Origin of the sequence: Nocardiopsis sp. NPDC050513, from assembly GCF_044457925.1 — a bacterium.
GTDB lineage: Bacteria > Actinomycetota > Actinomycetes > Streptosporangiales > Streptosporangiaceae > Nocardiopsis.
This window is the reverse complement of sequence record NZ_JBITHK010000001.1, coordinates 113,208-170,572: the sequence shown is the minus strand read 5'-3', so window position 1 is coordinate 170,572 and position 57,365 is coordinate 113,208. Positions and strand designations below refer to the sequence as shown.

The window sequence follows — 57,365 nt, the reverse complement described above, 5'->3', positions numbered from 1 at the left end:
GGGCCTGGAGTCCACGCTCGCCGCGCTGCGCGCCGGGCGCAGGCTCGCCCTGGCCAACAAGGAGTCCCTCATCATCGGCGGGCCGCTGGTCCGCGCGGTGGCCTCCCCCGGCCAGATCGTCCCCGTCGACTCCGAGCACTACGCCATCGCCCAGTGCTTCCCCCACGTTCCCGAGGACGAGCTGACCAGCCTCGCCCAGGGCCACACCCGCGCCCGCCGCGACGAGGTCCGCCGCCTCGTGGTCACCGCCAGCGGGGGCCCCTTCCGCGGCCGCGGCCGCCGCGAGCTGGAGGCCGTCGCCCCCGAGGACGCGCTCAACCACCCCACGTGGAGCATGGGCCCGGTCATCACGGTCAACTCCGCCACCCTGGTCAACAAGGGGCTGGAGGTCATCGAGGCCAACCTGCTGTTCGACGTCCCCTTCGAGCGCATCGACGTCGTCGTCCACCCGCAGTCCATCGTCCACTCGATGGTCGAGTACGTGGACGGGTCCACCATCGCCAAGGCCAGCCCGCCGAGCATGATGATCCCGATCGCCTACGGTCTCGGAGCTCCCGACAGGGTGCCCGACGCCGCCCCAGGCCTGGACTTCACCCGCGCCCAGGAGTGGACCTTCGAACCGCTCGACCACGAGGCCTTCCCCGCGGTGCGCCTGGCCGGCGAGGTCGGCGCGGCGGGCGGAACCGCCCCGGCGGTGTACAACGCCGCCAACGAGGAGGCGGTCGACGCCTTCCTGCGCGGAAACCTCGCTTTCCCGTCCATCATGGACACCGTGTCCCGGGTAGTCTCGGAACATCAGCGGTCGGAGCGCCCCCCCGGCGCCTCCTCGGCTGACCTGACCCTTGACGACGTGTACGCCGCTGACGCCTGGGCCCGTGCGCGCGCGCGTGAACTGCTGACGGGCCGGGCCTGACGCCGGCTTGAGGAGAGTGCATGGTCGCGTTGATGACCGTGATCGGGATCGTCCTGTTCGTCCTCGGACTGCTGTTCTCGATCGCCTGGCACGAGCTGGGGCATCTCTCCACCGCCAAGATGTTCGGGATCAAGTGCACCGAGTACATGGTCGGCTTCGGCAGGACCCTGTGGTCGGTGCGCAGAGGCGAGACCGAGTACGGCCTCAAGGCCGTTCCGCTGGGCGGGTTCGTGCGGATGGTCGGCATGCTCCCGCCCGCCCGGCGGACCGGTGACGACGGCCCGCGCAAGCTCTCCCGCTGGCGCGCGATGGCCGAGGACGCGCGCGAGGCGTCCTACATCGAGGTCGGTCCCGAGGACGAGGACCGCCAGTTCTACCAGCGCTCGCCGTGGAAGCGGCTGATCGTCATGTTCGCCGGTCCGGGCATGAACGTGGTCCTGGCCGCGATCCTGCTCGGCGTGCTGTTCATGGGCATCGGCGTCCCGCAGAGCACCACCACGATCGGCCTGGTCACCGAGTGCGTCGCCCCGGCGGGCGAGTCCGTCACCGAGTGCACCGACGAACCGCCGACCCCCGCGGCCGAGGCCGGTCTGGAGGCCGGTGACGTCATCGTGGAGGTGGACGGCGAGCCCACCCCCGACTGGAACGCCGCCAACCAGGCCATCCGCGAGTCCCTCGGCGGCACCGAGATCGTCGTGGAGCGCGACGGCGAGCGGATCCCGTTCGACGTCGACATCATCGAGAACGAGCTGCCCGCCCGCGACGCCGAGGGCGAGATCCTCTACCAGACCGACGCCGACGGCGACTTCGTCTACGACGACCAGGGCTACCGCGTCTACCAGACCGAGACCGTCGGCTTCCTGGGCATCGTGTTCGCCACCGAGCGCTCCACCCTGACCCTGGGCGAGTCCGCCGCGGAGATGGGCACCATGCTCGTCGGCGTGGGCGAGGCGCTCATCGCCCTGCCCGGCCGGGTGCCCGAGGTCTTCGGCGCGGCGTTCCTCGGCGAGCAGCGCACCCAGGACTCCCCGGTCGGCATCGTCGGCATCTCCCGCATCGGCGGCGAGATCATGTCCCAGGGCCTGCCGCTGGTCGACACCGCCGCGCTCATGATCCAGATCCTCGCCGGGGTGAACCTCTTCCTGTTCGCCTTCAACATGCTGCCGATCCTCCCCCTGGACGGCGGGCACATGGCGGGCGCGCTGTGGGAGGCGGTCAAGCGCGGCTGGGCCAGGCTGGCCCGGCGGCCCGATCCGGGGCCGGTGGACGTGGCGATGCTGACCCCGGTGGCCTACGTGGTGGTCGCGTGCTTCCTGGTGTTCAGCGTGGTCCTGCTCGTCGCCGACCTGTTCAACCCGGTCCGGCTGTTCGGGTGACGGTGAAGGTGTCCCGCCCTGCCGCGTAGCGGCCCCCGGGCGGTGGAGGGTGACGGTGGGGGGTGCTGCGCCGGAGGCGTCCGTTGAGGGTGTCCCGCCCTGCCGCGTAGCGGCCCCCGGGCGGTGGAGGGTGACGGGTGGGCCACATCCGCCCCGTCGTCCCCGCTGGTACGGGTAGTCTGGGCAGCGCGATCCGGGACGACGGCGCGATCGGCGCCGCGGGTGACTCGACCCCCGGTCGCGGCACCGCGCGTTGCGCAGGGCGCCCTCCCTTCTCGCATCCGGACGAATCAAGTGCCACCCCCTCAGGTGGCGGACGAGGTGAAACAAGCGTGACCGTCGATCTCGGTATCCCCGTCGCTCCGCCGCGCCCGCTGGCGACACGGCGCAAGTCGCGGCAGATCATGGTCGGAGACGTTCCCGTGGGCGGGGACGCACCGGTGTCGGTCCAGTCCATGACGACCACCCGCACCTCCGACATCAACGCGACCCTCCAGCAGATCGCGGAGCTCACCGCGACCGGCTGCCAGATCGTCCGGGTGGCCGTCCCGACCAACGACGACGCCGACGCGCTGCCGATCATCGCGAAGAAGTCGCAGATCCCGGTGATCGCCGACATCCACTTCCAGCCCAAGTACGTGTTCGCGGCGATCGACGCCGGGTGCGCGGCCGTGCGCGTCAACCCGGGCAACATCAAGAAGTTCGACGACAAGGTCGCCGAGATCGCCAAGGCCGCCGGCGACGCGGGCGTGCCGATCCGGATCGGCGTCAACGCCGGTTCCCTCGACAAGCGGCTGCTCGCCAAGTACGGCAAGGCCACGCCCGAGGCGCTGGTGGAGTCGGCGCTGTGGGAGTGCTCCCTGTTCGAGGAGCACGGCTTCCGCGACATCAAGATCTCGGTGAAGCACAACGACCCCGTCGTGATGGTCAACGCCTACCGGCAGCTGGCGGCGGCGTGCGACTACCCGCTGCACCTCGGCGTGACCGAGGCCGGTCCGGCCTTCCAGGGCACCATCAAGTCCGCGGTGGCCTTCGGCGCCCTGTTGGCGGAGGGGATCGGCGACACCATCCGCGTCTCGCTGTCCGCGCCGCCCGCCGAGGAGGTCAAGGTCGGCACGCAGATCCTGGAGTCGCTCGGCCTGCGCGAGCGCGGCCTGGAGATCGTCTCCTGCCCCAGCTGCGGCCGTGCCCAGGTCGACGTGTACACGCTCGCCGAGGAGGTCACCGCGGGCCTGGAGGGCATGGAGGTGCCGCTGCGCGTGGCCGTCATGGGCTGCGTTGTCAACGGCCCGGGCGAGGCACGCGACGCCGACCTGGGTGTGGCCTCCGGCAACGGCAAGGGCCAGATCTTCGTCAAGGGCGAGGTCATCAAGACCGTGCCGGAGTCCAAGATCGTGGAGACCCTCATCGAGGAGGCCATGCGCATCGCCGAGGAGATGGGCGAGGACGGCGTCGAGCCGGGCGAGCCCACGGTGGCCGTCGCGGGCTGACCGCGTCTCCCCGGGAGCTTTCCCCGAGGACGGACAGGGGCCCGGCTCGCGTGCGGCGCGAGCCGGGCCCCTGCCGTCTCCGGGGCCCGCGCGGGGCCCGTCGGGAAAACTCCGCCGCGCGTGTCGATTCCGGCCGGTCCCGTTCGACCTTGGGGTGAGAGTCCACCACCACGAACAGGGGATCGGAACATGGCCACCGCCCGCACCGCCCACACCGCCCGCACCGCCCGCACCGCCCGCACCGCGAAGACGAACGTTCCCGGCCGCGCGGCCAACGCCGCCCTGTGGGTTCTCCAGGTCCTGCTGGCCGGGGCCTTCCTCATGGCGGCCTACACCAAGCTCGCGGCGACCCCCCAGGCGGTCGCGGGTTTCGAGCAGATCGGCCTGGGCCCGTGGCTGATGTACGCCGTCGGCGTGGTCGAGCTGGTGGGCGCGGTCGCGCTCCTCGTCCCGGCGCTCAGCGGTCCCGCCGCCCTGGGGCTGTCCGCTCTGCTGGTCGGGGCGACCGCGACCCAGCTGCTGGTGGCCGAACCGGCCACCGCGCTGTTCCCGGTCGCCTACCTCGTGCCGATGGCCCTGCTCGCCTGGGGCCGCCGCGCACGGACCGTGCGTCTCGTGCGCCTGGCGGGCGTCCGGGTCTGACCCCGCCCGCACCCGCGGAGCCCGGCCCGCGCCGCACGCGCGGACCGGGCCCGTGCCGTGTCCGGGGCTGCGACGCGGTCCCCCGGGATACCGGGTTCGGGTAGAAAGCGGGTACATCAGCGGTGCCTCCGACCCCCGCGCAGGTCAAAGGTCGGCCGCTACTGTGAGTGACGACATAGGGCGCGGATCACGTTCGTGCGCGCTTCGTTGCGCCGGGACGCACGAGACTGGGCGTCGAAGTCGGACATACGCAACGTTCGGTGGTCATGTTACCTAGGTAACGCGGCTAACGTTGCTGGAGGTTCGTATCGACCGCCGCCGGCGGCGACGACCGGCCGTCCGCGCCGTGTGTCCTCCGGGAGCGGCGGTCACCCCTCACCACACACCCTGTCCAGGGGTGTGGTGTGCCCATGCACGAATGCGTCGAGGAGTAGTTGACGTGGTGGACCAGAAGACCACGGCGGGCACCCCCGTGCCCGTCGGCCAGGGCGGTGCGCCCTCGCTGAGGGACCGCCTCACCCGCCGCAAGCCGGTCGAACGGCTCGTGGCCGAAGCACAGGCCTCCGAAGGGACAGGGCTGCGCCGCCACATGGGCTTCTGGCAGCTGTCCATGATCGGCATCGGCGCCACCCTGGGCACCGGCATCTTCGTCGTCCTCGGCGAGGCCGTGCCGGTCGCCGGGCCGGCGGTCATCGTCGCGTTCGTCCTGGCCGGGATCACCGCCCTGTTCTCCGCCCTGGCCTACGCCGAGATGGCCGGGATGATCCCCGCCTCCGGCTCCGCGTACTCCTACGCCTACGCCACCATGGGCGAGTTCACGGCCTGGATCTGCGGCTGGTGCCTGATGCTCACCTACGGCGTGTCCGTCGCGGCCGTCGGCGTGGGCTGGGGCCAGTACATCGACGAGCTCCTGCGCCTGACCACCGGGCTGTCCATGCCCGCCGAGCTGCTCACCGGGCCGATGGAGGGCGGGCTGATCAACCTGCCGGCCGCGATCGTCGTCCTGCTGTCGATGTTCGCGCTGCTCGCCGGGGTGCGCGAGAGCAGCCGCGTCAACGCGGTCATGGTCGCCGTCAAGATCGGCATCCTGGCCATGTTCGTGGCCATCGCGGTCACCGCCGTCCAGGACGGCAACTTCGCCCCGTTCATGCCGATGGGCATGGCCGGTGTCAGCGCCGCGGGCGCCACGCTGTTCTTCTCCTACATCGGGTTCGACTCCGCCTCCACCGCCAGCGAGGAGGCCAAGAACCCGCAGCGCGACCTGCCCCGCGCCATCATGTTCTCGATGATCCTGGTGACCGCCCTGTACTGCCTGGTCGCCTTCACCGCGATCGGCGCGCTCAACTGGACCGACTTCGCCGACGGGGAGACCTCCCTGGCCGGGATCCTGACCCGCGTCACCGGCACCCCGGTCTGGGCGGTCATCTTCGCCGCGGGCGCCGTGCTCGCCCTGGCCAGCGTCGTCCTGGTGGTCCTCTACAGCCAGACCCGCATCCTCTACGCGATGTCCCGCGACGGCCTCATCCCCAAGGCGTTCTCCAGCGTCGACGCCAAGGGCACGCCGCGCGCCAACACGGTCATCACCTCCGTGGTCATCGCCGTCCTGGCCGCGCTGGTCCCGCTGGGCCCGCTCGCCGACGCCACCGCCATCGGCACGCTGTTCGCGTTCGCCCTGGTCAACGTGGCCGTCCTGGTCCTGCGCAAGCGCCGCCCCGACCTGCGGCGCGCCTTCCGGATGCCGGGCGCGCCGGTCACCCCGGTGCTGGGCGTCCTGGCCTGCGCCTACCTCATGGTCAGCATGGACCTGAGCGTGTGGGCGGCCTTCGCCGCCTGGCTCGTCGTCGGCCTGGTCGTCTACTTCGCCTACAGCGTGCGCCGCTCCGCCCTGGAGCCGGACGGCGCCGTCGAGGCCGGCGTCTGAGCGGCTGGGAGCACACGGGCGGGCGGGGCCGGGAATCTTCCGGCCCCGCCTCCGCGTTGCTGGGGGTGGCCGGACGGGATCCGGCCGGGCGCGGGTCCGTCGATCCGCGCAACGAACCACGTCAAAGCGGGTGAAAGACGCAACGGAGTGCGCTCCGAACACACATTTCGGGCGCGATGTCGCACCTAGAGTGGACGCGGCCGCACCCAGGACCCCACGGGAGGAGGAGAGGATGACACGCCGAACCCTGCGCGTCGCCCTGGACCAGGGCGCCGGACGCAGCGGAGACACCGCCTCCTCCCTGACCCGGCTCGCCGGGCGGGCCCGCGCCGCCGCCGACGCAGGCGCCGACCTGCTGATCGGCCCCGAGATGTCGATGACCGGCTACGCCCTGGGCTCCGACGTCGCCCGCCTGGCCGAGCCCGCCGACGGGCCCCTGTTCGAGGCCGTCGCCCGCGTGGCCGCCGACACCGGCGTCGCGATCGTGTACGGCTTCCCCGAGCGCGCCGACGGCCGCGTGTACAACGCGGTGCGCCTCGTGGACGGCCAGGGGGCCGACCGTGCCCTGTACCGCAAGAACCACCTCTTCGGCGATCTGGACCGGGACATGTACGCCCCCGGGGACACCGCGGTCGTGCAGACGGACCTGGGCGGCGTCCGCGTCGGGTTCCTGGTCTGCTACGACGTCGAGTTCCCCGAGGCGGTGCGCGCGCACGCCCTGGCCGGGACCGAACTCCTCGTCGTCCCCACGGCCCTCATGCAGCCCAACGTCCTGGTGCCGACCCTGCTGGTCCCCGCCCGCGCGATGGAGAACCAGCTGCACCTGGCCTACGTCAACCGGTGCGACGTCGAGGGCGACCTCGACTACATGGGGCTGAGCACCCTGGTCGGTCCGGACGGCGCCGAACTGCTGCGCGCCGGACCCGACGAGGCGCTGCTGGTCGGGGACGTCGACCCCGCCGCGGCCGCCGACGTGCTCGCCGAGCACTCCTACCTCGAGGACCGCCGACCCGACCTCTACGGGTCCCTCGCCGTCTGAACCACCACCCGACCAGCCGCGCGGTACACCCCGCTCGCCGACACCCACGCGTAAAGGAGGGGCGCATGACGTCAGCCGTGCCCACGGCCGCCGGTTCCGCGTCCGCACAGGACACCCCGTTGAACATGTGCGGGCCGGACTTCCCGTTCGCCTACGACGCCTACCTGGAGAGCCCCGCCGGAATCGGGCAGGTCCCGGCCGAGCGCCACGGGACCGAGGTCGCCGTGATCGGCGGCGGCCTGTCGGGCGTCGTCACGGCCTACGAGCTCATGAGGATGGGGCTCAGACCGGTCGTGTACGAGGCCGACGAGATCGGCGGGCGCCTGCGCACGCGGAAGCTGCCGAACTGCCCCGACGACGTCGTCGCCGAGATGGGCGCCATGCGCTTCCCGCCGTCGTCGACCGCGTTCCTGCACTACGTCGAGAAGATGGGCCTGGAGACGGTCCCCTTCCCCAACCCGCTCGCGCCGGTCACCCCGAGCACCGTGGTCGACCTCAAGGGCGAGACCCACTACGCGACCGGCCTCGACGACCTGCCCGAGGTCTACCGCGAGGTGGCGCGCGCCTGGGACCGCACCCTGGAGGAGGGCGCCCAGCACACCCGCATGCAGCGGGCGATCCGCGAGCGCGACGTCGCGACGCAGAAGGAGATCTGGAACGAGCTGGTCGCCCGGCTCGACAACCAGACCTTCTACGGCTTCCTGTGCGACTCGCCCGCCTTCGCCTCCTTCCGGCACCGCGAGATCTTCGGCCAGGTGGGCTTCGGCACCGGCGGGTGGGACACCGACTTCCCGAACTCCATCCTGGAGATCCTGCGCGTCACCTACACGGGCGCGGACGACGACCACATGGGCATCGTCGGCGGCGTCCAGCAGCTGCCGCTGCGGATGTGGGAGCACGCCCCGGACAAGATCACGTACTGGGCGCAGGGCACCTCCCTGGCCTCCCTGCACGGCGGCGGTCCGCGCCCGGGCGTCACCGCGCTGCGCCGCACCTCCGCCAGGGGGTCGGCGGCCGGGAACATCACGGTGACGGACTCCTCCGGCTCCACCCGCACCTACGCGGCCGCCGTGTTCACCGCGCAGAGCTGGATGATGCTGTCCAAGATCGACTGCGACGAGAGCCTGCTGCCGATCGACCACTGGACGGCGATCGAGCGGACCCACTACATGGAGTCCTCCAAGCTGTTCGTGCCGGTGGACCGCGCGTTCTGGCGGGACAAGGACCCGAGGACCGGCCGCGACGTCATGAGCATGACGCTCACCGACCGGATGACCCGTGGCACCTACCTCCTGGAGGGGGAGGACCCGGACGCTCCGGCCGCGATCTGCCTGTCCTACACGTGGTGCGACGACTCGCTCAAGTGGCTGCCGCTGTCCGCGAACGAGCGGATGGAGGTCATGCTGAACTCCCTGGGCAAGATCTACCCTGATGTCGACATTCGCTCGCACATCACGGGGGACCCGGTGACCGTCTCGTGGGAGGACGAGCCCTACTTCATGGGCGCGTTCAAGGCCAACCTCCCAGGCCACTACCGCTACCAGCGCCGCCTGTTCACGCACTTCAAGCAGGACGGGCTGGAGGAGCGCCACCGCGGCCTGTTCCTGGCCGGGGACGACGTGTCCTGGACCGCCGGCTGGGCCGAGGGCGCCGTGCAGACCGCGCTCAACGCGGTCTGGGGCGTCGCGCACCACTTCGGCGGGCACACCGACCCGACCAACCCGGGTCCGGGAGACCGCTTCGACGACCTGGCGCCCGTGCGCCTCCCCGAGGACTGAGGGTCCGACCGGCCCCGTCCCGACGGCCTCCGCCCGTGCGTCCACCGAACCGCGCACGGCCGGGGGCCGTCCCCTTCTCCGGGGCCGTCCGGGCGGCGCCGGGCCGCAGCGCGGCGGAGGCCCGGAACGGACACGGCTAGGACAGCCCGCTGGTTCCCGCCAGGATGGGCTGGTCCACCAGCCTCGACAGCACCAGGGTGCTCTTGGTCCGCACCACGAAGGGCTCGGCGCCGATGCGCTCGATGACCTCCTCCAGGTGGTGGGTGTCGCGGGCGCGGACCTGGACCACGGCGTCGGCCTCGCCGGTCACCGTGCAGGCCGACGTGATCTCGGCGTACCCGGCCAGCCCGTTGCGGATCTCGCCCGGGGACGTGCGCGCCCGGCAGTACAGCTCGATGTAGGCCTCGGTGGTCCAGCCGATCGCCTGGGGTTCGACGACCACGGTGAAGCCGCGCACGGCGCCGGACTCGATCAGCCGGTCCACGCGGCGCTTGACCGCCGAGGGGCTCAACCCGACCTCGCCGCCGATCTCGGCGAAGCTCATCCGCGCGTCCGCGCCGAGTATCGCGATGATCCGCTCGTCGACACGATCCAGACGCATTGTGCCCCTTATGTCCCCGTCTGACCTCACCAGGGCACATGCTACCGGGGCGGTACCCCATGGGGTCCGTGTCGCTTCCGCATGTCACGTTCGGTAACGGAGACAATGCCTCTTGACATCAGGACGCGCAGGGGGAGAACGCGAGTGCGACGACGAATCCGGGCCACCGTCACCGCCGGGGCCCTACTGGCCTCGCTCGTGGGCGTCCCCGTACCCGCCCTGGCGGAATCCGCCCGGCCCGAGACACGCGTCGACCGCACGGGGCTCGACTGGGGTCCGTGCAAGGACCTCGAACCCCGCGGCGACGAGGTCCTGGAGTGCGCCACCCTGACCGTCCCGCTCGTGCGCACCGCGGGCGGCGACCGGGTACCCGGCGCGGACGAGACCGTCGAACTCGCGCTCTCCCGCGTCCGCGCCACCGGCACCACGCGGCACACCCTGATCGTCAACCCCGGCGGCCCCGGCAGCGGAGCCCGCCGGTGGGCCTCCATGACCCACGGGCGCATGCCCGAGGAGCTGCGCGAGGTGTACGACGTGGTCGCCTTCGACCCGCGCGGCGTCGGCGCCTCCACCCCCGCCATCACCTGCGACCCCGACTACTTCAGTCCGGTCCGCCCGGACACCGTGCCCGCCGACGGGGCCGAGGAGGCCGCGCTGCGCGCCGACGCCCAGGCCTACGCCCGCGCCTGCGCCGAGAACACCGGACGCCTCCTTTCCCACACCCGCACCGAGGACACCGCCCACGACATGGACGCCGTCCGCCGTGCGCTGGGCGAGGACCGGATCGACTACCTCGGCTACTCCTACGGCAGCTACCTGGGCACCGTCTACTCCTCGCTCTACCCGAACCGGGTCCGCTCGCTCGTGCTCGACAGCGTCGTCGACCCCGACAACCCCTGGTACGAGAGCAACCACGTCCAGAGCCGCGCCCTCCAGCGCGCGGCACAGCACTTCTTCGACTGGGCCGCCCGCCACCACGCCACCTACCGCCTGGGCCGGACCGGCGACGAGGTCGCCGAGGCCTACTACCGGCTACGCTCCGAGCTGCGCGCCGACCCGATCGAGGCCACCGTCGGCCCCACCGAGCTGGAGACCGCCGCCCTCGTGGTCGCCTACGCCGACTCCACCTGGCCCGGCGTGGCCCGGGCGCTGTCCGCCCGGATCAACGAGGGCGACTCCACCGGGCTGCTCACCCTCCACCGGACCTACGGCGACCACGCCGACAACGACCGCAGCTACGGCGGCTACCTCGCGGTCCAGTGCACCGACGCGCACTGGCCCACCGACTGGTCCGCCTGGCGCACCGACGCCCGCCTGGCGCACGAGGAGGCGCCCTTCGTCGGCTGGCACAACGCCTGGTACAACGCGCCGTGCCTGGACTGGGACGCCGACTCCGGCGACTGGTTCCAGGTCGGCGACGCGCCCCACGAACACCGCGCCTTCGACGGCCCGGCCCTCATCGTGCACGCGTCCGGGGACGGAGCCACCCCCGTCGAGGGAGCCCACGCCCTGCGCGACCGGCTGCCCGGTTCGGTCCTGGTCATGGAGGAGGGCGGCCACACGCACGGTGTCGCCTTCACCGGGAACCTGTGCGTCGACGAGCTCGTCGCCGCCTACCTGCTGCGCGGAACCCTGCCCGCCCGGAGGCCGAGCGGCCCCGACGTCGCCTGCGAGCGCCGGCCCGAGCCGCGCCCGAGCTCCCGCCGCGAGGACCTCAGGGCGGCGGCGGAGGGGGTCGCCGCGGTCATCGCCGATCTCCCCGGCGACCCCGGGTAACCCGTCGAATAGTCTGTAACCGGCGCGAACTGGATCGGGTCGAATCCTCCGGCGGCCACCGGGGGCCGACTGGACGATGGGGGAGAAAGCGATGCTTCGGACCTCGCCGGTACGGATCCTCGGAGAGCGTGACCGGGCGGCCGTCCGCGCGCTCCTGGACACCGACCCCGTGGGCAACGTCTTCGTCGCGTCGCGCCTGATGACGACCGGGATCTCCGCGCGCCTCAGCGGGACCGAGGTGTGGGGCCACGTCGAGGACGGGCGCCTCACCGCCCTGTGCTACTCCGGCGCCAACCTGGTCCCGGTCAACGCCGGACCCGCCGCGATCCGCAGCTTCGCCGACCACGCCCGCTGGCGCGGGCGCCGGTGCTCCTCGATCGTCGGGCCCGTCGGCGCGGTGCGGGACTTCTGGGAGCTGGTCACCCCCGCGTGGGGGCCCGCCCGCGTCATCCGCGCCAGCCAGCCCGTCCTGGAGACCGACGCCCCCTCCGCCGTGCCAGCCGACCCGCAGGTGCGCCGGGTACGGCCGTCGGAGCTGAACACCCTGGTCCCGGCCTGCGTGGCCATGTTCACCGAGGAGGTCGGCGTGCCGCCGGACTCCGGCGACGGCGGCGCCCTGTACCGGGCGCGCATCGAGGAGTTGGTGCGCACCGGCCGGGCGTTCGCGCGGATCGAGGACGGCCGGGTGGTGTTCAAGGCCGAGATCGGCGCGGTCACGCCGCACGCCTGCCAGGTCCAGGGCGTGTGGGTCCACCCGGACCTGCGCGGCCGCGGCCACTCCACGTCGGGCATGGCGGCGGTCGTCCGGTACGCCCTCGCCGAGATCGCGCCGCGCGTCACGCTCTACGTCAACGACTTCAACACCCCGGCCCGTGCGGCCTACCGCCGCGTCGGCTTCCGCCAGGTCGGCGAGGTCATGTCGGTGCTGTTCTGAGGGGGAGGGCGGACCGGGGCGCGGCGCGGACCCGCCCCCTCAGACAGCCGGACCCTGGTCCGCGGCCGTCGCGAAGGACGGCTGGAAGTCCGGGGTGTCGGCGATGAGCGCACGCGTGTACGCGTGCCGGGGGTCGGCCATCACCTGGCCGACCGGCCCGTACTCGACGATCCGGCCCTGGTTCAGCACCGCCACCCGCTGGGCGATGTTGGACACCAGCGCGATGTTGTGCGTGACGAACAGCAGGGCCATCCCCGCGTCCTGGAGGTCGCGCAGCAGCGTCACGATCTCCGCCTGCACCGACACGTCCAGCGCCGAGGTGATCTCGTCGCACACCATCAGGTCGGGCCTCGTCGCCACCGCGCGCGCGATGCACACGCGCTGACGCTCGCCTCCGCTGAGCTGCTCCGGGAACCGGTCGGCGTAGGCGGCGGGCAGTGCCGCGCGCTCCAGGGCCTCGGCCACCACGCGGTCCGGGTCGTCCGGGCGACCGGCCAGGTGCCGGTAGGGGCCCAGGATCTGGTCCCGTACGCGCTTGCGCGGATTCAGCGCCTCGTACGGGTTCTGGAACACGTACTGCACGCGGCGCCGCTGCTCGGCGGTGCGCCGGTAGCCGCTGCGCGCCAGCGGTGCGCCGTCGAAGAGCACCTCGCCGGTGAACTGGTGGTGCAGCCCGGCCACCGACCGCGAGAGCGTGGTCTTGCCGGAGCCGGACTCGCCGAGCAGGGCCACGCACTCGCCACGGGAGACCGACACGTCGATCCCCTCCAGGACCCGGGTCCGCCCGTACCCGGCCGCCAGCCCGGACACCCGCAGCAGCGGCGGCTCCTGCGACTCCTCGGCGGCCTCGTGCCCCTCCGTGCGCAGCAGGGGAACGGCCGACAGCAGCCGTCGGGTGTACTCGTGCCGGGGAGCGGCCATCACCTCGCCGGTGCGTCCGCGCTCGACCAGCCGTCCGCGGTACATCACCGCGATCTCGTCGGCCAGGTCGGCGACCACGGCCATGTCGTGGCTGATGTAGACCCCGGCGGTCCCGTACTCGCGGGTCATCCGCCGGATGGTCTCCAGCACGTGCGCCTGCGTGGTGACGTCCAGGCCCGTGGTCGGCTCGTCCAGGACGATCACGTCCGGGCGGCCGATGAACGCCATCGCGATCGCCACCCGCTGCTGCTGCCCTCCGGACAGCTGGTGCGGGTAGCGGCGCAGGAACCGGTCGTCGTCGGGCAGCGCCACCTCGCGCAGCACCTCGCGGACCCGCTCCAGCACCGCCGCGCGGGGCAGGGCGGCGTCGTGCAGGGCCTCGCCCAACTGCGTCCGCAGCCGCAGCGCCGGGTTGAGCGCCGAGGCCGGGGACTGCGGGATGTAGGCCACCGCCCGCCCGCGCAACCGGCGGACGCCCTTCTCCGACAGGGAGGCCAGGTCCTGACCGTCGACCGCCACGTGGCCGCGGGCGATCGCGGTCGCCCGCTTGCAGTGCGCCAGCAGGGACAGCCCGAGCGTGGTCTTGCCCGAGCCGGACTCGCCGACCAGGCCGAGGATCTCGCCCCGCCGCACGCTGACCGACACGTCGGAGATGATCTCCACCCGCGACGGACGGCCGATCACGGTCAGGCCGTCGACCTCCAGAACGGTGTGTTCGCTTCGCGTCACTTCGCGACCCCCCGGTCGATGCCGATGGCCGCGCGCGACAGCCCGTCGGTGATGAGGTTGGCGCCGATGGTCAGGACCGCGATCGCGGCCACCGGCAGGGCCACCGGCCACGGCTGCACGGCCATGCCCTGGCGCGTCTCGTTGATCATGAGTCCCCAGTCGGCCGTCGGCGGCTGGAGGCCCATGCCCAGGAAGCCCAGGACCGCGACCACGCCGATCGAGTAGGTCAGCCGCAGGCCCAGCTCCACCAGGAGCGGGCTGGTGACGTTCGGGAGGATCTCGACGGCCATGATCCGCCAGCGGGGCAGGCCGATCGCCTCCGCCGCCTTGACGAAGTCCTGCTCGATCACCGCGCGGGTCGCCTCGCGGATCACACGCGCCACGCGGGGCACGTGGGACACGGCGATGACCGCGACGATCAGCCACACCTTCGGGCCGATGATCGACATCACCAGCAGCGCGGCGATCAGCTGGGGGAAGGCCAGCAGGACGTCGTTGAACCGCATGAGCACGTCGTCCAGCCACCCGCGCCGGTATCCGGCGACGATGCCGACCACCGTGCCGACGGCCACACCGATCCCGGCGGCCGAGACGGCGAGCAGCAGCAGCGTCCACCCGCCCCACAGGAACCGGGTCAGCACGTCGCGGCCGAGGTTGTCGGTGCCGAACACGGCCCCGTCCACGTCCGTCTGGTACGGCAGGCCGACGAACTCGGTCGGCGTGTACGGGGCGGCGAACGGGCCGAGCACGGCGACCAGGACGACGATCCCGGTCAGGACCGCGCCCGCCTTCGTCCGGCCGAAGCCCCACGCGGTCCGCAGCAGCCCGGGTCCGCGCCTGGCCGCCGTCGCGACCTTCCCGGCCCCGGGTTCCGTCGTCGGTGCGCTCATCGCGTCGTCACCTTCCCCTTCCCGGCCTTCGGGGCCCCGCGGCGGGCCGAGACCCGGACCTTCGGGTTGGCCGCCAGACCGATCACGTCGGCGAGCAGGTTGACCAGGATGTAGATCCCGGCGATGAGCAGGACCACGGCCTGGATCAGCGGAACGTCGCGGTTGGCGATCGCGTCCATGAGGACCTTGCCGATCCCCGGGATGTTGAACAGGAACTCCACGGCCACGACACCGCCCGCCAGCCACGCCAGTTGGAGCGCGATCACCTGCGCCACCGGGCCGATCGCGTTGGGCGCGGCGTGGCGCCACAGCACGACCCGCTCGTCCAGCCCCTTGAGCCGCGCCTGCTGCACGTACTCGCTCTCCAGGACCTCGATCATCGTCGCGCGCATCATGCGGACGATCGGCGGAGCCACCGCCAGCGCGAGGGTCAGCGCGGGCAGGACCCACTGGTCGGGCCCGCCCGTGCGCGAGTACACCGACGCGAACAGGTCGAGTCCGCCCGGGCCCAGGACGAGGATCAGCAGGATGCCGACCACGAACTCGGGCACGGAGGCCAGCACCAGCGTCCCCAGGGACGCGGTGTGGTCGAAGCCCCGGTCCCGGCGCAGCGCGCTGAACGCGCCGACGACGAGCGAGACCGGCGTCGCGACCAGGGCCGCCAACCCCATGAGGGTCAGCGAGTTCCCGAGCGGCGACTCCAGGAAGCCGGCGACGGGCTGGCGGTTGGAGAAGGAGGTGCCCAGGTCCCCCTGGAGGAGGCCCTGGAGCCACTGCGTGTACTGCACCGCCACGGGCTGGTGCAGGTTGAGCTGGTCGCGCAGCGCCTCCAGGCGCTCCGGCGTGGCGTCGCGGCCCAGGATCAGCTGGGCGGCGTCGCCCGGCAGTGCCTGTGTGGCCGCGAAGACCACGACGGACACCGCCCAGAGCGTCAGCGCGCCGAAGAGGAGGCGGACGGCGATGAGTCGAGTCATGGTGTGCTTTCGGTGGCGGTCTCGGCTGTGGGGTCCCGCTGAACCGCTACTGCTCCATCCACATCTCGTGGAAGGAGTAGGAACCCAGCGGGTGGCCGGAGACGGCGGGCGCCAGGCCGTTCAGGCGGCTGGAGTGGGCGTCGAGCAGGTTCACGAAGCCCCACACGATGTAGCCGCCCTCCTCGTACTCGATCCGCTGCGCCTGCCGGATGAGCCCGTTGCGCTCGTCCGCGTCGGGGGTCTGGCGCGCCCGCTCGACGAGCTCGACCCACTCCTCGTCCTCGCCCCACATGGTCTCGTTGTAGGGGGCGCCCACGACGGAGCCCTGCGCGGTCTGCGTGATGTAGTTGCGCGCGCTCCAGAAGTCCTGGCCGAAGGCGTAGGGGAAGCCCTCCTCCGGGTTCCAGTAGTCGCTGGCGTTGACGCGGCGCAGGTTCACGGTGACCCCGGCCTCGCGCGCCTGCTCCTGGAACACCTCGGCGGCGGCCACCACCCCGGCGCTGATGTCACCGGTGACCAGCTCGACCTCCAGGCCGTCCTCGTGCCCGGCCTCGGCGAGCAGGCGCCGGGCCTCGGCGAGGTCCTGGTCGCGCTGGTCGAAGTCCTCGGGGTAGGACGGGTCCATACGGGCGTACATGTCGTTGCCGATCTGCCCGTACCCGGCCAGCGCCTGGTCGACCATCTGCTGGCGGTCGACGATGAGGCGGAAGGCCTGGCGGACCCGGACGTCGTCGAAGGGCGCCTGGTCCACGCGCATGGTGAACGGCAGCCACATGCCGGTCTCGGACTCCATGATCTCCATCTCGGGGTTGCCCTCGATGACGGCGACCTGGGCGTGCGGCACCTGGCTGATGACGTCGACGGTTCCGCTGCTCAGGGCGTTGACGCGCGCGTCGTCCTCGGGGAAGTCCCGGATCTCCAGCTGGTCGACGTAGGGCAGGCCCTCGACGTGGTAGCCCTCGTGCCGCTCGAACAGGCTGTACTCGCCGACGACGAACTCCGCGTAGCGGAACGGGCCGCAGCCGACGGGGTTGTCCGGGTCGTAGCCCTCGGGGACGACGCAGTTGTAGTACTCGGCGAGCGCCTCGGGCAGGGTCACCAGCGGCTCGTCGACGTGGATGACCAGCGTGCGCTCGTCGACGACCTCCAGGGCCTCGGGGTCGACGCCGGGCATGTCGCCCGCGCCGCGCATGGGGTTGTCCGGGTCGAGGATGCGGCGCAGGGAGAAGGCCACGGAGTCGGCGGTGACGGGGGAGCCGTCGTGGAAGGTCAGCCCCTCCCTGAGCACGACCGTCCACGCCGTGGCGTCGTCGTTGGGCTCCAGCGACTCGGCCAGGTCCGTCTCGATGGCGCCGTCCCTGGTGTACTTCACCAGGGTGGCGTAGAGGGCGTGGTTGCGCGCGATGTCGACGTTGTCGGTGGGATCGTGCGCGTCCAGCGTGTCGCTCGCTCCGCCGCCGGCGACGCCGACCCGCAGGAGTCCGCCCCGCTGGGGCTCGCCGCCTCCGGTCGAGCCGTCGGACTCCGAGTCCCCGCCGCACGCGGCCAAGACCGGCGCGACGGCCGCGCCGGCGGCGGAGGCCTTGAGCAGGGAGCGTCGGGTGGGGGCGTGCGTGCGGGCGGGCGTGGGTTCTTCGGACAGCGGCGACACGGGACACCTCGTGTGGGGTACGGGATCTTCGACCGGACGGCACAGCGGCCTGGGGGAGGTGCCCGAGCAGGGGCGGGGCCTGGGCGTACTGGCTGGTATCGGTCCGGGCTTCGATCCTTGTGTCACCCCCGGGAGGCGTCAAACGTCGGTGATCCCGCGAGGCGGGCACACGGCACGGCGTCGGAGGGCGCCGGCGGCGCGGGGGCGCGGCGGCGCCGCAAAGCCTGGGTGGCCTGCCGTTTCGGGGCGGTCCCCGCGGGCGCCACACGCGGTCGTGTGCGCATGCCGCCCACGGGGCGTTCGGGGTCCGCGCCACGCCCAGGTTGTGCCCCAATCGATGTCGGGGGGAAGTGAAACCGTGGTGTTTAACAGGCTATTTGTCCATTTTGTCCGTTTCTTGTGCGGGGCGCCTGACTCCGAGCGCCTCCGGTCCCATGACGAAGCCGGGGTCGATCTGGGCCGCCAACTCCGCCGCGTCGGCGCGGCCCCGGCCGTAGCGCAGGTGGAACTCGGCCGACTGCCGCGTGAACCGCGCCCAGTCCTTGCGGGTCGCGTCGACCATGTCCCGCAGCCGCCCGAGCGTCTTGACGTTCTCCTCCTCCAGGTCCGCCAGCTCCGGGTGGCGGCCCTTCTCCATCGACCGCACGAACCCCGAGTGCGACATCCACGCCGCGAGCGCGTCGCCGACGTGCTCGCGCAGGAACGCGACGTCCTCCTCGTCGCGCACCTTGTTGCCGACCACGCGGATCTCGACGTCGTGGTCGCGCGCGTAGTCGGCGTACTGCCGGTACACGCCCACGCCGCGCAGGGTCGGCTCGGCCACCAGGAAGGTCATGTCGAAGCGGGTGAACAGCCCGGAGGAGAAGGAGTCGGCGCCCGCGGTCATGTCCACGACCACGTACTCGCCGGGCCCGTCGACCAGGTGGTTGAGGTACATCTCGGCCATGCCGACCTTGGAGTGGTAGCAGGCGACGCCGAGGTCCTCCTCGGAGTAGGGGCCGGTGACCATGAGCGTCGCGCCGTGGGCGGGGGCTCCGAACCGGGCGTGCACCGGGTTCTCGCCGGTCACCGTCAGCAGGCGCGACCCCCGGCCGGGAGGCGTCGTCTTGATCATCGCCTCCGCCGAGGCGATCCGCGGGTTCTCCCCGCGCAGGATCTCCTTGATCTCGGCCGGGTGCGCGCCCAGCGCGGGGAGGCGGTCCAGGTGGCGTTCGGGTACGCCGAGCGCCGCGCCCAGGTGCTGGTTGATGTCGGCGTCGACCGCCACGACCGGGACCCGCTGCGCGGCGAGGTGGCGGGTGAAGAGCGCGGAGAGCGTGGTCTTGCCGCTGCCGCCCTTGCCCGCGAACGCGATCTTCATGGTGTCCTCCGCGTCGGGTGCGGACCGGAGGGCGCTCCGTCCGCACGGTGGAGGGTCGCGTCACGACCCCACGATTGATAACGATGATCGTTCCCGAATCGGGTCCCTGTCAGGCGAACGGCCGCATCCGTCCCGCATTGCCTACGTGTTACACGTCACATGGGTGCTTCTGGGTTCTCCGCTGTTTCCTTTGTCCTCACGGGGGAGGACACGAGACGGCGTTTTGTGGCCGATCCGCGACGGCGGGACGCCGGGTGTGCTGTTCTGGACCAAGCCCACCCTTGTCTAAGGTGAGTGCAGGCTGCGCGACCCGCGCGCCGTCGCGGGTGATTGGAGTGACCGGATGGCTGAGGCGAGGCAACTCCGGGAACACGTACCCGCGGAGATCCCGGAGGACACCGCGCCCACACCGCCGGTCGCGTCGACGATCGAGCTCGGAGACCTGCCCGGTGACGCCACCGACAACACCGTCTGGAGCTGCGCGGGCAACCTCACGGCCGTCCGCTCCATCCGGGCGCGCGTACGCGGGTTCCTCTCCGGGAAGGGCCATGGCGAGGGCGCCCTGGACGACGCCGAACTCGCCGTCAGCGAACTCGCCACCAACGCGCTCCTGCACTCGCGCTCGGGCCAGACCGGCGGGGTGATGACGCTGTTCCTGCGTTCGGGCACGGGACGGCTGCGGGTCGCCGTCGCCGACCAGGGCGAGCGCGACGGCGTCGACGGGCACTCGCGCGAGGACGGCGAGGACTACGGGCGCGGTCGCCTCATCGTCGACAGCTGCGCCAGCCGCAGCGGTGAGTACTGGAGCGGGGCCACCCACGTGGCGTGGTTCGAGATCGACGACCCCGGCGCGGCGTGCGCTGAGTAGGCCCGCTCTCGGGGGTTCCCGTGCGGTCGCCGGACCGCGCGGGAGGCGTCCCCTAGTACATCGAATCGGCGTGCGGGTGGGCCACCCGCGCCGGTTCGGGGGCGCAGCGGACCGTCACCCGCCGTCCCTCCGGCACGGCTGAGTCCTCCCCGGCCACGACGCACGCTCCGGTCCAGAGCGCGAGCGCCACCAGTGCCACCCGCGTGGGCTCGTCGCCGCTCTCGTCCACGGCGACCACGTCGTCGGAGGTCAGGTCCAGCCGTCCCCGCAGGTCGCAGAAGCGCGCCATCAGGTCGCTGTGCGGGTAGAGCGTGGCCAGGACGCCGTCGCTGGTGCGCTCGTAGCCCAGGATGCCGTTGTCGAAGAGTCCGCGCGTGGGGTTGTAGCCGCTGCCGTCCGGGCTGGGCTGGAGGAGGTCGTCGAAGGGGGTCGTCCCGAGTGCGTCCCCGAAGGCGATCACCTGGCGCACCCGCGAGCGCTCGGCCAGCTCCAGAGCGGTCTGGGCCAGGTCGGCGGTGACCAGGAGCAGCCGTGTGTCGGTCTCGGCGAGGATGGCGCTCTGGGTGTCCAGGTCGGAGGCGGTCACCAGCGGCAGGGCGCGACCGCCGACGGACATCACGGTGTAGGTGGCCAGGAAGCGCTCGGGTGAGACGGGGGCCAGCACCCCCACGACGTCGCCGAAACACATGCCCCGGCGGCTCAGTCCCGCGGCCGCCCGTTCCACGGTGGCGGCGAAGGACAGCGCGTCCACCCTGCCGCTCCGCCCGCGGATCGTGCCGCCCCGCGCGGGGCGCAGCCGCAGCCGCTCGCACAGTCCCCCCGTGAGAGAACCGATCGGGTCGTCCCTACGTGGCAGTTGGTGTCCCGGCCGTCCGGCTCCCGCAGTCAGTGCTACCCCCATGCGTACCCCCAGTCGTCCCAGGCGGCGGTGGTTCGGCTATCCGGGCTCGTCACGCCCCCTCCACGTGGCGAGCCCGGCCCACCGTGCCGGGCGGTCGGCGCGGATCCCCTCCCCTGGGAGCGCCTCGTCCTGGCACGGTTCTCCACCGACCTCGGGTGGTGTTGGGCCCGAGGTCCCATGGCTGGAAGCCTAGCGCGTTCACGGCCAGATGCACATGCATGTTGCGATGCAGATGCATATGTAGATTGAACGCGTGCTCCCGCGGCGCGGCCGGGAGGCGGTCGGGCCGACATGGCCAGGGTACTCAGCCCGACGTGCCGTGCCGCTCGATCCAGGCGGTGATCTGGGTACGGGAGTGGAAGCCCATCTTCCGGTTGATGTTGGCGACGTGCCGGGCGGCCGTCGACGGCGTGATGAAAAGCGTCCGGGCGATCTCCGGGTTGCTCTTCCCCGTGCTCACCAGGCGCGCGATCTCCAACTCCCGCCTGGTCAGCCGCTGCTGCGGGCTGGTCGACTCCGGCGAGGGCGCGGCTGCGGCCTCCGCCCGCTTCGCCCGCGTCCCTCCCCGCCGCCCGCCCGACGGGCGCCGCGGCGGAGGCCGGCGACCCTCCTCCGACAGGCGCTCCGCCTCCCGGACGGCCTCGGCCAGGTCCAGCACCCGCCCCTGCTCCCACCACCCGACCAGCTGGCGCCGCCGGCGGCGGACCCGCTCCTGGTCCGCGAACGGCCACGGCGCCGGGTGCGTCGGCAGTCCCAGCCGGCTCCGGACCTCCATGGCCGCGCCCGCCAGACGGCAGGCCGACTCGCGCTGGTTGCGGGCGAACGCGACCCGCGCGAGCGCGGTCAGGGTGCGCGCGGCCTCCGCCCGCTGCCCGGTGGAGTGGCTCAGTCCGAGGCCCTCGCTCAGGTAGTCGTAGGCCTGCTCGATGCGCCCCTGCGCGTGGGCGACGCGCCCGATGCCGGACATGCAGCGGGCCTCCTCGGCGACCGCCCCGATCAGCCGCTGGGTGTCCAGGGCCTCCCGGTAGCAGCGGTCGGCGGTCATGAGGTCGCCGTTGGCCTCCGCCGCGCCCGCCTGGCCGATGAGGATGACGCCGACCCCCCAGCGGTGGTCGATCCCGCGCAGCAGGGTCAGCGCCGCGTTGTAGTGGTGGTCCGCGCTCGGGTAGTCGCCCTGCTGCGCGACGAGGGCGGCCCGCGTGCCCAGGGCGATCGCCTCACCCCACAGGTCGCCGGCGTCCCGGCACAGCCGCAGGGCCTCCTCCACCCGCACCGCGGCGCGGTCCCCGGCCCGGGTGCGCACCTCCACCAGCGCGAGGAGGTTGAGGCACGTGCGCACGAACGCGTCGTCGCCCGCGTCGCGGCACAGCCGCAGCCCTTCCTCGCCCAGGGCCAGGGCACGGTCGTGGTCACGCCGCACCCGCGCGAGCTGGGCCCGCCCGACCAGGGCCCGGGCCCGTGAGGGAGCCTTGGCGGCGTCCTCCAGCCCGAGCAGCAGATCCATCCAGTGCGCGCCCTCGGAGTAGCACTGGTGGCTGACCCAGTGGGCGACCAGGCTCACGCACAGCCGCAGGCCCGGTTCGGCGGCCCCGTGCTCGTGCGCCCAGCGCAGCACCGAGCGCAGCGTCGAGAACTCCGCGATCACCCGCTGGCGCCCCGAGTCCCGCTCGGTCCAGGGCATCGCCTGGCTCGACTCCAACCGCCGCCCCAGGTCCTCCACCAGCCGCAGCATCCGCGCGAACAGCCGTTCCTGGAAGCGCTCGGCCTCGCCGCGGGCGGCCAGCCGCTCCCGGGCGAACCCGCGCACCGCCTCGGGCAGCCGGTAGCGCACCCGCCCCTCGAACTCACCGGTCACCGTGATGAGCGACCGGTTGAGCAGAGAGGTCAGCAGGTCGAGGATCTCGGTCTCCGGCAGCTCCTCGTCGGCGCACACCTGCTCGGCGAGCTCCAGGTCCCACCCGCGGAACACCGACAGGCGGCACAGCAGCAGGCGCTGCCGCTCGGTCAGGTTGGCGTACACGAAGCCCAGCACCAGCGGCAGCACCTCGCTGCGCGCCACCGCCTGACCCGGGCCCGGGCGCACGTCCGGCGACGCCAGGTGGGCGCGCAGACCCTCGGCGAGGGCGTCGGGCCCGGTCCCGGGGGCGCTCGCGCCGAGCACCTCGATCCCGAGCGGAACCCCTCCGGCCAGGTCGCACAGCACCGCCACCGACTCCAGCTCCGGGGGCGAGACGGTGAAGCGCGGGTCGCGGGCGCGGGCCCGGTCCAGGAACAGGCGGACGGCCTCGGCTCCGGCGGGGTCCGGCGGCGGGGCGTTGCGCGGGGCCACGGGCAGCGCCATCGGCGGTACCCGCCACACCGTGCCGCCGCTCAGCCGGATCGGAACCCGGCTGGTGAGCAGTACCGTCACCGCCGGACACTCCGTGAGCAGGACCTCGCCCACCTCCGTGACCACGTCGGCGATGTGTTCGCACGCGTCCAGGATCAGCAGGAGGCGGCGCGAGCGCAGCGCCTCGACCACCGTCGTCGACATCGGCTGCCCTGGCTCCTCCACCACGCCCACCGCGTTCGCGACGCGCGCGTGGACCTCCAGGGCCGTGCCCGCGTCGGTGAGGTCGGCGATCCACACTCCGTCGGGGAAGGAGACGGTGGACTGCTCCGCGACCCGCAGCGCCAGCCGGGTCTTGCCGAGACCGTCGGACCCGCACAGGGTGACGGAGCGGCTGGATCCCAGCAGTCGGAGCAGGTCGCTCAGATCCCGCTCACGGCCCACGAAGCCGGTTCCCGGCCGAGGGAGGTTGTGCCGCGCGGGCGCGGTCAGAGGTGCCATGGCCTTCACATGTAGGGGCGGTCGGGGAAGGTCTTCACCAGTGCGGAGGAAAGGGGGCGGGATCGAACACGTAGGGAGGTGGGACGTGGTACTTGGGGTTTCTGGTTTAGCGCGTGCACGCGCACTGTGCAAGTGCTTCCGGACAACACGCCGACCCTCATCCGGAGTCCGTCGCGGAAGTCCAGCCGGTCAACTGCGTCCTCGACGAAATCGAGAGTTTTCTGAAGATGTTCGCGACATGGCGGGCGGCGGTGGCCTGACTGATGGTCAGCCGATCGGCGATCTCCCGGTTGGACAGGCCCTGTCCGACCAGTTCGGCGATCTCGCGCTCCCGGGGGGTCAGGGACTCCGGACCGGTGACGCGGCCTGGGGCCCGGGGGAAGGCCAGGGCGCGGTCCCGGACCTGTTCCAGGGGGAGGGGCCGCCACGCGTTCCACGCCTCGGCGGCCCGTGCGCCGCCCACCCGCCGCTCCACCGCCGACCTCAGCCGCACGGTCTCGGCCGACGGCCGCCCCAGCGACGTCCTCAGGTCCGAGGCCACGCCCGCCAGGGCCGCCGCGCGTTCGGCCTCCCGTTCCGCCAGCGCCAGCTCCGCCAACGCCTCCAGGGCGCGGGCGACCGCGATCCGCTGGCCGGACGTGAAGCTCAGCCGCAGGCAGGTGGACAGGGGATCGCGCGCCTCCAGGACGTCGCCGTCGTTGAGCAGGAGCCTGCCCAGGGTGCGGGCACAGCGGGCGGCCGCCGGGGCGGCCTCCAACTCGCAGAAGACCGCCAGCGCCTCCGACAGCAGCTCCCGCGCGCGTTCGTGGTCGCCCTCCTCGGCCGCGATCGAGCCCAGGCCGTGCAGGCTGCGCGCCGCGCTCCACCGGTCGCCCAGACCCTCAGCGACCTCCATGCTGTGCTCCAGGTGCCGGACGGCCTCCTCGGTGTCGCCGCGGCGGCGGGCCAGCTGGGCCAGCACACCCAGCGTGCTCCCGTCGGTGATCGGGTCGCCGACGCTCCGGGCCCACTCCCGGGCCCGGTCGGCGTGCCTCCGCCCCTCGTCGAGCGCACCCGTGCGCAGGGCGAGCGCGGCCAGGGTGGTCAGCGCCGAGGCGGCCGCGCCCGGCTCACGGCAGGCCCGCGCGGCCTCCAGCGCGCACTGGGCCAGCGCGGTGACGCGCGGCGCGGGGTCCAGGTCCAGGCGCAGCTCGGCGTGGAGCGCCAGGGCGCGGGTGCGCAGGACGGGCGACTGCCGGTCCGGGTCGGTGTCCAGGACGCTCTCCAGGGCGCGGCTCCCCTCGGCGGCCAGGTCCCGGACCAGCCAGTAGGGGCGCAGCGCCACGCACACCCGGAGGGCGTCGTCCACGCGGCCGCGCGAGAGCGCCCACTGGGTGACCCGCGCGTGGTTGTCGCGGTGGTGGTCGAGGAGACGCAGCTGTCCCAAGCGTTCCTCCCAGGTCAACGGCTTGGCGACGCCCGCGGAGATCTGCTCCAGGCGCTGGACGCTGAAGCGGAGGTAGCGTTCCCAGCGCTCGTCCTCGCCGCCCTCCTCCGCCAGGCGCTCGGCGGCGTAGGCGCGGACGGTCTCGGTGAGGCGGTAGTGCGTGGTGCCGTCGATCTCGGCGTCCATCACCACGAGCGACTTGTCCACGAGCGAGAAGTGCAGCGGCAGGATGTCCGCCGGTTCGACGCCGTCGCCGGAGCAGACCTCCTCGGCGGCCTCCAGGTACCACGTGGTGAACACCGACAGCCGGTGCAGCAGGCGGCGTTCGGACTCCGACAGCAGGTCGTGGCTCCACTCCAGGACCGCGCGCAGGGTGCGCTGGCGGGCGGGGAGGTCGTCGGAGCCGTCGCTGGTGAGCAGGCGGAAGCGGTCGTCCAGGCGGCGCAGGATCTGCTGGACGGACAGCACGCGCACGCGGGCCGCCGCCAGTTCGATCGCCAGCGGCATGCCGTCGAGCATCCGGCAGATCTCCGCGACGTAGCCGGAGTTCTCACGGGTCATCTCGAAACCGGAGCGTGCGGCGTGGGCTCGGGTGACGAACAGGCGCACCGATTCGTAGCGCTGGGTGTCGCGGCGGGGGATGGGCGCGGGGTCGGCGGCGTAGGGGTCGGTGGGCGTCGGCCGGGCGGGGAGGGAGAGCGGCGGAACCCGCCAGATGTTCTCCTCCGGCACGTGCAGGGGCTGGCGGCTCGTGGCCAGGATGCGCACCCGCGGGCAGTCCCGCAGGACGGCCTGGCACAGTTCGGCCATCGGCCCGACGGCGTGCTCGCAGGTGTCCAGGAGCAGCAGCAGGTTCTGGGTGCGCAGAGCGGTGATGATCGCCTCCGACACCGTACGGGCGTCGTCCTCGACGGCCTGGAGGCCGCTGGCGACCGTGCGCAGCGCCTGGTCGTGGGTGGAGGCCTCGCTCAGGTCGATGAAGCGCACGCCGTCGGGGAACCGGCGGAGCACGCGCTCGGCGAGGTGGAGGGCGAGCCGCGTCTTTCCGATGCCGCCGGTCCCGGTGAGCGTGACCATCCTGGCGGTCCCGAGAAGGCGGCCCAGGTCGACGATGTCGCGCTCACGTCCGACGAACCGGATGAACTCGCCAGCGGACAGGGGCAGGTTGTGGCGGGGATGAGACATGGCCTCGATTACTTGGACACCGAATCGGCCCGCGCCGCGCACGCCTGGCGGGCGCGGCGGAACGGAGAACAGCCTGCCCCCAGTCTCGCACCGACCGGCCGGGGCTGTCTCGCGAATGGCCGGTTCCGGCACGAGCGGCCAGAAACCGCCCATGCCGGAACCGGTTACTGCGCGGCGTCGGCGGGACGCCAGGTCGCCGGGTCGGCCGGGCCCTGCTCGCCGTTGGCCATGTCCTTGACCTCGTGGACCCCGTCCGCGCCGAAGGGCGGGAACCAGACGAAGGGGACGCCCTTCTTCGACGCGTACTGGATCTGCTTGCCGACCTTGGCCGTGGAGTGGAACACCTCGGTGTTGAACCCGCGCCCGCGCAGCAGCGCCCCGGTGCGCAGGGCCTCCGCGCGCTGTTCGGCGCTCGGCACCACCACCATGACGTCGGTCGGGCAGACCCGGCCCCCCCGGATCCGCCCCTCGGCCACGAGCTTGGCGAAGATGCGGGTCAGACCGATGGAGATGCCCACCCCGGGCAGGCGGCGGCGGATGAACTGGCCCGCCAGGTCCTCGTAGCGACCGCCCGCGCAGATGCTGCCGTAACCGGGGTCGTCGTCGAAGGACGCCTCGTAGACCGTCCCGGTGTAGTAGTCCAGCCCGCGGGCGATGGACAGGTCGGCGACCACGCTGCCCTCGGGCAGGTCGGACAGTTCGTCCAGGACGAAGGTGAGCTCCCGCAGACCCTCGGAGAGCAGCTCGGAGGCGACGCCGAGCGCCTCGACCTTCCCGGCGACGTCCGCGCCGCTCCCGCGCACGCGGGCCAGGGCCAGGCACGCCTCGGCCTGCTCGTCGTTCAGGCCCTCGGCGAGGAGGATGCCGCGCACGCCGTCGTCGCCGATCTTGTGCAGCTTGTCCACCGCGCGGATGACCACGACGGGGTCCTTGACGCCCAGGCCCTCGTAGAAGCCCTGGAGGACCTTGCGGTTGTTGACGTTGAGCGTCCAGGCGGGCAGGTCGAGGCCGCTGAGCACCTCGTACGCGATGCGCGGCAGCTCGGCGTCGAAGTGCAGCGGGACGGAGTCCACGTTGATGACGTCGATGTCGCACTGGGTGAACTCGCGGTACCGGCCCTCCTGGGGGCGCTCACCGCGCCAGACGCGCTGCATCTGGTAGCGCTTGAACGGGAAGGTCAGCTCGTTGAAGTGCTGGGCGACGTACCGCGCCGTCGGCACGGTGAGGTCGAAGTGCAGCCCGAGTCTGGCGTCGGAGTCGTCCCTGGCGTCGGCCTGGAGCCGCTGGAGGGTGTAGACCTCCTGGGAGGTCTCGCCCTTGGCGAGCAGGACGTCCAGGTTCTCCACCGAGGGGGTCTCCACGGACGCGAAGCCGTAGGACTCGAACCCGGCCCGGATATGGTCCAGCCAGCGCTGCTCCACGGCCCGGACCTCGGGGGTCCACTCGGGGAAACCGCTGATGGGAGTGGGGCGGACGACGCGCTGCTCGGACATGTGGGGTTCTCGGCTCCCTTGGGAGAGGTCGACGGTCGGGTCCGTGCCCCGTCGCTCCCGCGCTCCGACGTGCGGCTCGTCCGCGGGAAGGGGCTGCGTCCATCCTACGGCCAACCGGGCACGCGGAACCGGTCGTCCGCGGCGGCGGCACGGGAGGGGAGAGCCCGCCGACCCACGTGGACGGATGTGGGCCGACGGGTTCCGCGGACGTCTGCCTCGGGCCGCCGACCGCCCCCGACACCGAAGAGCGAGGCGTCGGTGCGCGGACGAACGCCCGGGGGCGCCGCCGGGGGCGCCCGCTCCGGCCGCCTGCTCGTGCCAGGAGTCCTGACGGCCGTGTTCCGGCGGGTGCCCTGCCCTCCACCGTAGACTCCGCCGCCGGTCGCGGACAGGGATCGGCGCGGCCGAAAGCGGCCGAATACGGCCGCTCACAAAGTCGTAAAGTCGGTCCACGCGGGTACGGATCCGTGCTTTGCTGGTCACGGTGCGTCCGTGCTCGCGGACACCCCGCCACGTGCCGCCTCCCCCGGACCCGTGGCCCCTCGACGTGGCCGGGCGCCGTCACCCCTGCGCGGACCGGGGGTGGGTGTCGCGTCACACTGCGCGGAATCGCCTTCACGGAAGGCGATCCGGTGTTAGGTTCCAGGGGCGGTGCCCCTCGCGGTGGTTCGGACCCGGGGGCGTCGCGCCCCTCAAGCCCGGGTCGTGCCAACCGTCCGTGGTGCGCGCCCGGCACTCTCCGCTAGGACTAACTGTGATCCATCCAGCCAACAGCTCGAAGCACGCCCAGGCACCGACCGAACTCTCCACGAAGATCATCGTGGCCGGCGGCTTCGGGGCCGGCAAGACCACGTTCGTCGGCGCGGTCTCGGAGATCCCCCCGGTCCGCACCGAGGCCGCGGTGACCGAGGCCAGCGTCGGGGTCGACGACCTCTCCCACACACCGGACAAGACCAGCACGACGGTCGCGATGGACTTCGGCCGGATCTCCCTGGAGACCGACCTGACGCTGTTCCTGTTCGGCACGCCCGGACAGCAGCGCTTCTGGTTCATGTGGGACGACCTGGTCCGGGGCGCCCTCGGGGCCGTCATCCTGGCCGACACGCGCCGCCTGGAGGACACCTTCCAGGCGCTGGACTACTTCGAACGGCAGTACCGCCTCCCGTTCGTCGTCGCCGTCAACGACTTCGACCCCGAGGCCGCCTACACCGCGGCCGAACTGCGCGACGCCCTCGACCTGACCCCCGACGTGCCGATCGTCCGCTGCGACGCGCGCGACCGCCAGTCCGTCGTCGGGGTCCTGGTCACCCTCGTCAAGCACGCCATGGCCCTGGAAGCGCGCCAGCGCCCGCACCGGCAGCTCGCCTGAGCGCGTCCGCGTGTCGGCCCGTCGTCGACACGCGGACGGGACACGGGGCGCCCGACGGGAACCCGGGGGGTTGTGCTCGGCGTTACCCTGGCGTGGTGTTCGGACGAATGGCGGAAAGCGTCCGCCGCCTCCTGGGCAAGCCAGGCGCGGTGGATCTGCGGCCCTATACCAAGCTCCTGCCGGCGATCGAGGCCGAGGAGGACGGTCTGCGTGAGCTCAGCGACACCGAGCTGACGGACCGCGCCATCGACCTCGGGAACGCCGAGCTTCCCTACGAACGCGGCGACCTCGTGTCGTTGTGCGCCGTCGGCCGCGAGGCCGCCCGGCGAACCCTGGACGAGCGCCCCTTCGACTCGCAGCTGCTGGGCGTCATGGCCCTGCTCGACGGGCACGTCGCCGAGATGGCCACGGGTGAGGGCAAGACCCTCGCCGGTGCGCTCGCCGCGGCCGGGTTCGCGCTGCGCGGCAAGCGGGTGCACGTCCTCAGCGTCAACGACTACCTCGCCCGCCGCGACGCCGAGTGGATGCGGCCGCTCTACGACATGCTCGGCGTGACCGTGGGGTGGATCAACGAGGAGTCCTCCTCCGACGGCCGCCGCGCCGCCTACGCCAGCGACGTCACCTACGTGGCCGTGAGCGAGCTGGGCTTCGACGTCCTGCGCGACCGCATGGTCACCGACATCGACGACCGCGTGGTGCCCGAGCCGTCCGTGGCGATCGTCGACGAGGCCGACTCCGTGCTCGTCGACGAGGCCCGCGTGCCGCTCGTCCTGGCCGGCGCCGCCGAGGCGGTCGCCGCCGACGTCGAGATGGCCGACGTCGTCCACGCTCTCAAGCCGCGCCTGCACTACGAGATCGACGGCGAGGGGCGCAACGTCCAGCTCACCGACGCGGGCATCGACGCCGTGGAGAAGGCCCTGGGCGGCGTCGACCTGTACTCGGAGGACGACACCTCCGTCCTGCCGCAGGTCAACCTGGCCCTGCACGCCCACGTGCTGCTCCAGCGCGACGTCCACTACGTCGTGCGCGACGGCGAGGTGCGGCTGATCAACGAGTCGCGCGGCCGCATCGCCCTGCTCCAGCGCTGGCCGGACGGCCTCCAGGCCGCCGTCGAGGCCAAGGAGAAGGTCGCGCTCAGCGAGACCGGCGAGGTCCTCGACTCCATCACCGTGCAGTCGCTCGTGCTGCGCTACCCCGTGCGCGCCGGGATGACCGGCACGGCCATGGCCGTGGCCGAACAGCTGCGCGAGTTCTACGAGCTCGAGGTCGCGGTCATCCCCGACAACAAGCCGTGCGTGCGCGAGGACCACGGCACGCGCCTGTACGCCACGCGTGAGGAGAAGGAGGACGCCCTCATCGCGAAGGTCGAGGACGTCCACGGGACCGGCCGCCCGATCCTCATCGGCACCCAGGACGTCGCCGAGTCCGAACTCCTGGCCGAGCGGTTGCGCAGGGCCGGGCTGGAGTGCGTGGTCCTCAACGCCAAGAACGACGCCGACGAGGCCGCGATCATCGCCGAGGCCGGCACCCACGGCGCGATCACGGTGTCCACGCAGATGGCCGGGCGCGGCACCGACATCCGCCTCGGCGGCAGCGACATGTCCGACCGCGACCGCGTGGTCAAGGCGGGCGGTCTGTACGTCATGGGCTTCGGCCGCTACCCCTCCAGCCGCCTGGACGGGCAGCTTCGGGGACGCGCGGGCCGCCAGGGCGACCCCGGCGACTCGATCTTCTTCGTCAGCATGGACGACGACCTGCTGGTCAACCACGCTTCGGAGACCTCCGGCTACCGGACGACGGACGACGGCGAGATCACCGACAGCGGCTGGCTGGCCATGGTCGACCACGCGCAGCGGGTCGCCGAGGGGCAGCTGCTGGAGGTGCACCGCAACACGTGGCGGTACAACCAGCTCATCGACGTCCAGCGCGACGTCGTGCTGGAGCACCGCGAGAAGGTGCTGACCGGGGACGAGGGCGTCCGGCACATCAGGGCGGACCGCCCCGACCGCCACAGGGAGCTGACCGAGGAGCTGGACGACGAGACCGTGGCCGGGGCGGCGCGCCTGATCACCCTGTACCACCTGGACCGGGGCTGGACCGACCACAACGCGTTCCTGGCGGAGCTGCGCGAGGGCATCCACCTGCGTTTCCTCGGCCGCCGCGACCCCCTGGACGAGTTCAACCGGGAGGCGGTGCCGGTCTTCAAGGGCTTCCTCGACGAGGCGCGGGCGCGCGCCGCGGAGAGCTTCGAGGAGCTGGAGGTGCGCGACGGTGAGCTGGACGTCAGCGAGGTGGGCGTCAAGCGCCCGTCGATGACGTGGACGTACATGGTGCACGACCACCCGTTCAGCTCGGCGCTGGAGACGCTGGTGGGCCGTCTGAAGGGCGGAAGGGGCACCGCCGAGCGCGGTTGAGAGGCGCGTCACATCTTCCGTTTCGGTGCGCGGGTCGGGACCAAGGTCCCGCCCGCGCATTATTTCCGTGGGCTAGTCTGCTCAATGAGCGACCCGGTGAGAAAACGTCGTGATTCTTCGTGCGTCCGGGTCGCACGGCTGCGTTTTCAATGGATTCCGAGACGGGTTGGGACTGAAACCACGGTGGTCCACGAGATCGGTGCGCAGGAGAAGATCAGTTACGGGCGGAACGATCGTTTCGCCGGCGGTCCGGTCGGCGGTGGCCAGTTCTGGATCGCGGAGGACGGCCAGCCGGTGGCCAAGATCGGCGGCCCGAAGGAGTGGCGGCCCACGCCGATGATCGACGTCCGAGTCGGTGACGTCTTCACCGTCGGCGGGCAGGCCTGGAGGGTTACGCATATCGTCGACGCGGATTCACCGTCCGCGTATCTGCTGGCGACACGGATAAGTTGACCAGCCGCCCCGGGAAACCCCCGGGGCTTTTTTGTTCTCCCATTCGGTGGGAATTGCAACCCCTTGCAACCCCGGTGAATTTCGCGACGGTGCGGCGACGCCCCGCGGATTCCCGGGGACTCGTCCGGCGCCCGCCCGGGCGTCTGGGGTCCCCGGTGCGGGTGTGGCAGGTGGGGGAGATGGTGTCGCGACACCGGTGTGACGTTGTGTCGCCGCAGGTCATCAGGGTGTGCGCGGAGCGCCCACGGGGCGAATCGAGATGTTCCGGTTACCTCTTGGAGGGTGTTCGCGTTACCGCCGCCTCGTTAACGTCGGTGGTGCGAGGCGCGCCCCGTCGCGTTGGGGAGGGCCCTGCTCTTCGGAGAGTCCACGGGTCGCTGCGCCTCGCCGCCCCGGTCGGTCCCAGGGGCTGTCCCCCGCCCCTGGGCCTGGCCGTTCCCGTGTCGAGGCGGGGGAGTAGGTTCTCCCGTATGGGTATTCGACACATCGCACTGTTCCGCTGGCGGGACGACGTCACCCCCGCCGGGGTCGCCCGGGTGGAGGAGCTCCTCGGCGAGCTGCCCGGCGCCATTCCCGAACTGCGGGCCTACGCCTTCGGCCCGGACGCGGGGATCAGCGAGGGGGCCTACGACTTCGCCGTGGTCGCCGACGTCGACGACGAGGCGGGGTTCGTCGCCTACCGGGACCACCCCGCGCACCAGGCCGCCCTGGCCGTCATCCGGACGATGCTGGCGGACCGGGCCGCGATCCAGTACCCGGTCGAGATCACCGGGTAGATCATGTTCCATGGGTCCAGCGCATGCGGTTCGCTGGGCCCATTCGGTTTTTCAGGCCAGCGAGGGGCTTGCAGTAGAACGCGTTTCAGTTTAACCTCAGCGTATACCTCGCCCGGTGAGGGCGCCCGGTTGTTCGGTCATCGGGCGCCAACGGACGGCGAGTGCACGCCGCCCGGTGCGGTCGGATCGCGCCCCGACCCCGCCGGGCGGCGCCATGTCCGGGTCCGCCGCGGTGGGCGGACGCGGCGCCGACGGGCGCCGCGGCAGGGATCAGCCCAGCAGCCGTGAGAGTTCCCCGAAGGTCAGGCACGGCCACGGCAGCTCGCAGCCCAGGCACCGGCGCCGCTCGGGGTCGCCGTCCTCGTCGGGGCGGTGCAGGAACAACAGGTCCACGCAGACCCCGGCGAGGGCCCCGACCTCGTCGCGCGCGTTCGCGTAGAAGGCGACGTCGTTGATCCGGGCCAGGGCGCGGTCGGAACCGCCCGCGCTGGGGAGGCCGACCGTGTCGGGTTCCCACGGGACCGCCCGGGCCGAGCGCTCCCGGATTCCCTGGACGCAGCGCAGCAGTCGCGCGTGTTCGGAGGTGAACCCTCCCCGTGGCGCTGGCGTCGTGAACGATGACATCGCTGATCTCCCCCCGCCGGGTGGATACGCGGCCTCGCGATGTCACACAGGGTATATCCATCGTTGCGGAATGTCGCGGTGCGGGGAAGTGGATAACGGGCCGCCCGAAACGGCGGCCCGTCCACGGAGTGTCGCTGTGGCGGTCGGTCGGAGTCCCTACGAGCAGCTGCCGCCGCAGTTGCAGGATCCGCCGTTCTGGCATCCGCAACCGCAGCCGGGGCCGCAGTTGCAACCGCTCATCGGGTGTGTGGTCAGGGAGTGAGTCACGGTCCCTCCTCCGGGCTCGACGGCGCCCGTGGCCCGTCGCGGCTCCCTGATCCGACAGGGGACGCCACGGACGCGCATCCCGACGGAGAGGTGCCCCCTGTCCGGGCGCCCCAACCCGTCGGTCCGGTCCCGGCGCGCCGGTCCGGGGCCGGGCCGTGATCGGCGGTCGTCGCCCGAAGCAGCGGTGACCTGTGCCTTCGCCGACTCCCGGGCGCGGGTGCGGCGGGAGGCGTCAGGCGAAGAAGGTCGGCTCGGGCGCCGGTCGGCGTGTCATTCGGTAGAGCCAAACCTGTCCGATGACCATGACCGGAACCATCGGCGCGAGCGCCGCCCACACGAACACGCCGGTCGTGGCCGGGATCGCCGCCACCGGGAGGTCCGCCGCCAGGACCACGAACAGTCCCGGGACCGCGATCGCGACCGCTGACGTGTGCCGGGACAGCATCGGCCCCGTCAGCCCGCTCGTCGCGGCGAGCGCGCCGACCAGGACCGCGGCCAGGACGAGGGACACCACCGCGGCCCCGCCCGCCGGGCCTCCGGGCAGGAACGCCGCCGCGGCCGCGGCGACCGCCAGGCCCAACCCTGCCCTGGCCAGCGGACGCGTCGCCCGGGCCGCAGCGTCCGCGCTGTCGCACTCGTCCGCTCCGACCAGACGCTCCGCGCCGAACGCCGCGCCCCGGAGGGCGAACAGGCAGACCACGGCGGCCGCGCACGCCACGGTGAACGGGCTCGCGGTCGGACCCCCGGTGAGCAGGCCGGCCACGACCAGCCCCCACGCGAGGGCCACCGTCCAACCGCCCGCGACGACGGCCCCGTCGCACACGGCCCGCCAGCCCGGCCGGTCGACCCGCGCCCGCGACCACAGTCCGGCGTCGCGGACCAGCCACCCGGCGAGGAGGGCGACGAGCACCGGCCACAGCTCCGCGACCACGTGGTGCTCGGTGACGGGGAACAGCCCGGCCAGCACGCCCACGGCGGCGACCAGCCACACCTCCGAGGCCAGGAAGTAGGGGGCGATCGCGGCGACCACCCGGCGGCGCTGCCCCGGGGTGCGTCCCACCGCGGGCATGAGCATGCTCAGACCCACGTCGGATCCGGCCAGGACGAGATAGCCGACGAGGAACAGGGCGAGGAGTACGGAGGAGAGGACGTCCATGGTGGGCTCCCTGGGGTCAGAACGAGTGGACGGGGGCGGCGGGGTCCTCGGACGCGGTCTCCCGGCGCTCGGCGAGGGGACCGCCGTCGGGACCGCGCCGGGCGTAGCGCACCAGGAGCCAGCAGGTGACCGGGGCCAGCACCGCGAACGCCGCGGTGAAGAGCGAGAAGGAGACCAGGGCCGCCCCCGGCGAGAGGGGGGTCATCGCGTCCGCCGTGGTCAGGTGGTGGACGACGACCCACGGCTGGCGGTTGGTCTCCCGGAACACCCAGCCGCCGACGCTGGCCGCGTACGGCAGGACGGGGGCCGCCACGAGCGGGGCGAGGAACCAGCGCCACCGGTCGAGCCCGCCGAACGGCCACGCCAGCAGCATCAGCGGACCGATCAGCGCGATCAGGGTCCACGCCAGGATCATCGTCGTCTCGCCGGCCAGGCCCGCCACCTCGGCTCCGCCGCCCTCGGCCGCCGCCTCGACCGCCGCGATCTCCTCCGCCGAGTAGGTCAGGCCGCTGGTCGGCGGCGCCTCGCCGAAGTACTCGAACTGCAGCCCGCCGAAGGCCGCCACGGGCAGGACCAGGAGGGTGACCGTGATCGCCGCGTAGCGCACACCCCGCCGGAAGATCCCGTGCGGGTCGTTCCGCCGGGCCAGGTGGTAGGCGCTCACTGCGGCGACCACCAGGGCGCCGACCAGCGTCGCGCCGGTCACGACGTGCCCGAACGCCATCGCCGCGGCGGGGTTGGCCAGCAGCGCCGCCGGGTCCGCCAGGTGCGCCGTGCCGTCCACCATCTCGAAGCCCACCGGGTGGCGCAGGAACCCGTTGGCGACCAGCACCCACCACGCGGACGCGTAGGCGGTGGCCGTGACCACCGCGAAGCACGCCAGGTGCGCCCAGCGGCCCATCCGGTCCCAGCCGAAGACCCACAGCCCGAGGAACGTGGACTCGACGAAGAACGCCGTCATCGTCTCCACCGCGATCGGCGCCGCGAACGAGTAGCCGAAGACCTCCTGGAGCCCGCTCCAGTTCAGTCCGAGCTGGAGTTCCATCACCAGGCCGGACAGGACGCCCATGCCGTAGTTGACCAGGTAGAGGCCGCCCCAGAAACGGACCGCGGCCATCCGCGACCGGTCGCCGCGCACGGCGGCGACCGCCTGCGTGACCAGGATGTAGGGGGCGAGGCCCAGGGTGAGGGCCACGAACATGTAGTGCGTGGCGGCTGTCAGGGCGAACTGGAGCCGCGCGAGCAGGAGCGGATCTTCGAACATGGGCGGGCCTCGGGGTCGGGTGCCGTGGACGGGGTCCAGCATCCGACGCGGGTCCGGCCCCGCGCGTCGTCCCGTCGGCGTCACCCGGTCCACGCCCGCCGTGGTAGTCGCCGCCGCGCGGCTACTCCGGGGCGGGTAGGGGAGGCCCCTGAGGGAGGGTCAGGGGACCCGGACGCCGAGCCGCCGGTCCGGGGGCGCCGCTCACTCCCCCCGGCTCCACTGGGGGGTGACCAGCGCGGTCTCGTAGGCGATGACGACCAGCTGCGCGCGGTCGCGCGCCCCCAGCTTCACCATCGCCCTGCTCACGTGCGTCTTGGCCGTGGCGGGGCTGACCACCAGGCGCGCGGCGATCTCCTCGTTCGACAGGCCCTCTCCCACCAGCGCGACCACCTCGCGCTCGCGTTCGGTGAGCCCGTTCAGCCGCGTCGACGGCTGGGGCGCGCTCCTGGGGCGGCGCGCGTAGTCGGCGATGAGCCGCCGCGTCACCCCCGGTGAGAGCAGCGCCTCGCCCCCGTGCACGACCCGCACGGCCTGGAGCAGGTCGCCCGGCTCGGTGTCCTTGACCAGGAACCCGCTCGCCCCCGCCCGCAGCGCCTCGAAGATGTACTCGTCCAGGTCGAACGTGGTGAGGATGACGACCCGCGTGCGCTCCAGCGCCCGCTCCGCCAGGATGCGCCCGGCCGCCTCCAGCCCGTCGACGCCCGGCATGCGGATGTCCATGAGGACGACGTCGGGCAGCTCCTCCCGGGCCAGCCGCACCGCCTCCGCGCCGTCTCCGGCCTCGGCGACCACCCGGATGTCCGGCGTGCTGTCCAGCAGGGCGCGGAACCCGGCGCGCACCAGGGCCTGGTCGTCGGCGAGCAGCACCCGGATCACGGTGACTCCGTTTCGTCGGCGGTCGCGGCCTCGTCCGGGACCGCGGCGGAGGGGAGCCCGCCGCCGTTCAGCGGCAGGTGCGCCCGTACCCGGAATCCTCCACCCGCCAGCGGTCCCACGTCCACCGAGCCGCCGACGAGGGCGGCGCGCTCGGCCATGCCGGTGATGCCGTTGCCGGGCACGGGCGGGCCGACCGTGCCGTGCCCGTCGTCGGTGACCTCCACCTCCAGCGCCGCGGTCCCGTACTCGATCCGCACGGTCGCCGAAGCCGCGCCCGCGTGCCGGACCACGTTGGTCAGCGCCTCCTGCACCGTGCGGTAGGCCGCGGTGTCCGTGCCCACGGGAAGGCGGCCGCGCCCGCCCTCCGTCACCACCGTGACGTCCACGCCCGCCCGGCGCGCGCCCTCCACCAGTTCCCCGACCCGGTCCAGCCCCCGGACCGGGGAACGGGGCGCGGCCTCGTCGACCGACCGCAGCACCCCGAGCATGGCGCGCAGTTCGGTCAGCGTGTCCTTGCTCGTCGCCTTGATGGTGGCCAGGGCCTCGGCGGCCCGTTCCGGTTCGCTCTCCATCAGGTACAGCGCCGTCCCGGCCTGCACGTTGATCAGGGAGATGTTGTGGGCGACGGTGTCGTGGACGTCGCGGGCCAACCGCAGCCGCTCGTCGGAGGCCCTCCGCAGCAGCTCCTCCTCCCGGGTGCGCACGGCCTCGGCGGCGCGCGCGGCGTCGGCGCGCTGGTACTCCGCCCGCCAGCGCATCACCTCGGCCGTGCACAGCAGGACGAGCACCCAGGCCACGAGGCCGACCGCCTCCAGACGCACCGTCCCGGACGAGACCAGCTCGTACAGGTTCATCGAGGCGAACTGGCCGATCCCCAGCACCCAGCCGAAGACCCGGCGGCCGTGCCGGACGAGGGAGTAGAGCATCACCGCCGCGGCGAGCATCACCAGGCCGTCGGGGAACCCCAGGGGGTAGTACAGGGACGCCGCGGCCATCGACGCGGCCGTGCCGACACGGGTCGGCAGGCTCCGCCAGAACAGCGGGACGCACGCGACCACGATCAGCGCGTACCCCCACGGCCAGGCGTGGCGGGGCGCCCCGGCCGTGGCGACCAACGCGTCCGGCTCCAGCAGGAGGGTGCTGGCCAGCGAGAGGGCCAGGACGGCCAGGGCGGTCCAGGTGTCGGTGCGCGTCGGGCGCGGGAGTAGTGCTGCCACACCACCGACAGTACGGGGCGCCCCTCGGGGGCGCGCGTCGTCCACGGGAGGCTTCTCCGCGCCCCCGCGTACTCCCGCGGGTGTACGCGGGGGCGGCGGGGGAGACGGAGGGCGCGGTCAGAAGACGCCGTCGGGGGGAGCGGGGGAGTCCACGGCGTCGGCGTCCCGCACCGGCGGCCGGCCCGAGGCGAACCGGTCCAGGTCCCCGCCCGCGAGCAGGCGCGCCATCTCCGGGTCGCGGTGGGCGCGGCGGTCCAGGTCGTCGACGGGCAGGGGCCGGTGCCCGGCGACGAGGACGAGGTTGCCGAACCGGCGCCCGCGCAGGACCCCCGGTTCGGCGGTCAGCGCCACATGCGGCAGGACCGCGCCGGCGGTGGCGACCTGGGCGCGCGCGTGGTCGAGCGTGTGGCCGTCGCCGATGTTCACCGCGAGGAATCCGCCGGGACGCAGCACGCGCGCCGCCTCGGCGTAGAACTCCACGGACGTCAGACGCGCGGGCGTGCGGGCTCCGGCGAAGACGTCGCTGACGACGAGGTCCGCGGTGGCGTCGTGGCGGGCGGCGATCCACGCGCGCGCGTCGCCGATCCCCACGCGCAGCTGGGCACGACGGTCCCAGGGCAGCCTGCGGCGCACCAACTCGACCAGCGGGGCGTCCACGTCGACCGCGCGCTGCCGCGAACCCGGGCGGGTGTGCGCGATGTAGCGCGCCAGGGTGAGCGCGCCCGCGCCCAGGTGCAGGGCGTCGATCGGCTCGCCCTCGGGAGCGACCAGGTCGGCGGCGTGCGCGATCCGCCGGACGTAGGAGAAGTCGAGGTGCTCGGGATCGGTGAGGTCCACGTGCGACTGCGGGGTGCCCGCGACGACCAGGAACCAGGAATCGGGGCGGTCGGCGTCGGCGAGCAGCTCCGTGCCGGGCGGGGCGGGCGGCTCCGACGCCTCGTCCGGCTCCGGGCCCTCGTCCCGTCGGCGCGCACGTCGCCTGCCCATGTCCACGCCCCCCGGATCGCCGGTCCTCCAGCCTAGGGCACCGTCAGCCGCGGTCGATCCGGTCGAGCTCCTCCGGGGTCAGGTCCAGGTCCGCGGCGACCGCGCTGCGCCGGATGTTCTCCGGACGGGAGGCCCCGGGGATCGGGACCACGGTCGGCGACTTCGCGAGCATCCACGCCAGGCACACCTGGAAGGGCGTCGCACCACGGGCGGCGCCGACCTCCTCCAGCACGGGATGCCGTTCCGACAGGCCGCCGTGCCGGTGCTTGCCGCCGAAGGGGCTCCACGGCAGGAACGCGATCCCCAGCTCGGCGCACAGCTCCAGCTCCGGCTCGCTGGACCGGAAGTCGGGGGAGAACTCGTTCTGCACCGCCGCGAGCCGACCGCCGAGGACCTCCCGCGCGAGCCGGATCTGCCCCGGGTCGGCGTTGGAGATCCCCACCATCTGGACCTTGCCCTCGTCCAGGAGCTGCGCCAGTGCGCCGACGGACTCGGCGTAGGGCACCTCCGGGTCGGGGCGGTGGAACTGGTAGAGGCCGATCGCCTCCACGCCCAGGCGCCGCAGCGACTCCTCGCAGGCGCGCCGCAGGTACTCCGGGCGGCCGTCGAGTCCCCATCCGCCGTCCGCGTCGCGGGTGTGCCCGCCCTTGGTGGCGACGAGGACGTCCGAGGCGTCCCGGCCGTACCCGCGCAGCGCCTCGGCGACGAGGAGTTCGTTGTGACCGGGGTCGGTGGCGTCGCGGTGGTAGGCGTCGGCCGTGTCGATCAGGGTGACGCCGGCGTCCAGGGCGGCGTGGACGGTCGCGATCGCGTGGTCCCGGGGCGGACGGTCCCCCGTGGACAGCGGCATCGCGCCGAGCCCGACCGCGCTCACGGTCCGGTCGCCGATCCTCCTGGTGTGCATGGCCTCTCCTCGCTGCTCCCGACCCGGAGCGCCCGCGGCGCCCCGGGGCTGGACCCTACCCCGGTGGAGCCCGCACGAACGCCCCCGTACTGCCGCTAGCCTGGGATTCCCGAGAGTCCCCACCGTGCGCCGCCCCGGCGCCAGCAACGAGGAGTGGCCGTGCTACTGCGGATGTCGAACCTGTTCCTGCGCACCCTGCGCGAGGACCCGGCGGACGCCGAGGTGCCGAGCCACAAGCTGCTCGTGCGCGGCGGGTTCGTGCGCCGCGCCGCCCCCGGCATCTACACCTGGCTGCCCCTGGGCAAGATGGTGCTGGAGAACGTGTCCCGCGTCGTGCGCGAGGAGATGAACGCCATCGGAGCCCAGGAGGTGCTCCTCCCCGCCCTGCTCCCCAGGGAGTACTACGAGGAGACCGGCCGCTGGACCGAGTACGGCGACACGCTCTTCCGCCTCCAGGACCGCAAGGGCGCCGACTACCTGCTCGGCCCCACCCACGAGGAGCTCTTCACGCTCCTGGTCAAGGGCGAGTACTCCTCCTACAAGGACTTCCCGGTCATCCTGTACCAGATCCAGGAGAAGTTCCGGGACGAGGCGCGGCCCCGGGCGGGCGTGCTGCGCGGCCGCGAGTTCCACATGAAGGACTCCTACTCCTTCGACGTCGACGACGCGGGCCTGCAGGCCTCCTACGACGCCCACCGCGCCGCCTACATCCGCGTCTTCGACCGGCTCGGACTGGACTACGTGATCGTGTCGGCCACGTCCGGGGCGATGGGCGGATCCGCCTCCGAGGAGTTCCTCGCCGTCGCGCCGACCGGTGAGGACACCTTCGTCCGCAGCACCGGGTCCGACTACGCCGCCAACGTGGAGGCCGTCGCCACCCCCGCGCCGCCCGCGCTGCCGACCGGGGGGCTGCCCGAGGCCCGGGTGCACCACACCCCGGACACGGCGACGATCCAGACGCTGGTGGACTTCCTCAACGCCGCCGACCTGGGCCGTGACTTCACCGAGGCCGACACCCTGAAGAACATCCTGGTCAAGACGCGCGCGCCCGGCGCGGACGAGTGGGAGCTGCTCGGCGTCGGCCTGCCCGGCGACCGGGAGGTGGACCTCAAGCGCCTGGAAGCCGCCCTGGAGCCCGCCGAGGTCGCGCTCCTCGACGAGGCCGACTTCGCCGCCAACCCGTTCCTGGCCAAGGGCTACATCGGCCCGCGCGCGCTCCTGGACAACAAGGTCAGGTACCTGGTCGACCCGCGCGTGGTCACGGGGACCTCCTGGGTGACCGGCGCCGACAAGACGGACCACCACGTGCTGGACCTGGTCGCCGGACGCGACTTCACGCCGGACGGGACGATCGACGTCGCCGAGGTCCGCGACGGCGACCCGTCGCCCGACGGCGAGGGGACGCTGTACACGGCCCGCGGCATCGAGATCGGCCACATCTTCCAGCTGGGCCGCAAGTACACCGACGCGTTCCAGGTGGACGCCCTGGGCGCCGACGGCAAGCCCGGGCGCGTCACCATGGGCTCGTACGGGATCGGCGTCTCCCGCGCGGTGGCCGCGGTCGTGGAGCAGTCGCACGACGACAAGGGCATCGTGTGGCCGCGCGAGATCGCCCCGGCCGACGTGCACGTGGTGGGGACCGGCAAGGGCGACCAGATCGGGGAGGCGCTCCGGATCGGACGGGAGCTGGAGGCCCGGGGTCTGCGCGTCCTCGTCGACGACCGCAAGGGCGTGTCGCCGGGCGTGAAGTTCACCGACGCGGAGCTGCTCGGCGTCCCGACCGGCGTCATCGTCGGGCGCGGGCTCGATGACGGTGTCGTGGAGCTGCGCGACCGCGCGACCGGCGCCCGCGAGGAGGTCGCGCTGGCGGAGATCGTCGACCGCGCGGTGGCCGCCTGCCAGGCGTGACCGATCGGCGAACGCGGGCCTGACCGGCCCGGTCCACGGCGGCCGGGCCGGTCAGGCCTGCTCGAAACCGGGCAGGGCGTCGAGCCCGCCGCCCCACACGAGTGCCCGGACCGTCGTCTCCTGGAGCGCGCGGGCGGCCGTCGAGCGCAGCCCGGCGTCGTCGGACGCGGCCAGCCACAGGTACGCCCGCGCCGCGGTCTCCTCCAGACCCGTCGCGTAGGCGTCGAGACCCGCCTGGTCCCGTTCCTCGGGCAGCGGGTACGACGCCCGGGCGGGCTCCGGTTCGACGCCCCGGTCCACGGCGGCGGCGTGCAGCGCGTCGCGCAGCGTCTTGTGCCGGCGGGCGTACCCGCCCGCGGCGTCGCGCCGGGGCGCGTCCTCGGCGACCCCGCGCAGGTACTCGTACCCGTGCACGGCCGCGTGCTCGGCGGCCAGCGCCTCGGCCAGCGCCTCGGGGACGACGGAGCCCCCGCCGCTCTCGCTCAACCTCGGTCCTCTCCGTGTCGGCCCAGCAGGTAGGCGTGTCCGGCCTCGCACGCGCCGATCCCGCTGATCAGCTGCGCCAGCCCGGGATCGGCGACCGCGAGCGCCCGGTCCACGCGCGCGCCCGCCGCGGCGGACTCCAGGGCCGTCAGTTCCGCCAGGTCCAGGACTTCGGAGGGGAGCGCTTCGGGCCCGCCCTCGTCCGGCGCGGCCGAGGCGGGGGAGGAGTCCTCGGGCAGGGCCTCCACCAGGGAGTCCCGGTGCGCTAGGTGCCGTTCCAGGATGGGGCGCAGCAGGTCCTCCGGGCCCGCCCCCTCGGCCAGCGCGGTCTCGTAGCGCGCCACCGTCCTGTCCTTCTCGCGGATCAGGGCGCGGAGCGTGAACTCCTCGGGGGTCACGTCCGACGGATACCACTCCGTGCGGCCGCATCCGGTCAGACCCAGAACCACCGCCGCGCCCAGCACCGTGCGGCGGCTGACGCCGTTCAGACCCACCTGGTCTCCTCCCGTGCTCCCCGGCCGACGACCATCTTTCCACGGCCTCCGCCACGCCAGCGACCTGGAACGTGTCCAGGTGTGGATACCCTTGCAGCACAGCCGCCGTCACACGAGGACGCGGCGGAACCGATAAGCAGACTACGTACAGAGCTGGACCGCCCCGAACACGGGCGGAATTTCGCCGTTGGAGGGGCACCACGACATGGGAGCGCAGGGGCGCGACGAGCGCATCGCCGAGCTGCTGGAGCCGGTACTGGCCAAGGCCGGGCTGGACCTGGAGGCCGTCGAGCTGACACCCGCCGGGAGACGTCGGGTCCTGCGCGTGGTCGTGGACTCCGACGACGGGGTCGACCTGGACACGGTGGGCGAGGTCTCCCAGGACGTCAACGACGCCCTGGACGCCTCCGACGTCATGGGCGAGCTTCCCTACGTCCTGGAGGTCACCTCTCCCGGCGTGGACCGTCCCCTGACACAGCCGCGCCACTGGCGGCGCTCCCGCGGCCGACTGGTGAGGGCCGCCCTCGCCGAGGGCGGCGAGGTCACCGGCCGGGTGACCGGAGCCGACGACCTGGGGGTCACCCTGGACGTCGAGGGTCAGCCCCGGACCTTCGCCCACGCCGAACTGGCCAAGGGCAAGGTGCAGGTGGAATTCCGTCGCGACGCCGACGCGGCGGACTAGAGGGGAAGCCCCGTGGATATTGACATGAGTGTCCTGCGCAGCCTGGAGCGTGAGAAGGACATCGCGGTCGAGCTGGTCGCCAAGGCCATCGAGGACGCCCTGCTGATCGCCTACCACCGTGAGGAGGGCGCCGACAAGCGCGCCCGCGTCGAGCTGAACCGCTCCACCGGCCACGTGACGGTGTGGGTGGCGGAGCTCGACGAGGAGGGCGAGGTCGTCGGCGAGTTCGACGGCACCCCCACCGGGTTCGGCCGGATCGCGACCTCGACGGCGAAGCAGGTCATCCTGCAGCGCCTGCGCGACGCGGAGGACGAGCTGACCCTCGGAGAGTTCGCCGGTCGCGAGCACGACATCGTCTCCGGCATCATCCAGCAGGGCAAGGACCCCCGGAACGTGCTGGTGGACCTCGGCAAGATCGAGGCCATCCTGCCGCCGCAGGAGCAGGTGCCGACGGAGACCTACACGCACGGCGAGCGTCTGCGCGCCTACGTGGTGCAGGTCCGCAAGGGCCACCGCGGCCCCTCGGTCACCCTCTCGCGGACCCACCCGAACCTGGTCCGCAAGCTCTTCGAGCTGGAGGTGCCCGAGATCGCCGACGGCACCGTGGAGATCGCCTCGATCGCGCGCGAGGCCGGGCACCGCACCAAGATGGCCGTCCGGTCCAACCGCGGCGGCGTCAACGCCAAGGGCGCCTGCATCGGCCCGCTGGGCAGCCGGGTCCGCAACGTCATGGCCGAGCTGCACGGGGAGAAGATCGACATCGTCGACCACTCCGACGACCCCGCGGTCTTCGTCGCCAACGCCCTGTCGCCCGCGCGGGTCAACTCGGTGGAGATCCTGGACATGGCCGCCCGTGTCGCCCGTGTCGTGGTGCCGGACTACCAGCAGTCGCTGGCGATCGGCAAGGAGGGGCAGAACGCCCGTCTGGCCGCGCGGCTCACCGGCTGGCGCATCGACATCCGCTCGGACGCCGAGCCCGCCGACCGGGCCGACGACGGGGCCGATGGCGATTAATGGGGTCGCGTCCGTGTCTCGACGCGATAGGGTGGAAGCAGGCGGTCTTGACCGACCCGTGCGCACGTGCGTGGGGTGCCGGTCACGGGCAGTCCAGTCCGACCTCGTGCGGCTGGTGGCCGAGGGCACGGCCATCACGCCCGACACCCGGGGTCGACTACCAGGGCGTGGCGCCTACCTGCACCACGACCGGCGGTGCTTCGAGCTCGCCGTGCGTCGCAGGGTGTGGGCGCGCGCCTTCCGGAGCCGAGACGGCGGGGACTCCACCGGGTGGGACCTCTCACGTGTGGAGGCACTGATCGGAGCCACCCCGGGTGGCGGATCGGGGCGCCCCGCCGGTTAGGGTTGGAATGTCTGAGCCGGCCGACGGTGTTGTACTAGCCGTGGTCGGCGTGCGGTGCTGTGTCGGCACGCAGAACCGGCCCATTGTTGTGTAGCGATGAGGAAGCAGGTCGAGATTGCGATGAGCGCCTGATGAGTACGCAGCGATGAGTAACTCGAGCTAACGACGGTCCGGCACGTGCCCATGTCCCGGACCGAAGCTGAAGGAGAGTAGTGGCGAAGGTCCGGGTGTACGAACTCGCCAAGGAGTTCGGCGTAGAGAGCAAGGCCGTCCTGGCCAAGCTCAACGAGATGGGCGAATTCGTTCGTTCGGCGTCCTCGACGATAGAGGCGCCCGTCGTTCGACGCCTGCAAGAAGCTTTCAACCAGGGATCCGAGGGCGGCAGGAAGAGCGGCTCGGCCCCCAAGCCGGGGCCGCGTCCGGCCGCGTCCGAGGGTTCCGCGCGCGCGGCGGCCCCCAAGCCGGGTCCCGCGCCCAAGCCGGGCCCGCGCCCGGCCGCCAAGCCCGCCCCGCAGGCCGAGTCGGCCCCCAAGCCCGGTGCCGCCAAGCCCGGTCAGAAGGGTCCTCGCGGCGAGGCCGGTCCGCGCCCCGGCGGCGCGCCGAAGCCCGGACCGCAGTCCGGTCGCGGCGAGCGTCCGCAGCGGGGTGAGCGCCCCGAACGCGGTGAGCGCCCCGAGCGCGGTGGCCGTCCGGAGGGCGGGCGCAGCCCGCGTCCGGCGGGTCCGCGTCCGGCCGGTCCGCGTCCCGGCAACAACCCGTTCGCGTCCAACGCGTCCGGCATGGGCTCCAAGCCCGCCGCGCCGCGTCCCGGCGGCGGCGCCCCGCGTCCGGGTCCCCGACCCGGTCCGCGTCCGGGCGGTCCGCAGGGCGGCGGCGAGCAGCGCGCCCCGCGTCCCGGCGGCGGCGCTCCCCGTCCCGGTGGCGGCGCCCCGCGTCCGGGTCCCCGACCCGGTCCGCGTCCGGGCGGTCCGCAGGGCGGCGGCGAGCAGCGCGCCCCGCGTCCCGGCGGCGCCGCGGGCGCTCCGCGTCCGGGCGGCGCGTCCGGCGCTCCGCGTCCGGGCCCGCGTCCCGGCGGTCCGCGGCCCAGCCCGATGAACATGCCCTCGTCCCGTCCGGCCTCGCCTGGCGGCGGCGGTCGCGGCGGCGGCGCGGGCCGTCCCGGCCCCGGTGGCCGCGGTCGCGGGGGAGCCCCCGCGGGTCCGCGCCCCGGCGGTGGCGGCGGTGGCGGTGCCGGTGCGGGCCGTCCGGGCGGCTTCGGCGGCCGTCCCGGTGGCGGCGGTCGCGGTCGCGGCGGCACGGCGGGTGCCTTCGGGCGTCCCGGCGGTCGTCCCGGGCGGGCCCGCAAGTCCAAGAAGCAGCGGCGTCAGGAGTTCAACGACCTCCAGGCCCCGTCCTTCGGCGGCGTCAAGATCCCGAGCGGCAACAACCAGGTCATCCGCCTGTCCCGCGGCGCCTCGCTGTCCGACTTCGGTGACAAGATCGACGTCAACCCGGCGTCGCTGGTCCAGGTGATGATGCACCTGGGCGAGATGGTCACCGCGACCCAGTCGCTGCCGGACGAGACCCTTCAGCTGCTCGGCGAGGAGCTGAAGTACACGGTCGAGGTCGTCAGCCCCGAGGACGAGGACCGCGAGCTGCTGGAGTCCTTCTCCATCGAGTACGGAGAGGACGAGGGCGGCGACGAGGACCTGCGTCCGCGTCCGCCGGTGGTCACCGTCATGGGCCACGTCGACCACGGTAAGACCCGACTGCTGGACACGATCCGCAAGACCAACGTCGTCAGCGGCGAGGCCGGCGGCATCACCCAGCACATCGGCGCCTACCAGGTCTCGACCCAGGTGGACGGCGAAGAGCGGAAGATCACCTTCATCGACACCCCGGGTCACGAGGCGTTCACCGCCATGCGTGCCCGCGGTGCGAAGGTCACCGACATCGCCGTGCTGGTCGTGGCGGCCGACGACGGCGTCAAGCCGCAGACGGCCGAGGCCATCGACCACGCCAAGGCGGCCGAGGTGCCGATCGTCGTCGCGGTCAACAAGATCGACGTCGAGGGCGCCGACCCGCAGCGGGTCCGTGCGCAGCTGACCGAGTACGGCCTGGTGGCCGAGGAGTACGGCGGCGACGTCCAGTTCGTGGACATCTCCGCGCTCAGGGGCGAGAACATCGACGCCCTGCTCGAGTCGATCGTGCTGACGTCCGACGCGGCGCTGGAGCTCCAGGCCAACCCGGACATGGACGCGCAGGGTCTGGCCATCGAGGCCTACCTGGACCGCGGTCGCGGTTCCATGGCCACGGTGCTGGTCCAGCGCGGCACGCTGAACGTCGGTGACTCGATCGTGTGCGGCGACGCCTTCGGCCGCGTCCGGGCCATGCTCGACGAGTACGGCCAGAACGTGCAGAGCGCCGAGCCGTCCCGCCCGGTCCAGGTGCTGGGTCTGACCAACGTGCCCAGCGCCGGTGACAGCTTCCTGGTCGTCAAGGACGACCGGGTGGCGCGGCAGATCGCCCAGCAGCGTGAGGCGCGCGAGCGCTTCGCCCAGCAGGCGCGTTCGGCCCGCCGCGTCACCATGGAGACCTGGCAGGACCACCTCAAGGAGGGTGAGCGCTCCGAGCTGCTCCTCCTCATCAAGGGTGACATGTCCGGTTCGGTCGAGGCGCTCGAGGAGTCGCTGCTCAAGATCGACGCCGGTGGCGACGAGGTCAGCATCCGGGTCATCGGGCGCGGCGTCGGTGCCATCACGCAGAACGACATCAACCTGGCGGCCTCCGCCGACGCGATCATCATCGGCTTCAACGTTCGGCCCGAGGGCAAGAACAGCGAGCTCGCCGACCGCATGGGCGTCGACATCCGGTACTACTCGGTGATCTACCAGGCCATCGACGAGGTCGAGGCCGCGGTCAAGGGTCTCCTCAAGCCGGTGTACGAGGAGGTCCAGCTCGGCAGCGCCGAGATCCGCGAGGTCTTCAAGGTGCCGAAGATCGGCAACATCGCCGGTTCGATCGTCCGCAACGGCCTCATCCGCCGCAACTCCAAGGCGCGGCTCATCCGCGACGGGGTGGTCATCTCCGACAACCTCACCGTGGAGTCGCTGCGTCGGTTCAAGGACGACGCGACCGAGGTCCGCGAGGGCTTCGAGTGCGGTATCGGCGTCGGTTACAACGATCTCCGGCTCGAGGACGTCATCGAGACCTACGAGATGCAGGAGAAGCCCCGCGACTAGCACGCGGTGCCGCTCCACGGGGCCCCGGCCGAGCGGCCGGGGCCCCTCCTTTGACGGTTCACTCCTGATCTAAGGTGATCACTTGTTCATAGGGGCGCTGACCCTGGACGTCCTTCTCGGGGACGTCCACTCGCTCAAGGAGAAGCGTTCGGTGGTGCGCCCGGTCATCGCCGACCTGCGCCGCACGTTCCTGGTGGCGGTCTCCGAGGCCGGGGAGCACGATCTGTACCGGCGCACAAAGATCGGTGTCGCCGTCGTCGCGCCGAGCGCCGCGCACGTGCGGGAGCTGATGGACGCCTGCGAACGCTTCGTCGCGGCCCGCCCCGAACTGGAGCTGCTGTCCGCCAGGCAGCGGCTCTTCAACGAAGAGGAAGACTGACCATGGTTGACGCCGCACGCGCGCGGAAGATCGCCGACCGCATCCAGCGCGTCGTCGCCGAGATGCTGGACCGGCGGATCAAGGACCCCCGGCTCGGGTTCGTCACGGTGACCGACGCCCGGATCACCGCCGACCTGCGGGACGCCACGGTGTACTACACGGTGTTCGGCACGCCGGAGGAGAAGGCGGGCACCTCGGCCGCCCTGGAGAGCGCCAAGGGCGTGATCCGCAGCGAGGTGGGCCGCCAGACCGGTATCCGGCACACGCCGAGCCTGACCTTCGTCGTCGACGAGGTGCAGGAGAACGCCCAGCACATCGAGGAGCTGCTGGCCAAGGCGCGCCAGTCCGACGAGGAGGTGGCCCAGCGGGCCACCGGCGCCCGGCACGCGGGGGAGGCGGACCCGTACAGGGCTCCCCGCCCCGAGGCCGAGGACGAGGACGAGTAGCCGACCGTCACCCGGCGGCGGCGCGAGCGCGCCGCCGCCCCCGTTTCTTCCGAGGAGATCCATGGCCGAGAGCGGCGTCGTGGTCGTCGACAAGCCCGCGGACTGGACGTCGCACGACGTGGTCGCCAAGATGCGCGGCCTGGCGCGGACACGCAGGGTGGGCCACGCGGGGACGCTCGATCCGATGGCGACCGGGGTCCTGGTGCTGGGCATCGAGAAGGGCACCAAGCTCCTGGGGCACCTGACCCTCACGGAGAAGACCTATGCGGCGACGATCCGTCTGGGGCTGACGACCGACACCGACGACGCCGAGGGGGAGCCCGGCGTGCGGACGGACGCGTCGGGAGTCGGCGACGACGCCGTGCGCGCGGCCGTCGCGCGGTTGACCGGTCGGATCCAGCAGGTCCCGCCGCAGGTCAGCGCGATCAAGGTGGACGGGAAGCGGGCGTATAGATCGGCCCGGGAGGGCAAGGAGGTCGCGCTCAGGGCGCGCGAGGTGACGGTCGCGGAGTTCGCGGTCTCCGACATCCGCCGGGCGGCCGACGCGGACGGGACGTTCGTGGACGTGGACGCCGTCGTCAGGTGCTCCAGCGGCACCTACATCCGGTCCCTGGCCCGCGACCTGGGGGAGGACCTGGGCGTGGGCGGCCACCTGACCGCGCTGCGCCGCACCCGGGTGGGGCCCTACGACCTGTCGCAGGCGCGCACCCTCGACCAGTTGGCACGGGAGTTCACGCAGGTCCCGCTGGACCAGGTGGTGGCGGCGGCGTTCCCGGCGCGGACGCTGTCGGAGGAGGAGACGAAGCGGATCCGCCACGGCAACCGGATCGACCCGAGCACTCGGGGACCGGGGACGGTGGGCCTGTTCGCGCCGGACGGCCGCGTGGTGGCGCTGGGGGAGAACCGGGGCGACCACATGAAGCCGGTGGTGGTCTTCGACCCGGCGTAGCCACGTCGCGGCGAGACCGCCCACGCCGGGGCGTCCGCCCGGATAGGTTCGTCCGTATGAGGAAGATTCCGCTGTCCGAGGCCGCACAGCACCTGCCCGAACTTCTGGACCAGGTGGAGGAGACCGGTGAACCGGTCACCATCACACGGGACGGCGAGCCGTCGGCGGCCGTGGTCCCCGCCCAGTGCTACGAGTCCCTGAGCGGTGCCCTCCGCCCTGCGGGAGGTTGACACCGGCGGCGGGACTCATGCACTTCGGAGCCCGGCGTCCTCCAGCTCCTCCCGAATCACTCTGTGGATCAGATCGGAGAGGGATTCGAACTGCTCGGACGGGCTCTCGGAGTTCTCGTACCGCGTCAGTCGCTCCTCGATCCACTGCCGCATGAGAGCTGTCGGCTTGACGCCTTCGGCCACGGCGGCCTCGCGGACGCGGTCCATCGTCGGTTTGGGCAGCCGAATCGAGGACACGATCATGACCTGGTCGGCTGGAACCGGCTCGTGACGTTCCAGGGGACCATCGGCGATCTCCTCGCTGATGTCGTGCCTGTCGTAGTAGTCGGCCAGTTCGTCGAGCCTCTTCTCATCCATGGTCAGAACACCTCCGCTTGAATGTCCGTCGTTCGGCGAGCGTCATGTCGCGTGCGGTCGCGATGTACCAGGAATCGTGTGCGTTGGCCGCAGGGACCATGAAGACCGCCAGATGCCTGCCGCCGTAGGTCGTTCCGAGAAGGATGGTGCTGCCGTTGCGTCCTGGTTGGGTCCAGTACGGCGACTCGACGGCTTCTTCGACCTCTCTCGGATCGACTGCGTGACGTGCGATGTGCGCTTCGCTCTTGTCAGTCCAGTGGATCCAGATTTCCACGCTGAGTAACGTAGTACATCGTAATACGTGTCGTACTGGTTTGTCGATGATCAGCGCGGGCGAACCATCTCGGCCAGGAACCGGGTGAGGACGGCGGTGAGGTCCTCCGGGCGTTCCACGGAGGGCAGGTGGCCCGCGTCGGGCAGCTCCACCAGCCGCGCGCCCGGGATTCCCCCGGCGTAGACGTCGGACACCGCCTGGATCTCGGGCACGTCGCGGCCCCCCTTGACCACCAGGGTCGGGGCCCCGACCTGCGCCAGGCGGCCCTCGGCGGGCGGCTCCGGCGAGCGCGTCGTGGTGGGCGGTCCGCTCCACATCCGGTGGAAGGTCGTCCGGTACATCCCCAGCATCCGCTCCCACACGGGCGCGGGCAGGTCCTCCGGGCTCCGCGCGGGCCCCACGGCGACGAACCGCGCCTGCGCCTGCGCCATCGCGGCCACGTCGGCCGGATCGGGGTCGGCGTGCCCCTCCCGGTACCGCGCGAGGCGCTCCTGGGGCACGGCCCCGGCCATCGCCCGGGCCGCCGCCTCGGTGAACCTCCTCGGCCACTCCCGGCCGGTCATCCCCGCGCAGACCAGGCCCAGGGCGCTCACGCGCTCCGGCGCGACCAGCGCCGCGTCCACCGCGTGCCCGCCGCCCATCGACGCGCCCACCAGGGCGGCCCGCCCGATGTCCAGCGCGTCCATCAGCGCCAGGAGGTCCTCGTGGTGGGCGACCGGCCCCTCCGCGTCGTCCGAGTCGCCGTACCCGCGCCGGTCGTACCGCACCACGCGGTGCCGTGCGGACAGCGCCGCGAACTGGTGGTCCCACATCGCGCGGTCGCCGACCGCCGCGTGCACGAGGACGACGGGCGGTCCCTCGCCCGCCTCGTCGTAGCCCAGGGTCGTCGTTCCGATGGTGATTCGTGCCATGCCGGAACGCTACGGGGGCGCCGTCGGCGGTCCAACCCCCTTCTGCAGCGGGCAGAGCGGTGCCGCGCGTGCGCGGAGCGGCGGCCGGCATGGCACCCTTGTTCCCGAGGGCCGCGCGCCGCCCACGGAGCGCCGCGCGGCCGAACGCGCACGGTTCGGAAGGGGAGTCCTCAGGTGGGGCGATGGGATGGACTGGGGGACGTTCCCCCGGGGTGGGGCCGGTCCGTGGTGGCGATCGGTGTCTTCGACGGCGTGCACCGCGGGCACCAGGCCATCATCGCGACCGCGGTGCGCCGGGCGCGCGAGCTCGGGCTCCCCGTGGTGGTGGTCACGTTCGACCCCCATCCCGAGACGGTCCTGCGCGGCGCCACTCCGCCCGTGCTCACCCCCCTGGACCGGCGGGTGGAGCTGTTGGAGGACCACGGCGCCGACGAGGTGTGCGTCCTGCCGTTCACCGCGGATCTCTCGGCGCTGAGCGCGGAGGAGTTCGTCCAGAGCGTCCTGGTCGACCGGCTGCGCGCCGCCGCCGTGGTCGTGGGCGAGGACTTCCGCTTCGGCCACCGCGCGGCCGGGGACGTGGCGGCGCTGACCGAACTGGGGCACAAGTACGACTTCAGCGCCGACGGCGTGCACCTGGTCGCCGACGGCGACACCATCACCTCCACGCGCGTGCGCGCGCTCCTCGCCGAGGGCGCGGTGGCTCCGGCCGCCGCCCTGCTCGGCCGCCCGCACCGGGTCGAGGGCGAGGTCGTGCACGGCGCCGCGCGCGGTCGCGAGCTGCTCGGTTTCCCCACCGCCAACATGAACCTCACCCCGCACGCGGCCGTGCCCGGCGACGGCGTGTACGCGGGCTGGCTCAGCCACCTCGCCCCGGTCGCGGGGCGGGAGTCGCGGTGGCCCGCGGCGATCTCGGTCGGCACCAACCCCACGTTCGACGGCGCGGAGCGCACCGTGGAGGCCTACGCCCTGGACCGCGACGACCTGGAGCTCTACGGAGCGCACATGGCCGTGGAGTTCACCGAGCACATCCGGGGACAGGAGCGCTTCGACAGCATCGACGACCTCATCGCGGCCATGCGCCGCGACGTCGACCGCTGCCGCGAGGTCCTGTCCGGGTGACCCCGGAGCCGCCCGGCCGCCCGCGCTCAGGGGCGTTCACCTCGCGGTTTGCGGTAGGCTGGGTGGCGTCCACGTGTGCCCGGCGGTCCGGCCCCCTCCGAGGGCCCGAACTCCGGGAGGCGCGTCGTGCCCACGCCCCGGCGTGGCCCGCGCCCGACCGCACGCGACGGTGACTGTTCGTACGCGCGGTCACCGCGTCTGATCCCGGCCGTCCGAGCCGGGCACGTCCCGCGTACCGACAACGTAGAAACGGAGCGCTGTGTCGATCGACGCCGCCACCAAGGAAAAGATCATCGCCGAGTACGCCACCTCCGAGGGTGACACCGGCTCCCCTGAGGTCCAGATCGCGCTACTCACGCACCGCATCACCGAGCTCACCGAGCACCTCAAGGACCACAAGCACGACCACCACAGCCGTCGTGGCCTACTCCTGATGGTCGGCCGCCGCCGCCGCCTGCTCAAGTACGTCGCGAAGCAGGACATCACCCGCTACCGCTCGCTGATCGAGCGTCTGGGCCTGCGCCGCTAGGTTGCTCGCGGGAGTGGCTTCGGCCGCTCCCGCTTTGTTAGTAAGGTGTGACACGCGCGCCGGAGTACTCCGGCGTGTGTGGAGCACGACAACTTCACAGAGAAGACCCGCGATCCCCACCCTCGGCCACAGAGTCGAGGCCGGTCCTCGGTAGTGGTCCCCGGACGCCCCGCGACGGGCTCCGTGGACTTCGATCGATGACCGGCCGTCATCAACTCCGGGGCACGGACGCGGGCGAGGACATCAGCGCGCCGCGGGTACCGACCCGCCCGGCGCGCCCCGAGAACGTGTTGTAGGAGGTCGCCCATGGAGGGCGTGTACTCGGCCGAGGCCGTGATCGACAACGGTCGCTTCGGCACCCGCACCATCCGGTTCGAGACCGGTCGGCTGGCCCGCCAGGCCGCCGGTTCGGCGACGGTCTACCTGGACGACGAGACCGTCGTCCTGTCGGCCACCACCGCCTCGAAGCGCCCCAAGGAGAACCTCGACTTCTTCCCCCTGACGGTGGACGTCGAGGAGCGCATGTACGCCGCGGGCCGCATCCCCGGCTCCTTCTTCCGGCGTGAGGGCCGTCCCTCCGAGGACGCCATCCTCACCTGCCGCCTGATCGACCGGCCGCTGCGCCCGTCGTTCAAGAAGGGCCTGCGCAACGAGATCCAGGTCGTCGAGACGATCCTGGCCCTGCACCCCGACCACCTGTACGACGTCGTCGCGATCAACGCGGCCTCGATGTCGACGCAGATCTCCGGGGTGCCCTTCTCCGGCCCGATCGGCGGCGTGCGCGTCGCCCTGATCGACGGCCAGTGGGTCGGCTTCCCCACCCACACCGAGCTGGAGAACGCCACCTTCGACATGGTCGTCGCCGGTCGCGTCCTCGAGGACGGCGACGTCGCGATCATGATGGTCGAGGCGGAGTCGACCACACGCACCCTCAAGCTGGTCGCCGAGGGCGCCGTCGGCCCGAACGAGCAGACGGTCGCCGAGGGCCTCGAGGCCGCCAAGCCCTTCATCAAGGTCCTGTGCCGCGCCCAGGCCGCCGTGGCCGAGCAGGGCAGCCGCGAGGTCGCCGAGTTCCCGATCTTCCTGGACTACGAGGACGACGCCTACGAGGCCGTCGCCTCCGCCGTCCGCGAGGACCTGGCCAAGGCGCTGACCATCGCCGACAAGCAGGAGCGCGAGGCCGAGCTCGACCGCGTCAAGGCCGTCGCGGCCGAGAAGGTCGGCGAGGCCTTCGAGGGGCGCGAGAAGGAGGTCGGCGCCGCCTTCCGCTCGCTGTCCAAGCAGCTCATGCGCGAGCGCGTGCTGCGGGACAAGGTCCGCATCGACGGCCGCGGCCCCAAGGACATCCGTTCGCTGAGCGCCGAGGTCGGCGTCCTGCCGCGGGTGCACGGCTCGGCCCTCTTCGAGCGCGGTGAGACCCAGATCCTGGGCGTCACCACACTCAACATGCTGCGCATGGAGCAGACGGTTGACACGCTCAACCCGGAGAAGACCAAGCGCTACATGCACAACTACAACTTCCCGCCCTACTCCACCGGTGAGACCGGCCGGGTGGGCTCGCCCAAGCGGCGCGAGATCGGGCACGGCGCGCTCGCCGAGCGGGCCCTGATCCCGGTCCTGCCCGCGCGCGAGGAGTTCCCCTACGCCATCCGGCAGGTGTCCGAGGCGCTGGGCTCCAACGGGTCCACCTCGATGGGCTCGGTCTGCGCGTCCACCATGTCCCTGATGGCGGCCGGCGTGCCGCTCAAGGAGATGGTCTCCGGCATCGCGATGGGCCTGATCAGCGAGGGCGACGAGTTCGTCACGCTGACCGACATCCTGGGCGCCGAGGACGCGTTCGGCGACATGGACTTCAAGGTCGCCGGCACCCGCGAGCTCATCACCGCCCTCCAGCTGGACACCAAGCTCGACGGCATCCCCGCCGAGCAGCTGGCCCTCGCGCTGCAGCAGGCCCGCGGCGCCCGCCTGGCCATCCTCGACGTCATGCAGGAGGCCATCGAGCGTCCGGCCGAGATGAGCCCCAACGCTCCGCGCATCCTCACCGTCAAGGTCCCGGTGGAGAAGATCGGCGAGGTCATCGGCCCCAAGGGCAAGATGATCAACTCGATCCAGGACGACACCGGCGCCGAGATCACCATCGAGGACGACGGCACGATCTACATCGGCGCCACCGACGGCCCGTCCGCCGAGGCCGCGCGGGACACGATCAACCAGATCGCCAACCCGACGATGCCCGAGGTCGGCGACCGCTACCTGGGCACCGTCGTCAAGACGACCACGTTCGGCGCGTTCGTGTCGCTGCTGCCCGGCAAGGACGGCCTGCTGCACATCTCGCAGATCCGCAAGCTGCACGGCGGCAAGCGGATCGAGAACCTCGACGACGTGATCAGCATCGGCGAGAAGATCCAGGTCGAGATCCGCGAGATCGACGACCGCGGCAAGCTGTCGCTGGTCCCGGTCGAGGTGGTCGAGGCCGAGTCCGCCGCGAGCACCGAGGAGCCCGCCGCCGAGCCCGGCGACGAGAAGTCGGCGGCAGCGTCCGCCGACAAGGGCGGGGACGCTCCGCGTCGCCGTCGCCGCCGCTCCCCCAGCCGTTCCGAGAACACCTGATCGGCTGGTCGAAGCGTAAAATCAGCTGATGGGGGCGGTCGCACCGGTGGTGTGGCCGCCCCCACCGCGTATGCTCTGCTGGACCGGCGGGGCGCGCGCCGCCCACGGACCGGACCAGCGCACCAACGACGCGAAGAAGAAGGTTTCATGAGTTCTGTCCCCATCGCCGCCGAGCAGGAGCCGGACACCACCGTCACGCTGCTGGAGCCCGAACGCGGGTCCGGCCTCGTGCGGCGGACCGTGCTGCCCGGTGGTCTGCGGGTGGTCACCGAGGACGTCCCCGGAGGCCGGTCCGCGGCCTTCGGGATCTCCGCGACCACGGGGTCGCGTGACGAGGACGCGGCGCACGCGGGGTCGGCTCACTTCCTCGAACACCTGCTCTTCAAGGGGACCCGGACGCGTTCGGCGATGGAGATCTCCGCGCTGCTGGACGGGGTGGGCGCCGACCACAACGCCTACACCACCAAGGAGCACACCTGCTACTACGCGAAGGTGCTCGACCGCGACCTTCCGCTGGCCATCGACGTCGTCGGTGACATGGTCGCCAACTCGGTGCTCGACGAGGGCGAGGTGGAGACCGAGCGCGGCGTGATCCTGGAGGAGATCGCCATGTACGAGGACGAGCCCGCCGACCTGGTGGACGACGTCTTCGCCGCGCACTTCTTCGGGGACAGCCCGCTGGGCCGGCCGATCCTCGGCACGATCGACACCATCCGAGCCCTGCCCCGCGAGCGGATCCTCGAACAGTACCGGTCCGCCTACGTGCCCGGTGAGCTGGTGGTGACCGCCGCCGGAAGCCTGGACCACGACGAGGTCGTGGCGCGGGTCCGCGAGATGTTCGCCGACCAGCTCGCCGCCGCCGGGGACGCCCGCCCGGCGCGCCCGCGCCTGGGCGACGGCCCGGTGACGACGTTCGGCGGCACCGTGGTGGAGACGCGCGAGACCGAGCAGGCGCACATCATCCTCGGGTCGGAGGGCCTGCCGCGCACCGACCAGCGCTGGCACGCACTGCGCCTGCTCAGCGCGGCGCTCGGCGGGGGCATGTCGTCCCGCCTGTTCCAGGAGGTGCGCGAGAAGCGCGGCCTGGCCTACGCCGTGCACGCCTACCACACGGGCTACGCCGACACCGGGACCTTCCAGATCTACGCGGGCTGCCTGCCGGAGAAGGCCGACGAGGTCATCGGAGTGTGCCGGGACGAGCTGGAGAAGGTGGCGGCGGTCGGGATCACCGCCGAGGAGCTCACCCGGGCCAAGGGCCAGATCCAGGGCACGTGGGTGCTGGGCAACGAGGGCACCAACGCGCGCATGGGCCGCCTGCTCGGGCACGAGCTCAACCACCCGCGGCACCTGTCGATCGACGAGGACCTCGCGCTGTTCGACGCGGTGACCGAGCGGGACGTGGCCGAGGTCG

Annotated in this window: 49 protein-coding genes (2 of these 49 cut by a window edge); 27 read left to right on the top strand and 22 right to left on the bottom strand. The window is 72.5% G+C overall.

What is annotated here, in order from left to right:
* From dxr to ACIBFB_RS00685, 7 genes are all read left to right on the top strand, one after another.
* Window positions 1–913, top strand: the 3' portion of a protein-coding gene (dxr, locus tag ACIBFB_RS00715; protein WP_397225405.1) for a 1-deoxy-D-xylulose-5-phosphate reductoisomerase. 302 nt of this gene lie to the left of the window's left edge; only the last 913 of its 1,215 coding nucleotides appear in the window; the start codon falls outside the window, past its left edge; it ends in the stop codon at window positions 911–913.
* A 20-nt stretch (window positions 914–933) separates the two neighbouring features.
* Window positions 934–2,289, top strand: a complete 1,356-nt coding sequence (locus ACIBFB_RS00710; RefSeq protein ID WP_397224674.1) for a M50 family metallopeptidase — start codon at window positions 934–936, stop codon at window positions 2,287–2,289.
* A 332-nt stretch (window positions 2,290–2,621) separates the two neighbouring features.
* Window positions 2,622–3,779, top strand: coding sequence for a flavodoxin-dependent (E)-4-hydroxy-3-methylbut-2-enyl-diphosphate synthase (gene ispG, locus ACIBFB_RS00705; protein WP_397224672.1), 1,158 nt, complete (start codon window positions 2,622–2,624; stop codon window positions 3,777–3,779).
* Window positions 3,780–3,968: 189 nt separating this feature from the next.
* A complete protein-coding gene (locus ACIBFB_RS00700) occupies window positions 3,969–4,421 on the top strand; it encodes a DoxX family protein (protein ID WP_397224670.1) in 453 nt (150 codons plus the stop codon).
* 439 nt (window positions 4,422–4,860) lie between these two features.
* Window positions 4,861–6,342 (top strand): amino acid permease, encoded by a 1,482-nt coding sequence (locus ACIBFB_RS00695; protein WP_397224668.1) that lies wholly within the window; start codon window positions 4,861–4,863, stop codon window positions 6,340–6,342.
* A 232-nt stretch (window positions 6,343–6,574) separates the two neighbouring features.
* Entirely contained in the window at window positions 6,575–7,381 is an 807-nt protein-coding gene (locus ACIBFB_RS00690) for a carbon-nitrogen hydrolase family protein (protein WP_397224666.1), read from the top strand.
* Window positions 7,382–7,446: 65 nt separating this feature from the next.
* On the top strand, window positions 7,447–9,159 hold the full coding sequence (locus ACIBFB_RS00685) for a flavin monoamine oxidase family protein (protein WP_397224664.1): 1,713 nt from the start codon (window positions 7,447–7,449) through the stop codon (window positions 9,157–9,159).
* A gap of 136 nt (window positions 9,160–9,295) precedes the next feature.
* Here ACIBFB_RS00685 and ACIBFB_RS00680 read toward each other — a convergent pair whose 3' ends face one another.
* Window positions 9,296–9,760 carry an Lrp/AsnC family transcriptional regulator gene (locus tag ACIBFB_RS00680; protein WP_358569688.1) on the bottom strand — a complete coding sequence of 155 codons (465 nt, stop codon included), beginning with the start codon at window positions 9,758–9,760 and terminating at the stop codon, window positions 9,296–9,298.
* Between the two features lie 144 nt (window positions 9,761–9,904).
* Here ACIBFB_RS00680 and ACIBFB_RS00675 point away from each other — a divergent pair, with 144 nt between their 5' ends.
* Window positions 9,905–11,536 (top strand): alpha/beta hydrolase, encoded by a 1,632-nt coding sequence (locus tag ACIBFB_RS00675; protein WP_397224661.1) that lies wholly within the window; start codon window positions 9,905–9,907, stop codon window positions 11,534–11,536.
* 91 nt (window positions 11,537–11,627) lie between these two features.
* The gene (locus ACIBFB_RS00670) at window positions 11,628–12,470 is read left to right on the top strand and encodes a GNAT family N-acetyltransferase (protein WP_397224659.1); all 843 of its coding nucleotides are present in this window, start codon (window positions 11,628–11,630) and stop codon (window positions 12,468–12,470) included.
* A 39-nt stretch (window positions 12,471–12,509) separates the two neighbouring features.
* Here ACIBFB_RS00670 and ACIBFB_RS00665 read toward each other — a convergent pair whose 3' ends face one another.
* From ACIBFB_RS00665 to ACIBFB_RS00645, 5 genes are all read right to left on the bottom strand, one after another.
* The gene (locus tag ACIBFB_RS00665) at window positions 12,510–14,120 is read right to left on the bottom strand and encodes an ABC transporter ATP-binding protein (protein WP_397224657.1); all 1,611 of its coding nucleotides are present in this window, start codon (window positions 14,118–14,120) and stop codon (window positions 12,510–12,512) included.
* The gene (locus ACIBFB_RS00660; protein WP_397224655.1) at window positions 14,117–15,010 is read right to left on the bottom strand and encodes an ABC transporter permease; all 894 of its coding nucleotides are present in this window, start codon (window positions 15,008–15,010) and stop codon (window positions 14,117–14,119) included. Before ACIBFB_RS00660 ends, ACIBFB_RS00665 begins: the two co-directional genes overlap by 4 nt.
* Complete coding sequence (locus ACIBFB_RS00655; RefSeq protein WP_397224653.1) at window positions 15,007–15,984, bottom strand: ABC transporter permease; 978 nt, start codon at window positions 15,982–15,984, stop codon at window positions 15,007–15,009. Before ACIBFB_RS00655 ends, ACIBFB_RS00660 begins: the two co-directional genes overlap by 4 nt.
* A 46-nt stretch (window positions 15,985–16,030) precedes the next feature.
* Window positions 16,031–17,635, bottom strand: coding sequence for an ABC transporter substrate-binding protein (locus ACIBFB_RS00650; protein WP_397224651.1), 1,605 nt, complete (start codon window positions 17,633–17,635; stop codon window positions 16,031–16,033).
* 373 nt (window positions 17,636–18,008) lie between these two features.
* Window positions 18,009–18,995, bottom strand: coding sequence for an ATP-binding protein (locus tag ACIBFB_RS00645; protein ID WP_397224649.1), 987 nt, complete (start codon window positions 18,993–18,995; stop codon window positions 18,009–18,011).
* A 343-nt stretch (window positions 18,996–19,338) separates the two neighbouring features.
* On the opposite strand from ACIBFB_RS00645, the gene ACIBFB_RS00640 reads away from it, so the two are divergent.
* Entirely contained in the window at window positions 19,339–19,863 is a 525-nt protein-coding gene (locus tag ACIBFB_RS00640; RefSeq protein ID WP_397224647.1) for an ATP-binding protein, read from the top strand.
* A gap of 52 nt (window positions 19,864–19,915) precedes the next feature.
* On the opposite strand, the gene ACIBFB_RS00635 is transcribed toward ACIBFB_RS00640, so the two are convergent.
* The 4 genes from ACIBFB_RS00635 to hisS all read right to left on the bottom strand — a co-directional run bounded on the left by ACIBFB_RS00635 (window position 19,916) and on the right by hisS (window position 27,698).
* Window positions 19,916–20,764 carry an AMP-binding protein gene (locus ACIBFB_RS00635; RefSeq protein ID WP_397224645.1) on the bottom strand — a complete coding sequence of 283 codons (849 nt, stop codon included), beginning with the start codon at window positions 20,762–20,764 and terminating at the stop codon, window positions 19,916–19,918.
* Between the two features lie 304 nt (window positions 20,765–21,068).
* Window positions 21,069–23,585: a LuxR C-terminal-related transcriptional regulator gene (locus tag ACIBFB_RS00630; RefSeq protein WP_397225403.1), complete on the bottom strand. Its 2,517-nt coding sequence runs from the start codon at window positions 23,583–23,585 to the stop codon at window positions 21,069–21,071.
* 166 nt (window positions 23,586–23,751) lie between these two features.
* Window positions 23,752–26,205 carry an ATP-binding protein gene (locus ACIBFB_RS00625; protein ID WP_397224643.1) on the bottom strand — a complete coding sequence of 818 codons (2,454 nt, stop codon included), beginning with the start codon at window positions 26,203–26,205 and terminating at the stop codon, window positions 23,752–23,754.
* Between the two features lie 164 nt (window positions 26,206–26,369).
* Entirely contained in the window at window positions 26,370–27,698 is a 1,329-nt protein-coding gene (hisS, locus tag ACIBFB_RS00620; RefSeq protein ID WP_397224641.1) for a histidine--tRNA ligase, read from the bottom strand.
* 754 nt (window positions 27,699–28,452) lie between these two features.
* Between hisS and ACIBFB_RS00615 the strand changes: the two genes are divergently transcribed.
* The 4 genes from ACIBFB_RS00615 to ACIBFB_RS00600 all read left to right on the top strand — a co-directional run bounded on the left by ACIBFB_RS00615 (window position 28,453) and on the right by ACIBFB_RS00600 (window position 32,710).
* On the top strand, window positions 28,453–29,067 hold the full coding sequence (locus ACIBFB_RS00615; RefSeq protein ID WP_397224639.1) for a GTP-binding protein: 615 nt from the start codon (window positions 28,453–28,455) through the stop codon (window positions 29,065–29,067).
* Between the two features lie 107 nt (window positions 29,068–29,174).
* The gene (gene secA2 / locus ACIBFB_RS00610; protein WP_397225401.1) at window positions 29,175–31,481 is read left to right on the top strand and encodes an accessory Sec system translocase SecA2; all 2,307 of its coding nucleotides are present in this window, start codon (window positions 29,175–29,177) and stop codon (window positions 31,479–31,481) included.
* Between the two features lie 183 nt (window positions 31,482–31,664).
* The gene (locus ACIBFB_RS00605; RefSeq protein WP_397224636.1) at window positions 31,665–31,934 is read left to right on the top strand and encodes a DUF6406 domain-containing protein; all 270 of its coding nucleotides are present in this window, start codon (window positions 31,665–31,667) and stop codon (window positions 31,932–31,934) included.
* Between the two features lie 470 nt (window positions 31,935–32,404).
* A complete protein-coding gene (locus tag ACIBFB_RS00600) occupies window positions 32,405–32,710 on the top strand; it encodes a Dabb family protein (protein ID WP_397224634.1) in 306 nt (101 codons plus the stop codon).
* A 270-nt stretch (window positions 32,711–32,980) separates the two neighbouring features.
* Here ACIBFB_RS00600 and ACIBFB_RS00595 read toward each other — a convergent pair whose 3' ends face one another.
* The 7 genes from ACIBFB_RS00595 to ACIBFB_RS00565 form a co-directional block, all read right to left on the bottom strand.
* A complete protein-coding gene (locus ACIBFB_RS00595; protein WP_397224632.1) occupies window positions 32,981–33,334 on the bottom strand; it encodes a hypothetical protein in 354 nt (117 codons plus the stop codon).
* Between the two features lie 499 nt (window positions 33,335–33,833).
* Window positions 33,834–34,757, bottom strand: a complete 924-nt coding sequence (locus tag ACIBFB_RS00590) for a cytochrome d ubiquinol oxidase subunit II (RefSeq protein WP_397224630.1) — start codon at window positions 34,755–34,757, stop codon at window positions 33,834–33,836.
* A 16-nt stretch (window positions 34,758–34,773) separates the two neighbouring features.
* Window positions 34,774–36,021: a cytochrome ubiquinol oxidase subunit I gene (locus ACIBFB_RS00585; protein WP_397224628.1), complete on the bottom strand. Its 1,248-nt coding sequence runs from the start codon at window positions 36,019–36,021 to the stop codon at window positions 34,774–34,776.
* 201 nt (window positions 36,022–36,222) lie between these two features.
* Window positions 36,223–36,897, bottom strand: a complete 675-nt coding sequence (locus tag ACIBFB_RS00580; RefSeq protein ID WP_397224626.1) for a response regulator — start codon at window positions 36,895–36,897, stop codon at window positions 36,223–36,225.
* Entirely contained in the window at window positions 36,894–38,114 is a 1,221-nt protein-coding gene (locus ACIBFB_RS00575) for a sensor histidine kinase (RefSeq protein WP_397224624.1), read from the bottom strand. Before ACIBFB_RS00575 ends, ACIBFB_RS00580 begins: the two co-directional genes overlap by 4 nt.
* 117 nt (window positions 38,115–38,231) lie before the next feature.
* A complete protein-coding gene (locus ACIBFB_RS00570) occupies window positions 38,232–39,101 on the bottom strand; it encodes a spermidine synthase (RefSeq protein ID WP_397224622.1) in 870 nt (289 codons plus the stop codon).
* A gap of 43 nt (window positions 39,102–39,144) precedes the next feature.
* A complete protein-coding gene (locus ACIBFB_RS00565; RefSeq protein WP_397224620.1) occupies window positions 39,145–40,005 on the bottom strand; it encodes an aldo/keto reductase in 861 nt (286 codons plus the stop codon).
* Between the two features lie 171 nt (window positions 40,006–40,176).
* Here ACIBFB_RS00565 and ACIBFB_RS00560 point away from each other — a divergent pair, with 171 nt between their 5' ends.
* Complete coding sequence (locus ACIBFB_RS00560; protein ID WP_397225399.1) at window positions 40,177–41,913, top strand: proline--tRNA ligase; 1,737 nt, start codon at window positions 40,177–40,179, stop codon at window positions 41,911–41,913.
* 51 nt (window positions 41,914–41,964) lie between these two features.
* On the opposite strand, the gene ACIBFB_RS00555 is transcribed toward ACIBFB_RS00560, so the two are convergent.
* Together ACIBFB_RS00555 and ACIBFB_RS00550 are read right to left on the bottom strand one after the other, a co-directional pair.
* The gene (locus ACIBFB_RS00555) at window positions 41,965–42,399 is read right to left on the bottom strand and encodes a DUF4439 domain-containing protein (protein WP_397224618.1); all 435 of its coding nucleotides are present in this window, start codon (window positions 42,397–42,399) and stop codon (window positions 41,965–41,967) included.
* Window positions 42,396–42,890 (bottom strand): hypothetical protein, encoded by a 495-nt coding sequence (locus tag ACIBFB_RS00550; protein WP_397224616.1) that lies wholly within the window; start codon window positions 42,888–42,890, stop codon window positions 42,396–42,398. The genes ACIBFB_RS00555 and ACIBFB_RS00550 overlap by 4 nt, the downstream gene beginning before the upstream one ends.
* A 205-nt stretch (window positions 42,891–43,095) precedes the next feature.
* On the opposite strand from ACIBFB_RS00550, the gene rimP reads away from it, so the two are divergent.
* The 8 genes from rimP to ACIBFB_RS00510 all read left to right on the top strand — a co-directional run bounded on the left by rimP (window position 43,096) and on the right by ACIBFB_RS00510 (window position 50,154).
* Entirely contained in the window at window positions 43,096–43,572 is a 477-nt protein-coding gene (gene rimP, locus ACIBFB_RS00545) for a ribosome maturation factor RimP (protein WP_397224614.1), read from the top strand.
* Window positions 43,573–43,596: 24 nt separating this feature from the next.
* A complete protein-coding gene (gene nusA, locus ACIBFB_RS00540; protein WP_397224612.1) occupies window positions 43,597–44,586 on the top strand; it encodes a transcription termination factor NusA in 990 nt (329 codons plus the stop codon).
* Window positions 44,576–44,929, top strand: a complete 354-nt coding sequence (locus ACIBFB_RS00535) for a YlxR family protein (protein ID WP_397224610.1) — start codon at window positions 44,576–44,578, stop codon at window positions 44,927–44,929. Before nusA ends, ACIBFB_RS00535 begins: the two co-directional genes overlap by 11 nt.
* A gap of 212 nt (window positions 44,930–45,141) precedes the next feature.
* Window positions 45,142–48,150: a translation initiation factor IF-2 gene (gene infB / locus ACIBFB_RS00530; RefSeq protein ID WP_397224609.1), complete on the top strand. Its 3,009-nt coding sequence runs from the start codon at window positions 45,142–45,144 to the stop codon at window positions 48,148–48,150.
* An 82-nt stretch (window positions 48,151–48,232) separates the two neighbouring features.
* Window positions 48,233–48,529, top strand: a complete 297-nt coding sequence (locus ACIBFB_RS00525; RefSeq protein ID WP_397224606.1) for a DUF503 domain-containing protein — start codon at window positions 48,233–48,235, stop codon at window positions 48,527–48,529.
* 2 nt (window positions 48,530–48,531) lie between these two features.
* The gene (gene rbfA, locus ACIBFB_RS00520) at window positions 48,532–48,975 is read left to right on the top strand and encodes a 30S ribosome-binding factor RbfA (protein ID WP_397224604.1); all 444 of its coding nucleotides are present in this window, start codon (window positions 48,532–48,534) and stop codon (window positions 48,973–48,975) included.
* A gap of 61 nt (window positions 48,976–49,036) precedes the next feature.
* Entirely contained in the window at window positions 49,037–49,924 is an 888-nt protein-coding gene (gene truB, locus ACIBFB_RS00515; protein ID WP_397224602.1) for a tRNA pseudouridine(55) synthase TruB, read from the top strand.
* A 56-nt stretch (window positions 49,925–49,980) separates the two neighbouring features.
* On the top strand, window positions 49,981–50,154 hold the full coding sequence (locus ACIBFB_RS00510; RefSeq protein WP_397224600.1) for a type II toxin-antitoxin system Phd/YefM family antitoxin: 174 nt from the start codon (window positions 49,981–49,983) through the stop codon (window positions 50,152–50,154).
* Window positions 50,155–50,169: 15 nt separating this feature from the next.
* Here ACIBFB_RS00510 and ACIBFB_RS00505 read toward each other — a convergent pair whose 3' ends face one another.
* From ACIBFB_RS00505 to ACIBFB_RS00495, 3 genes are read right to left on the bottom strand one after another with little or no spacing between them, the layout of a single operon-like run.
* Window positions 50,170–50,511: a hypothetical protein gene (locus tag ACIBFB_RS00505; RefSeq protein WP_397224598.1), complete on the bottom strand. Its 342-nt coding sequence runs from the start codon at window positions 50,509–50,511 to the stop codon at window positions 50,170–50,172.
* Window positions 50,504–50,785 carry a hypothetical protein gene (locus tag ACIBFB_RS00500; RefSeq protein WP_397224596.1) on the bottom strand — a complete coding sequence of 94 codons (282 nt, stop codon included), beginning with the start codon at window positions 50,783–50,785 and terminating at the stop codon, window positions 50,504–50,506. Before ACIBFB_RS00500 ends, ACIBFB_RS00505 begins: the two co-directional genes overlap by 8 nt.
* 50 nt (window positions 50,786–50,835) lie before the next feature.
* On the bottom strand, window positions 50,836–51,696 hold the full coding sequence (locus ACIBFB_RS00495) for an alpha/beta fold hydrolase (protein ID WP_397224594.1): 861 nt from the start codon (window positions 51,694–51,696) through the stop codon (window positions 50,836–50,838).
* Window positions 51,697–51,870: 174 nt separating this feature from the next.
* On the opposite strand from ACIBFB_RS00495, the gene ACIBFB_RS00490 reads away from it, so the two are divergent.
* The 4 genes from ACIBFB_RS00490 to ACIBFB_RS00475 form a co-directional block, all read left to right on the top strand.
* Entirely contained in the window at window positions 51,871–52,815 is a 945-nt protein-coding gene (locus ACIBFB_RS00490) for a bifunctional riboflavin kinase/FAD synthetase (protein WP_397224592.1), read from the top strand.
* Window positions 52,816–53,074: 259 nt separating this feature from the next.
* Entirely contained in the window at window positions 53,075–53,344 is a 270-nt protein-coding gene (gene rpsO / locus ACIBFB_RS00485) for a 30S ribosomal protein S15 (RefSeq protein ID WP_397224590.1), read from the top strand.
* A 306-nt stretch (window positions 53,345–53,650) separates the two neighbouring features.
* The gene (locus ACIBFB_RS00480) at window positions 53,651–55,954 is read left to right on the top strand and encodes a polyribonucleotide nucleotidyltransferase (RefSeq protein WP_397224588.1); all 2,304 of its coding nucleotides are present in this window, start codon (window positions 53,651–53,653) and stop codon (window positions 55,952–55,954) included.
* 147 nt (window positions 55,955–56,101) lie between these two features.
* A protein-coding gene (locus tag ACIBFB_RS00475; protein ID WP_397224586.1) for a M16 family metallopeptidase crosses the window boundary here: on the top strand, window positions 56,102–57,365 show its 5' portion. It continues 71 nt past the right edge of the window; only the first 1,264 of its 1,335 coding nucleotides appear in the window; the start codon lies at window positions 56,102–56,104; the stop codon falls past the right edge of the window.

What these genes read in the sequence shown, in the direction of transcription:
- ACIBFB_RS00710 (WP_397224674.1), top strand. Translation starts at nt 934, where the DNA reads ATGGTCGCGTTGATGACCGTGATCGGGATCGTCCTGTTCGTCCTCGGA.
- ACIBFB_RS00700 (WP_397224670.1), top strand. Translation starts at nt 3,969, where the DNA reads ATGGCCACCGCCCGCACCGCCCACACCGCCCGCACCGCCCGCACCGCC.
- ACIBFB_RS00690 (WP_397224666.1), top strand. Translation starts at nt 6,575, where the DNA reads ATGACACGCCGAACCCTGCGCGTCGCCCTGGACCAGGGCGCCGGACGC.
- ACIBFB_RS00685 (WP_397224664.1), top strand. Translation starts at nt 7,447, where the DNA reads ATGACGTCAGCCGTGCCCACGGCCGCCGGTTCCGCGTCCGCACAGGAC.
- ACIBFB_RS00680 (WP_358569688.1), bottom strand. Translation starts at nt 9,760, where the DNA reads ATGCGTCTGGATCGTGTCGACGAGCGGATCATCGCGATACTCGGCGCG.
- ACIBFB_RS00670 (WP_397224659.1), top strand. Translation starts at nt 11,628, where the DNA reads ATGCTTCGGACCTCGCCGGTACGGATCCTCGGAGAGCGTGACCGGGCG.
- ACIBFB_RS00660 (WP_397224655.1), bottom strand. Translation starts at nt 15,010, where the DNA reads ATGAGCGCACCGACGACGGAACCCGGGGCCGGGAAGGTCGCGACGGCG.
- ACIBFB_RS00655 (WP_397224653.1), bottom strand. Translation starts at nt 15,984, where the DNA reads ATGACTCGACTCATCGCCGTCCGCCTCCTCTTCGGCGCGCTGACGCTC.
- ACIBFB_RS00645 (WP_397224649.1), bottom strand. Translation starts at nt 18,995, where the DNA reads ATGAAGATCGCGTTCGCGGGCAAGGGCGGCAGCGGCAAGACCACGCTC.
- ACIBFB_RS00640 (WP_397224647.1), top strand. Translation starts at nt 19,339, where the DNA reads ATGGCTGAGGCGAGGCAACTCCGGGAACACGTACCCGCGGAGATCCCG.
- ACIBFB_RS00635 (WP_397224645.1), bottom strand. Translation starts at nt 20,764, where the DNA reads ATGGGGGTAGCACTGACTGCGGGAGCCGGACGGCCGGGACACCAACTG.
- ACIBFB_RS00625 (WP_397224643.1), bottom strand. Translation starts at nt 26,205, where the DNA reads ATGTCTCATCCCCGCCACAACCTGCCCCTGTCCGCTGGCGAGTTCATC.
- hisS (WP_397224641.1), bottom strand. Translation starts at nt 27,698, where the DNA reads ATGTCCGAGCAGCGCGTCGTCCGCCCCACTCCCATCAGCGGTTTCCCC.
- secA2 (WP_397225401.1), top strand. Translation starts at nt 29,175, where the DNA reads ATGGCGGAAAGCGTCCGCCGCCTCCTGGGCAAGCCAGGCGCGGTGGAT.
- ACIBFB_RS00600 (WP_397224634.1), top strand. Translation starts at nt 32,405, where the DNA reads ATGGGTATTCGACACATCGCACTGTTCCGCTGGCGGGACGACGTCACC.
- ACIBFB_RS00595 (WP_397224632.1), bottom strand. Translation starts at nt 33,334, where the DNA reads ATGTCATCGTTCACGACGCCAGCGCCACGGGGAGGGTTCACCTCCGAA.
- ACIBFB_RS00590 (WP_397224630.1), bottom strand. Translation starts at nt 34,757, where the DNA reads ATGGACGTCCTCTCCTCCGTACTCCTCGCCCTGTTCCTCGTCGGCTAT.
- ACIBFB_RS00585 (WP_397224628.1), bottom strand. Translation starts at nt 36,021, where the DNA reads ATGTTCGAAGATCCGCTCCTGCTCGCGCGGCTCCAGTTCGCCCTGACA.
- ACIBFB_RS00570 (WP_397224622.1), bottom strand. Translation starts at nt 39,101, where the DNA reads ATGGGCAGGCGACGTGCGCGCCGACGGGACGAGGGCCCGGAGCCGGAC.
- ACIBFB_RS00565 (WP_397224620.1), bottom strand. Translation starts at nt 40,005, where the DNA reads ATGCACACCAGGAGGATCGGCGACCGGACCGTGAGCGCGGTCGGGCTC.
- ACIBFB_RS00560 (WP_397225399.1), top strand. Translation starts at nt 40,177, where the DNA reads ATGTCGAACCTGTTCCTGCGCACCCTGCGCGAGGACCCGGCGGACGCC.
- rimP (WP_397224614.1), top strand. Translation starts at nt 43,096, where the DNA reads ATGGGAGCGCAGGGGCGCGACGAGCGCATCGCCGAGCTGCTGGAGCCG.
- nusA (WP_397224612.1), top strand. Translation starts at nt 43,597, where the DNA reads ATGAGTGTCCTGCGCAGCCTGGAGCGTGAGAAGGACATCGCGGTCGAG.
- ACIBFB_RS00535 (WP_397224610.1), top strand. Translation starts at nt 44,576, where the DNA reads ATGGCGATTAATGGGGTCGCGTCCGTGTCTCGACGCGATAGGGTGGAA.
- rbfA (WP_397224604.1), top strand. Translation starts at nt 48,532, where the DNA reads ATGGTTGACGCCGCACGCGCGCGGAAGATCGCCGACCGCATCCAGCGC.
- truB (WP_397224602.1), top strand. Translation starts at nt 49,037, where the DNA reads ATGGCCGAGAGCGGCGTCGTGGTCGTCGACAAGCCCGCGGACTGGACG.
- ACIBFB_RS00510 (WP_397224600.1), top strand. Translation starts at nt 49,981, where the DNA reads ATGAGGAAGATTCCGCTGTCCGAGGCCGCACAGCACCTGCCCGAACTT.
- ACIBFB_RS00505 (WP_397224598.1), bottom strand. Translation starts at nt 50,511, where the DNA reads ATGGATGAGAAGAGGCTCGACGAACTGGCCGACTACTACGACAGGCAC.
- ACIBFB_RS00495 (WP_397224594.1), bottom strand. Translation starts at nt 51,696, where the DNA reads ATGGCACGAATCACCATCGGAACGACGACCCTGGGCTACGACGAGGCG.
- ACIBFB_RS00480 (WP_397224588.1), top strand. Translation starts at nt 53,651, where the DNA reads ATGGAGGGCGTGTACTCGGCCGAGGCCGTGATCGACAACGGTCGCTTC.